Origin of the sequence: Serratia sp. BIGb0163, assembly GCF_024809935.1 — a bacterium.
Classification (GTDB): domain Bacteria; phylum Pseudomonadota; class Gammaproteobacteria; order Enterobacterales; family Enterobacteriaceae; genus Serratia; species Serratia quinivorans.
The window spans coordinates 57,672-114,850 of record NZ_JANUDZ010000002.1 but is presented as its reverse complement, the minus strand read 5'-3'; the positions used below and the strand labels follow the sequence as shown (position 1 = coordinate 114,850).

Here is a 57,179-nt window from a genome sequence, read left to right as displayed (position 1 = left end):
CGAGATGAAAAATCACCCCAACATCGGCAAGGCGCTTGTCGAAGGTATCGCCGGCGTAGGCGCACTGACCGCAGCATTCGGCGGGCTGGCGCTGATACTCGCCGGGATTATTGGTCCGTTTGCCACCCTCCGCTATGTGTGGGGGATGCTCAGTGGAGGCAGAAAATCCGCCAAAGAGATTAAGCTACTCAAGGCCGCGCTGGATGAGCTGAGCGGTGCTGGCGGCAAGGCCGCGAAGAAACCAGGCCTGATCGTCAGGGGGATAAAAAAGCTCATTGGCTGGGCCGGGAAACTGCCGAAGGTCATCAAGGTCGTAAGGGAGGTCGTCGCCGTACTGGCAAAATCGACCTGGCTACGCGCCGCCTCCATGATTGCTCGCGTCGCCAACATTTTGTCTGGCGCATTCAAGGTTGTGCGCATTGCCGTATTGGCCTTCGGCGAATCGCTCTGGACGTTGATGGCCAACCCCGTCATTGCCGCCATCGCGATCCTGATCGTGGCGCTGGGTGTGGCGGTTTATGAGATGTGGAAACACTGGGACACCGTGAAACCGTGGCTGCTTAAGTTCTGGAATGAGATTTGTGGTGCCATGAGCGCCGCCTGGGATTATCTGAAACAGAAATGGACCGACATGGTCGCCTGGTTCGAAGGCTTACCAGCCAAATTCAAGGCATTTGGCAGCAACATCATCAACAGCCTGATGGCTGGCATTGACGAAAAATGGCAGGCGTTAAAGGCCAAAATCAGCAAGGTTACCGACATGCTGCCGGACTGGATGAAACCCGGCAGTGATGAGACTCCTGACAGTGACAGCAAACCCAATACCACACCTCGGCGTAGCATCTCGTATACCCCACTCAGGCAAGGTGCAGTCAGTGCGCAAGCGTCTGGCTCAGCGCCGGCGCCGGTGAACATCCACGTTTATCCCTCACAGGGCATGAACGAAAAAGCCCTGGCGCAGCACGCCGCTAATGCCCTGAAAAAACACCAGCGCCAACAGCAGGCATCCAGCCGCAGCAAACTGGCCGACATCGACTAAGGAGCCACAACATGATGATGGTATTGGGGTTATTCGTGTTCATGCGCCAGACAGCACCGTACCAGAATTTTGAGCAACAGATAGGCTGGCGGCACCCATCCAACAGTCGCGTCGGCCAGCGCCCAGCGACGCAGTTCCTGGGACAGGACGATGAGACGATCACATTGTCCGGTACGTTGCTGCCCGAGTTCACCGGCGGCACGCTGTCGCTGGAGGCATTGCGTTTGATGGCCGACACCGGATTATCCTGGCCGCTTATCGAGGGCACCGGGTTTATTTACGGTATGTTCGTGATAACCAGCCTCAGTAAAACCCGCACCGTATTTTTTAAGGACGGCGCCGCGCGCCGCATCGAATTTACACTCTCCCTCAAGCGCGTGGACGACAACCTGCGTCACCTGATGGGTGACCTTGACCTGAGTAAATACCTGCCATGATGACCCCCGGCGACCTGCTAAGCACCGCGCAGCACCTGCTGTCGGACACACCGGACTTTACGCTGTTTGTGGATGACAAGAACATCACCACCGACGTGAAGGGCCGCTTGATCTCTTTGACACTGACCGACAACCGCGGTTTTGATGCCGATCAACTGAGCATTGAGCTGGACGACGCCGACGGTAAGCTGGCGCTGCCGCGCCGCGGGGCGAGTATCCGCTTATCCCTTGGCTGGGCAGGACAAAAGCTTGTCGACAAGGGCGCGTTCACCGTGGATGAAATCGACCACAGCGGGGCGCCAGACATACTGAATATCACCGCCCGCAGCGCGGACTTTCGCGACACCCTAAACGTCAAGCGCAATGCCGCCTACCACCAGATAGCGCTGGGCGACATCATCAAGACCCTCGCTGGCCGCAATAACCTGACAACCGGGATAGCGCCATCTATGGCGGCCATCCATATTGACCACATCGACCAGACCAACGAATCGGACGCCAACTTTTTAAGCCGCCTGGCGAAACTCGAAGGTGCCATCGCGACCGTCAAAGCCGGTAAGCTACTTTTTATCGTACCAGGCCAAGCATTATCAGCGAGTGGTAAACCACTGGGTGACGTGGTTATCACCCGACAGGATGGCGACGACCACCAATTCAGTATCGCTGATCGTGATGCCTACACTGGCGTGCAGGCTCACTGGTTAGATACATTACAAGGACGCCCTAAAAAAGTGGTCGTACGCCGCAAGAGTAAAAACAAACAGCTCACCCAGGATGACGCCACCCATAAACCACAAGGGGATTATCTCGCCGGCAGCGATGGAAACATCCTAGTCCTGCGTCACACTTACGCCTACGAGGCCAACGCACAGCGTGCCGCCAAAGCGGCATGGCAGCAAATTCAACGCGGCACCGCCTCCTTGTCGATTACCCTAGCAAAGGCTCGCCCCGACCTGTTCCCCGAGCTGCCGGTCAACGTGAAGGGGTTCAAGAAGCAGATCAATGACGTGCAATGGCTCATCACTACCGTGACCCATGAACTGAGCGACGGCGGTTACACACAAGAGGTTGAAATGGAAGTCAGGGCGGAAGATGTCGAGATGGATTAGGGCCACTTCCGCGCTTGGCGAAAAGTGGCTATCATTACAGCGTGACGCCAGCCACCGGCAGAGGACAATATTATGTTCAGATGCCATCATTGCAAACATGTAGCCTATACCCGCACCAGTCGCGAAATGTCTGACCTCACCAAAGAACGCTATTATCAGTGCACCAACGTGAATTGTTCGGCTACGTTCGCCACCATGGAAAGTGTAGTCAAGGACATTACCACACCAAACCTACAAAGCTATGCTGAGCCACATCCCGGCAAAGACAATCAGCTCGGTATTCCGTTTGATTGACAGCTCATACCAGCCGTTGAGAGCATTAATAAGTATTTAATCCGCCTACCAGGGCGGATTTTACTTATTATAAGGAACGTAATTATGACTGGTATGGTATTTTGCCGTGGTTGCGGCAAGGAAGTTCACAGCTCGGCACCAGCTTGTCCGCACTGTGGTGCAACACAGAGTTTGTCAGTCCCCGGAAAAAAGAGCCGGATCTCAGCCGCACTATTCGCCGCATTTTTAGGTGGATTTGGTGCCCACAAATTTTATCTTGGTAAAGTTGGGCAAGGCATTTTATACCTGCTCTTTTGTTGGACGTTTATCCCAACGATTATTGCCTTCATTGAATTTATAACCTACCTCTGCATGTCTGATGAAGACTTCGCAAAGAAGTATGGTTGAAAATACGCTGCAGCAAAGACAAAGCCGGCATTAAACACCGGCTTTTTTTATGCCAAAACAGGCTGTCTGTGCAGTGGTTCGATAATTGGGAGAGACTTCTGAGGCGCCTGCCACAACTCATATTCAGACTGCATATCAACCCACATCTCAGCACTGGTCCCAAGCAGGGAAGATAAGCGCAGCACCATATCAGCCGTAATTGCCGCATGATTATTCAGGATGCGGGATAGCTGCGTGCACGTGATTTTCAGGGCGGCGGCAGCATCTGTTACGCTCACCCCGTCCAAATAGTCACGCAATACTTCCCTAGGATGCGGTGGGTTAAACATGTGCATAGTTACCTCCGTTAGTGGTAGTCGCGATAGTCGACCAGAACGGCATCATCATCAAAACGAAATGTCATGTACTAGTCGCCGTTAACCGACGCCGACCAAACACCGACTTCAATTCCATGGCCCCAGCCTGGAGCCCTCATATATGCGGCAATGAAGCCACGGGAACTGGCCGTGAAGCACGACATGGCCACGGATGAGGAAAAGACCCAGCTCGACGCCTGGGAGCACTACAGCGTGCTACTGAGTCGAGTTAAACCGAAAAATGCGCCAGATATTGCGTGGCCGGATAAGCCAGTGTGATTAAAACGGCGGCGTGGCGGCACGTCGCCGACGCTAAAACAGGCGCGATTTTCTCTTCGCGCAGTACTTTTTGCTCTGTGGTCAGTTCAATATTTATACCTCGCCGCATGATTTCCATTCTGACATAACCCCCACGTTTTCAACGAGTACTGGGTTGGGTTGAAACTCAGCCACTATCACAAATCCGTATTCGTTACCTACTTATGTTGATCGTTAATAACGATCAATAAACACAAATCAATTGACCACATCTATCAATGATTGATTTTTGATCGTTACAAACGATTGGATGAGAGTAAAAACCGTTTATATCGTTCAGACAAATTATCAGTCTGAACGGCAGATGTTCTCAATGCTTCCCCGGGTAGGCATCTGAGCATCGTGCCAGAACAAAAAGGTACGGTGGATATGAAAAAAATGAGAGAAGTAGGGTACAGGTTTCGGCGGCTTTATGAGCAGCTCGTGGAGTCACCGGTGTCAAGGCGCAAGAGCACCACACCACAGGTACACTCACGAGTGTCGAAATATCCCACGCGGTGGACAATTTGGGGTTGTGGCGTATTGATCTTCTGTATAGGGGGCAGCGCCTATGCTGACCGGGATGTAATCATACTCTCGGGTGTGCTTAATCCCGGAACGGTCATACCCGGGGGTGCCTTCGCGGATTCAGGGACGGTCACAAGGACGGTGTCACACACGGACGCTGTTGGCTCCAACGCCCTCCTCTTTGGCTTTACCTCCCGCCCGACTGGCGGGTTACTGTTCGTGAAGGATCTGGTTTATGGACTGCGCTACGGCGTACAAATACCCGGTACTCCTGACTATGGGATCCAAATCCCAAGTTTAGACATCTACCTTAAACCGCGAAGTGGATCGAACTTCAAAGTCGACCTCTGGAATGATACGAACGACTCGAGGGCGGTCGTCGACATAGATACCTCCACGAGCGCCCTATGTCGAATAAATAGCACCACCGGTACAAATCCCGTGATCGTCGAGTCCCCATCCGACTACGTCTGCTACATAAAATATGCTAATACCGGCGGGAGTCAGATACCGGGAAAGGGAGACCAGACCACCAACGTATCCTGGAACGTCGCTTATGATCTATACACAGGTCCAAATCCTCAACCGGGAACGACACAAATCACTTGGCTAGGAGGGTCAAGTGGTCCCACTCGTGACTTCGTATGGAGCTACTCCAAACCCACGAAGATAGTATTATCCGGTCTCACCTGCTCCTTCAACAACCCAGCAATTGTGGAACTTCAACCAGTCGCTCCATCTTCCTCTAGTGGAATCGTCGCGGCTTCAGCAACTCCTGGAAATATAGGCTTAACTGTTTCCTGCATGGGCACTAATGGATCCGGTGTAACCATTCCAATCAGTTACACTCTCGCTCCAACTGCGGGCGGCATCACCGAACAAAAAACCAAACTAAAATACAACGGACAGCCATCCTTTTACATGCTTTTTACTAAGGACGGGAGCGTCACGTGTAATTCCAGCGACGCGAATGCGATCCCCCTAGACGGAGTAACACCAGTCAAAATTACGGACGTAAAAAATGGAAGCCCCATGAATCTCATGAACGTCCCGCTCGGTGCCACCTTGTGCACAACGGGGGACACTACTCAGGCAGCAGGTAATTACCAGATGGCGGTGACCGCCTCCATCGTGAGTTACTAGTACGCCTATTGCTCCGAGTCCCTGACCTCCTGTTCTGAACCAGGAGGCCAGGGCCGGGGTGTGGTGGCTTACTTACTATCTGATTGTGCTGTTGCGGCTCGAAGAGTCCCTATCACCAGCTCACTTGCATCTATCCAGAACATTCATTGAACATCTGGACTGGGTCACTAATCGTCAGCAGGCCACAGAGTTGATTATCACTAACCCTTTTGATTAATTTCGCACAGTGCGAAATCCCTATTTATTGCACTATTCCGTAGTGCAGAACTCACTGAAAACAGTGCAAAATATTTCGCCGCGCTACACATATCAATCGTTTTTTTGACTTACTGAGTGCAAACAATTGCCGGCGTGATCGTGAGGAATGTGCGTCCTGAATTCCGGCGGTTGAACCAGTCTTATAAAACCTCTCCAATCCCCAATGCTTGAGGCACTTGATCATTAGTCCGCGCACCGTAATTGTATAGTCACACCATACGAAATAGAGTTAGGATATCAATAACGAAAAGGCCCGCAGGATGCGGGCCTTATTTTCGATGTGGTCAATTAGTGGACACCAACTGAAATAAATTCCATTTATTTCAAAAACTTACGATAATTTCAAAGACACCCGCAGGCGTCTTGTTTGCAGTACTGATTTAATCAGTTCACTTTAACCGGCATACCGGAACGGGCTTTCATTGCCGCGTCCACTTCGCTCTGGTTAACGGCTGGGTCCATCATCACTTTGCCTACTGGCGCAGAGATGGTCAACGGCACCGGGTCTTTCGACTTCAGCTGCTCTTCGTTAGCGGAAAGCGGGTTGTGCACTTCCAGGTAACGGGAACCGTCCGGCTCTACGCTGACTTTGATCGGCTCGTTGATAAATTGCACACGAGTCCCGACCGGCACGTTGTCGAACAAGAACTTGATGTCGTCAGCACGCAGACGCACGCAGCCGTGGCTCACGCGCAGACCGATACCGAAGTTGGCGTTGGTACCGTGGATCGCATACAGACGACCAACGTACAACGCATACAGCCCCATCGGGTTGTCAGGACCGGCCGGGAATACCGCTGGCAGGATCTCGCCGTCAGCGGCGTATTCTGCGCGCATCTTGGCGGTTGGCGTCCAGGTTGGGCCGTCTTTCTTGCGCTGTACCGTGGTGGTCCAGTTCAGAGGGGTATCTTTACCCAACTGGCCGATACCGATTGGCAGCACGATTACCGTGTTGGTGCCTTTCGGGTAGTAGTACAGACGCATCTCGGCGCTGTTGATGATGATGCCTTCACGCGGAGCGTCAGGCAGGATCAGCTGCTGAGGGATGGTCAGGGTGCTGCCGGCCTTCGGCAGGAACGGATCCACACCCGGGTTGGCTTCCAGCATATTGCTCAGGCCCATCTGGTATTGAGCGGCAAAGCTCTCCAGCGGCAGCTTGCTGTCTTCCGGTACGGTGATTTGGATGTTCTCACCCACCAGACGGCTGTCTTTGGCTGGTAATGGATAGACAACGGCGAAGGCAGCTTGGCTGAAGACCACCAGTGCCGTAAACAGGGTTAGTAACGCGCGAATGCTCATTTTCATCTTCGTGTAGGTTATGGCCACTGGCAGTTATAGGTTATTTCGGCCATGAAAGACCGGATGCGCATTATATGTGCACATCGACCTAAGTGTGAAACATTACCGGTGCAATATCGAACTTTTTTGTAACCTGGTGCGGCACGAAGAGGAGTCACTGTGAAAACCGCCGCTAAAGCGCGGCGATTGGCGCTGACATCAGGCGGATAGGGATCAGATATTCGCAGCGGATCGCCGTACCGCCTGCGCAGCAAACGCCCCCCAACGCGGGATAAAAACGCTCGATATCCTTACCCGGCCGCCGTATTGCTTTCATCATGGGTATCGCGGTGTCATACAGGCGGGCGATAAAGTTTTGTAACTCTTCAACCTGCCCCTGATAGGTAAAGCTGGCGTAGTCGCCCTGCTCGATCAGTACCCGTTCGCCTTCTGCCCGCTCGTCCGCCAACGCCAGGGTATAAGCCATCCGTTGCCTACCGCGTAGCCTGCTGTCGGCCTCCAGACTGGTGAGGCCATAGACCACAGCCAAGGTTTCGGCTTCCTTCGGCATCATCTGCCGCCAGGCATGCTGACGCAGCTCGTTTTTCGAATGCAGCAATTGCCCCAACGTACAACTGCGGTGCTGGGTGTGGCCAATCAATTGCATTGCCGGCAGCGTAATGATCTCCGCCTGTGGTAATGGCGCATCCATCAGCCGCAGCGGAGGCTGCATCCCCAGCCCTGACCAGTCGGTACTGCGGCGATAACCGGCCGGCGGCATACCAAACTGCTTTTTGAAACAGCGGGTGAAAGTCTGCTGGGAATCAAACTGATACTTGTCGGCGATAAAGGCCACGCCGTGGTTGGTGAGCCGCAGTTCGCGTGCGGCGGCCGTCAGCCTTCTGCGCCGGGCGTAAGTTCCCAGGATTTCGCCGGTTAACTCTTTGAATAACCGCTGCAGGTGCCATTTGGAATAGCCTGATTTGGCCGCAATATCGTCGAGCGTCAGCGGCTGGTCGAGGTTCTGCTCGATCCAGGCCAGCAGTGCCGTAATGACCTGTTGTTGATACATAGCGCCACCTTATCTCCTGAGAGTGCCAAAACCAGCGCTCACTGTATCGGTCGCGGTGCTAGACCACATTGCACAATCAGGACATAATGTTTTTCAATTACGCCAAACTGAGAATTATTCTCATGACCTTTATCACCGAGCCGCGTTTCGATATCGATCAGGTACCGCGCGCCATTTTTGCCGTGCAGGGCTCCACCATTGATAAAGATTGGGAGATCACCCATCACCGGCACCGCAAAGCACAGCTGATTTATACGGTGCGCGGCATGATCCGTTGCGAGGTGGAAAACGGTCTGTGGCTGGTGCCGCCACAGTGTGCGTTATGGATGCCCAGCAATGTGCTGCATAACGCCCAGGGGGCCAGTGCCAGCGAGTGCTACTGCCTGTTTGTCGATCAGGATGCTATCGCCGGGTTGCCGACCCACTGCTGTACGCTGGCGGTGTCCCCGCTGCTGCGTGAACTGCTGTTCCAGGCCAGCGCTTTCGAACAGCTGTACGACCAACAAGGCCCGGAAGGACGATTGGCCGGCGTATTGTTGGATCAGTTGGTCAAGGCGCCGGTTGAGAATCTGCACCTGCCGGTCTCCAATGACGCGCGCATTCGCCAGTTAACAGAGCGGCTGCTGGCCAACCCGGCGGACAAGGCGACACTTGGCCAATGGGCGCAGCGTATCGGCATGAGCGAACGCTCGCTCAACCGCACTCTGCAACAACAAATGGGCATGAGCTTTGGCCACTGGCGGCGACAATTGCACGTGGTGCTGGCGCTGCAACGGCTGACCCAGGGTGACAGCGTGCAACGGGTGGCGCTGGATCTGGGCTACGAAAGCGCCAGCGGTTTTGTCACCATGTTCAGAAAAGCGGTGGGTAAACCGCCGGCGCGCTATCTGGCAGAGAAAAACGCGGCGGACCGGGCGCAAGGGGCCGGGATCGTCATGTAGTACCGAAACCGGCCACAAAGTTACTGCGCCAACCAGCCGCCATCCATATTCCAGGCGGCACCGCGCACCTGCACTGCGGCGTCGCTGCACAGAAACAGCGCCAGTTCCCCCAACTGCTCCGGCGTCACAAACTCCAGCGAGGGCTGTTTCTCCGCCAGCAGGTCATTGCGCGCCTGCTGTGGATCGGTGCCGGCGGCAATCCGTTGGTCAATTTGCTGCTGCACCAACGGCGTCAGCACCCAACCGGGACAGATGGCGTTGCAGGTAATGGCGCTACGCGCGGTTTCCAGCGCGATGGTTTTGGTCAGCCCCACCACGCCGTGTTTGGCCGCCACATAGGCCGCCTTGTCTTTGGATGCCACCAACCCATGCACCGAGGCAACGTTGATAATCCGTCCCCAACCGCGCTCTCGCATACCCGGCAGTGCCAGGCGGCTGGTGTGGAACACCGACGACAGATTAATCGCGATAATCGCGTTCCATTTGTCGGCCGGGAATGACTCCAGGGGTGAAACATGCTGAATCCCGGCGTTATTAACCAGAATGTCGGTGCCACCAAACTCCAGCTCGACATAACGCATCAGATCGGCGATCTGTTGCGGATCGCTGAGATCTGCGTCGTGGTAGCCGGGCGCGACGCCCAAACCTGCGATATGTGCCTTCGCCTGCTCCACCTCGCCAAAACCGTTGAGGATCACCTGGGCGCCCGCGGCCGCCAGGCTGGCGGCCAGCCCGAGGCCGATACCGCTGGTCGAACCGGTCACCAGTGCCGTTTTGCCTTGTAAATTCATGTTGTTGCTCCTTTAAACAATGCCGGTCAGGTAGAACACGCCAATCACAAACAGCACTGCGGCGCTCTTAATCAGGGTGATGGCGAAGATGCCACCATAGGCCTGCCGATGGCTAAGACCGGTGATCGCCAGCAGGGTGATCACCGCACCGTTATGCGGCAAGGTGTCCATGCCGCCGCTGGCCATGGAGGCCACCCGGTGCAGCACTTCCAGTGGGATATGCGCGGCGTGGGCGGCGGCGATAAATGATTCGGACATGGCCGCCAGCGCGATACTCATGCCGCCGGAGGCCGAACCGGTGATGCCCGCCAGCAGCGTGACGCTGACCGCCTCGTTCACCAGCGGGTTGGGAATGGTTGCCAGCGCCTTCGACAGCACCAGAAACCCCGGCAGTGCCGCGATCACTGCGCCAAAGCCGTATTCCGAAGCGGTGTTCATCGCGGCCAAAATCGCCCCGCCGACCGCCGTTTTACTGCCTTCCGCCAGCCGTCCGCGAACGTTGCGAAAACCAAAAATCAGCACCAGCAGAATACCCGACACCAACGCCGCCTCCACCGCCCAGATGGCGGTGATCTTGCCGATCTCGGTGGTGATCGGCTTGGCCAACCCCGGCAGGGTCAACTCGTGGCTGACGCCATACCACTGCGGGATCCAGTGGGTAAAACCCAGGTTCAGCAAACCCACCAGGATCAACGGCATAATGGCGATCAGCGGATTGGGTAAATTGATATTGTCCGGGGTTTCAGGCTCGTTGAGCAGTTCGGTGCCGTAGCCTTCACCCCGTGCCTGTGCCTTGCGGCGCTGGCGTTCAAGATAAAACAGGCCGACCGCGATGATAAACAGCGAGCCAATCAACCCCAGCCAGGGCGCGGCCCAGGCATTGGTGCCGAAAAAGCTGGTCGGAATGATGTTCTGGATCTGTGGCGTGCCGGGCAGCGCATCCATGGTGAAGGAAAACGCGCCGAGCGCCACCGTCGCCGGGATCAGTCGTTTGGGGATACCGCTCTGGCGAAACAGCTCGGCGGCGAAGGGATAGACCGCGAACGCCACCACAAACAGCGAGACGCCGCCGTAGGTCAGCAGTGCACAGACCAGCACAATCACCGGGATAGCGTGGCGACGGCCGAGGATGTTAATCGCCGCTGCCACAATCGAGCGGGAAAAACCGGACAGTTCAATCAGTTTGCCAAACACCGCCCCCAGCAGAAACACCGGGAAGTAGAGTTTGACGAAGCCGACCATCTTTTCCATAAACAGCCCGGTGAAGGTCGGGGCGACCGCGCCGGGATCGGTCAATAACACCGCGCCCAGCGCGGCGATCGGGGCAAACAAAATAACGCTGTAGCCGCGGTAGGCGGCCAGCATCAGGACTCCCAGTGCTGCCAGGGCAATCAGAACGCTCATCATCACTCCCTATTGCCCTTGATGTCTGAACCACGCCAGCCATATTGAGCAACTCATTATTGTTGTTGGGTGCGGTTAAGGTTTCAGAGCAAAACGCAGCTGGTGCGCCCGCCGCTGTTGAATGCGTTCCCTGCGTGCTTCATCCCAGTGATAAAATCCCTGGCCGCTGCGTTGGCCAGTGTTGCCCTGGCGGAGCCGGCTTTCCACCAGCGCCATCATGCTGTCATCGGTCGCCAGCTCCGGCAGCAAGTGGCGGGCGATATCCGCCACCGTCTCCAGACCGGTCATATCGGCGGCCTCCAACGGCCCGACCATCGCGTAACGCCGCCCAAGCGAAGCGCGCATCACCTGATCCACCACCTGCGGGCTGGCAATGCCGCTTTGCACGATGTGCAGCGCCTCGCGCAGCAGCGCAAACTGCAGCCGGTTGCCAACGAACCCCGGTGCGGCACGGTCCAGCAGCACCGCCTCCAGCGCCATACCACTGAGTAATTCCTGCACCGCGGTCAGATAACGGGGATCGGTGGCACTGCCGGGTACGATCTCCACCAGCGGGATCAGGTGCGGCGGATTCCAAAAATGGGCGATCAACAGGCGCTGCGGATGGATCATTCTGACCGCCAACTCATCCGGCGGCAGACCGCTGGTGTTGCTGGCGATCACCGCATCGTCGGCAATCAGCCCTTCCAGCTGTTCGTACAAGGCGTGCTTGAGCGCCAGGCGCTCGGGGATCGCCTCGATCAACAGCCGGGCGCGGGCCACATCGTTCAGATCGTCAGTCACGCTCAGACGTGCCAGCACCGTCGCCTGCTCTGCCGCCGCAAACTGCCCAACCTCGATCAGCTCCGCCAGAATACTGCCCGCGACCACCGCAACCTCTGCCAGCCGCTGCGAGTCCGGGTCATACAGCAGGACGTCGTGGCCGTGGCGGGCAAAGTGGGTGGCGATGCCAACCCCCATCAGCCCGGCGCCCAGCACCACAGTCTCAGATGAACGCATAGTTTCCTCCCGGGTATCAGCCGCGCTCAACCGCCAGCGCCACGCCCTGTCCGCCGCCGATGCACAGCATCGCCAGCCCCTTGTTGACCTCACGGCGCTGCATCTCATACAACAGCGTGACCAAAATACGGCAACCGGAAGCCCCGATCGGATGCCCGAGCGCTATCGCCCCGCCGTTAACATTGACCCTGGCGCTGTCCCACTCCAGTTCGCGGCCGACGGCCAGCGCCTGTGCGGCAAAGGCCTCATTGGCCTCGATCAAATCGACTTCGCTCAACGACCAACCGGCGTTGGCCAGACAGCGACGCCCCGCCGGTACCGGGCCAATCCCCATGATCGCCGGATCAACACCCGATGCCGCATAACCGGCAATGCGCGCCAGCACCGGCATCTTCAGCTCTGCCGCCTTCGCCGCGCTCATCAACAGCACCGCCGCCGCACCGTCGTTAATTGAGGAAGCGTTACCGGCGGTCACCGTGCCGTCTTTGCGGAACGCCGGACGCAGCCGGGCCAGACTTTCCAGCATGGCGTCGCCGCGGGGTTGCTCGTCACAGGCCACCCGCAGCACTTCCCCTTTGGGTTTAGCTACCTCGACCGGAGTGATTTCCGCCACAAAACGCCCGGCCTGTTGGGCGGCCTGGGTTTTCTGTTGTGAACGCAGCGCAAACTCATCCTGCTCGCTGCGACTGATGGCGTATTTCTCCGCCAAATTTTCAGCGGTGATACCCATGTGATAATCGTTGAAGGCATCCCACAGGCCGTCCTGGATCACGCTGTCGGTCAACTGAGCGTGACCCAGCCGCAGTCCGGCACGCGCGCCGTTCATCAGATACGGCGACTGACTCATGCTTTCCTGCCCCCCGGCGATAATCACCTCGGCGTCACCACAGCGGATCGCCTGCACCGCCAGATGAATCGCCTTCAGACCGGAGCCACAGACTTTGTTGATGGTCAACGCCGGCACGCTATGGGGCAGCCCGGCGTTCAATGCGGTCTGGCGTGCCGGGTTCTGCCCACAACCGGCCGTCAGCACCTGCCCGAGGATCACCTCATCCACCTGATCCGCTGCAACCCCGCTGCGGGCCAGCAGGGCTTTCACCACCACAGTTCCCAGATCCACCGCCGACAATGAGGCCAACACGCCCTGAAAACTGCCAATCGGCGTGCGAGTCGCCGCTACAATCACTACCTGTTGCATGGTTTTCTCCCTGGATAACATCATCAGAAGCGCATCTCCGGCACCTGAGTCGGCACTATCAGCCGACCAGCGGTTTTGGCGACAATCTCCTCCACGCTGACGCCGGGCGCACGTTCGCGCAGCACAAAGGCACCGTTTTCAATTTCCAGATAGGCCAGGTCGGTCAGAACCTTGCGAATGCAACCGGCACCGGTCAACGGCAACGTGCAGCGCGGTAACAACTTGGACTCGCCACTCTTTGACGCGTGGGTCATCACCACAATGATGTTCTCCGCACCGGCCACCAGGTCCATCGCGCCGCCCATGCCCTTCACCAACTTGCCGGGGATCATCCACGAGGCGATGTTGCCTTCAACGTCCACTTCAAAAGCGCCCAATACGGTGAGATCGACATGGCCGCCACGGATCATGGCGAACGACTGTGCCGAGTCGAAAATCGAGGCGCCGATACGGGCGGTGACCGTCTGCTTACCGGCGTTGATCATGTCGGCATCCAGCTCAGCCTCGGTCGGGAAGCCGCCCATTCCCAGCAGGCCGTTTTCGGATTGCAGCATCACGTCCATGCCCGGCGGCACATAGTTGGCCACCAGCGTCGGAATGCCGATCCCCAGATTGACGTAGTCGCCGTCACGCAGTTCTTGTGCCACGCGCTGCGCCATTTGTTCACGGGTAAGCATGGGGTTCTCCTCAGGTACGCAGAGTGCGCTGTTCAATGCGCTTTTCGAAACTGCCCTGGATCAGGCGGTCAACGTAGATGCCGGGGGTGTGGATCGCGGCCGGATCCAGCTCGCCCGGCGCGACGATCTCTTCCACCTCCACTACGGTGATTCGCCCGGCGGTGGCCATCAGCGGGTTAAAGTTCTGTGCGGTGTGGCGATAGATGACATTGCCGAAGTGATCGGCCTTCCAGCCCTTGATGATGGCGAAGTCACCGGTGATCGCCTGCTCCATGATGTAAGGGCGGCCGTTGAACTCGCGTACCTCCTTGCCTTCGGCCACCGGGGTGCCGTAGCCAGTAGCGGTGAAGAACGCCGGGATACCGGCGCCCCCGGCGCGGATTTTTTCTGCCAGAGAACCCTGCGGCGTCAGTTCCACTTCCAGTTCACCGCTGATCGCCTGCTGCTCGAACAGCGCGTTCTCACCAACGTAGGAGGCCACCACCTTGCGGATCTGCCGGTTTTCCAGCAGCAGGCCGAGGCCAAAGCCGTCGACGCCGCAGTTGTTTGATACCACCGTCAGGCCGGTTACTCCCAAGCGACGGATCTCATTAATCAGGTTTTCCGGGATGCCGCACAGGCCGAAACCGCCCGCCAACACCGTCATATTGTCCGTCAGGCCTGCCAGCGCTTCCTGGTAGCTTGCGACGCGTTTATCGAGCCCTGCCATTGGCTGCCTCTGAGTATTCTGTGGCCGTGGGCGGCATGCCCCTGCCTGTGCAAAGGCATCATCAGGTCACAAAAATGATTTGTTAATTTTGTTTTTGTGCCCCATTGATTTAAAATTTTTATTAATAAATTGTTAACTACTGTTTTCAAAAGAGTTAAATAATTCAAAAATGAAAATGAGCATCAAACAGTTACGCGCGTTTTTAGCGGTAGCTCACACTCTTAACTTCGCCCAGGCGAGCGAACGGCTGAATATTTCGCAGCCGGCGCTGAGTCTCGCCATTCGCGGACTGGAAGAGGTGTTGGGGGGACAGTTGCTGCTGCGTACCACACGGCGTGTGGCGCTGACGCCGGAAGGGGAAAGCTTCTTCCCGATGGCGCGCCAACTGTTGGCGGACTGGGACAATGCGGAAGAGGCGATGCGTCAGCGCTTTACCCTGCAACTGGGCAAAGTGGCGATCGCTGCCATGCCTTCGTTCGCCGCCAACCCGCTGCCGCCGATCCTGAAAGTGTTTCGCGATCACTACGCCGGGATCAACGTGGCGGTACACGACGTGATTAACGAGCAGGTGTTCGAGATGATCCGCGAAGGCCGGGTGGAAATGGGCATTGCCTTCGAACCAGAGCCCAGCGATACCCTGCACTTCACCCCGTTGTGTAACGATCGCTTTGTGGCGGTGGTGCCAAAGCATTCACCGCTGGCGAGCCGGGCGCAGGTGAGCTGGAAAGAGTTGCTGACGCTGGACTTTATTACCCTGCAGCGCCCTTCTGCGGTGCGTCTGTTGCTGGAACAAACGCTGGCCAAAAGCGGCAGAACGCTGGAGGTGGCGTTTGAAAGCCACCAGTTGGTGACGGTCGGCCGCATGGTGGCTAACGGACTGGGCGCCAGCGCGGTACCGGCGTTGTGTGAACAACAGATGGGCGAGTTAGGTGCAACCTGCGTGCCGTTATTCGGCCCGGTGATTGAACGCCGCGTCGGACTGATCCGCCTCGCCCAGCACCGTCTGTCTTCGGCGGCCCAGGCGCTGGCCGGGGTAATTGAACGGGAAATGGCGATGAGTGGAGTTTAATATAGAGTAATTATTTTTCCTTATTAAAATTCGATAAATATAAAAGGATTGTAAAATGCAAGAAAAAAACAACTCAGATATCATGCATGAAATAAAAAGATATATGATACATATCAAACGCTTCCGTGAGTCTCTAAATATAGAAGGGGTGTGGATTTTTTTAGCCACTTTAGGATGTTGGAGCGTCACCAATAAATATATCCAACTATATGCGATGTTAACCACCGTATTCATCTTCTCATATCGATTGAAGTCAAAAGTTAAAGACATGCGGCCTTTTTCTAAAATAGAAAATGATATAACTGAAATGATAAACACATCATTTAATGAAGGAGAATTAAAATCACAACAACTAGAAGCTCTTGATATTGCTAAAAAATTTAGAATGTCATTTAAAAATGCAATAAAAACATCACCTATCTTTATAATTTGCTATATATTTTTTGGGGTGAGCCTTTTACATTTCATGGAGGTATTTTAACTCTCTTTACAGCGCCAGCCGCGCTGCGAAATTTATGAAAGCTGGCGGTTGGGTTGGCATCGGCCTCAGTGGGTTGAATACCACCAATGACGTTTATAACGCCTGCACCAGCGGCCGGGAGCAGGAATGCACCAAAATCGCGGTTAAGGGGTACAGTAATTTTGCTACGAGTAATTCAGCCGGGATTATAGGCGGAAGGTTTGGCACCGCCATAGGTATGGGTGCATGTGCAATAGTACTCGGCTCCGTAACTGCTGGTGTCGGTGCACTGGCATGTGGGGTAGCAGGTGGAGCACTCGGTTCTGCTGCCGGTAGTGCGGCTTCTGATTATTTTACTAATTACATTTTTGGTGAGTGATGAAAATAGTTGTCATCATAGGCTTTTTACTTTTACTGCTCAGTGCCCTGATTCAGTTTATTTACTATCGCCGAAACAAAGCCGAATTCAGTGAGTTTTATCAAAATTATGTGGGCAACAAGCTGCTCGTTCCCCCGTTTGTCGTCTTCGCTGACAATCTGGGTTTTATCGGTGTATCACTTAAGGCCCAGTGGTTTCTTTGGCTATTAAACAATCGGAAAATAAAAATAGACCGCAACACCTACCTGGATAGCAAGGCCTACGAATTTGTACAAACTACCGCATCGAAGAAATTACAACGCTGGATCCGTAATGACTTCAGGCTCTTAATGCTTCAGGGTACGATCTTGATTCTTATGTGTATTCTTATTTACTTTATAGATAAAACATAAAGTTAGAAATTTATAATGAAGAAATCCTCAAGTACATTTCCATTCTGACACTTTTTATCACAATGATATTCAACCACCATCGCCCAGTCAGCCCCTGCGAACTGGGCTGGCAACCGCTATCGAACGGGAAATGACCGCCAGCCAATCCTCCACACTGTGATTTTCACCCCAGCCTGCATTGAAATAACTCCCATTCTCAATAAATAATGATTACTATTCTCAAGAACAGAATCCGGTGCGCCACGACGCGACCGGCAGGACTTTACCTTCAATTCAATGTTGAGCTTTCTTGACCTCAGGGCAACGGCTCTGCGGCGACAGGCTTTTTAACTCCATGGAGAGGTTATGAACTCTGCAACAACTCGCAACCGCCGTTTCGGCACGCGCACCGCTTTCCCACTGCTGCTGCTCACTTCAATGCTGTTTTCTACCCCGCTGCTGGCCCAGGGCGAGCCAGAACTGCTGCGTAAACCGATCGCGAAAGGCGCTTATGAGATGGTCTACAGCCAGGGCGAGAACGCGCTGTATCTGGCCACTTCGCAAAGCCGCAAGCTGGATAAAGGTGGCGTAGTCTATCGTTTGGATCCGCAGACGCTGGATATCACCCAGATTATTCACAACGACATCAAACCCTTCGGCGCAGCCATTAACAGCAAAACCGACACGCTGTTCTTCGGCAACACCACCAGTAACTCGGTGACCGCCATCGATGGCAAAACCGGTGAGGTGAAAGGTCGCCTGGTGCTGGACGCGCGCAAGCGTTCGGAGACGGTAAAACCCCTGGCTCCGCGTGAGCTGGTCGCCGATGCCACCAGCGATACCCTGTATATCACCGGGCTGGGTGAGTCCAGCGTGGTTTGGGTGGTCGACGGCAAGGATCTGACCCTGCGCACCACCATCACCGAGACCGGCAAATACGGCACCGGCCTGGCACTGGACGCCGCTGCCGGCCGTCTGTATGTAACCAACGCCGACGGCGAACTGGTGACTATCGACACCAAAACCAACAAGGTCGTCAGCCGCAAGAAGCTCGATGAGTCCAAAGAGCACTTCTTCCTGAACATCAGCCTGGATCCGGCCACTCACCGCGCCTTTATCACCGACTCCAAGCAGGCGCAGGTGTTGGTTGTCGATACCCGCGACGGTAAAATTCTGAGCAAGATCGACGTGCCGGAATCGCTGGCGGTGTTGTTCAACCCGGCGCGCAATGAAGTCTACGTGACCCATCGCCAGGCGGGTGAAGTGAGCGTGATTGACGCCAAGAGCTACAAGCTGCTGCAAACCATCAAGACACCGACTCACCCGAACAGCCTGGCGCTGTCACCGGATGGCCAGACGCTGTACGTCAGCGTCAAGCAGGCCTCCAGCCGTGAGAAAGAGGCCACGGCGCCGGATGACGTGATCCGCATCGCTTTGAAATAACACCGACAGGGGCGCTATCGTCAGTTATTTTGTCCCCTCTCCCTTGGGAGAGGGTTAGGGTGAGGGGATACACATCGACACAAAGCCCCTCACCCCGGCCCTCTCCCAAGGGAGAGGGGGATGTTCACCTAAGCAGTGTTGCACATAGTTATTCAGAGCTTTGCTTCACTAACTGCCATTAAATGAGTCGACGTGCTTACCCACCAGCCCGTCGGCATCCTGGATCACCGCTTTTTTAGTGGAACGTTGGTAAAGGCACAGCTCTTTGCCCGGTTTGTTGTGCATAAACGCCTGCGGGTAACGGCCGCTAATCAGCAGCGCCGAGTAACCGACGTCGTCGCCATAATGAATAATGCTTCCGGCGGCTTTGGCACCTTTCAGTCCGCTGGCTTTCAGACAGGCCGCTTGCAGCGCTTTATCGCCACTGGCCCAGGCAGCCTCCGACGACGCCGCGACGTTGAACGCCGTGATGGCGGCGATAAATACGATTAAAGATCTGATCATCAACTTCTCTCCTGAATAACCCAATGATTCGCAGTATATGCGGCTGTTTATTATTCAGCCATCGGACGACGACGCATTATTTACAGTTTTTTTATTCCGGGCGGAAATAAAGTTACGGCGTTTTTACAGACAGTTTTTAGGGCCACGGATAACATCATTACATCGCCAATATGGCCTCACGAGACGGATGTTTCATGTATTCTAATATTATTGGCTTCAACCCAATGCTGGCGGATATTACCGCCGCGCAGCCACGTCCCTTTGGCAAGGAAGTTGAACAGTATTTACAGCGTTATCCGGATACCGAACACGTCGATATTTATCTCAACGATTTAAACGGTCAATTCCGTGGCAAACGGCTGCCGGTCGCCGAGTTGTTCGCGCTGGAAAAGGGCTGTTATTTTCCGCTGTCGATCTACGCCATGGATCTCGCAGGCCAGGTCATTGAAGAAAGCGGGTTGGGCCAGCAGGCCGGGGAGCCGGACAGGTTGTGCCTGCCGGTACCGGGCACATTGCGCCCCTGCGCCCGTGACCCACAGCACCACGCGCAATTGCTGCTGACGATGAAAAATGCCGAAGGTGAGGTTTGCGAACTGGAACCGCGCGTGGTGCTGCAACAGATTCTCAAACGCCTGCAGGCCAAAGGCTACTACCCGGTGATCGCGGCAGAACTGGAGTTTTATCTGCATGACCCGCAGCAACAGCCCGCCGTTGCCGGCCAGTGCCCGACGCAAAGTTTTTCTGTCGATGCCCCGGAACGCCACCACGCCCTGCTCAACGACATCGAGCATCAGGCCAGACTGCAGGCGCTGCCGCTCACCGGCGTGGTGGCCGAAGCGGCCTCCGGTCAGTACGAACTGAACCTGCACCACAGTGCCCGGGTGCTGGAAGCCTGCGACCAGGTGCTGGCCCTGAAACGGCTAACACGCCAGATAGCGGAGAAACACCACCAGCACGCCTGCTTTATGGCCAAACCCTGCGCGCAATCCGCCGGCAGCGGTTTGCACTTTCATATCAGCCTGCAGGATGAACAGGGCAACAACCTGCTGACCGGCGCTCCGGGCGAACTAAGCGACAACATGCAACAGGCGATGGCCGGAATGCTGGCATTGATGCCAGCCTCGATGGCCATCCTGGCACCGAATGTCAACGCCTTCCGCCGTTTTCGCCCAGGCATGCATGTGCCGCTGCGTGCCTCCTGGGGGCACAATAACCGCACCGTCGCACTACGCCTGCCCTGTGCCGACAGCGCTAACCAGCGTATCGAATACCGGCTGGCCGGTGCCGACGCCAATCCTTATCTGGCGGTGGCGATAATACTCGGCGGCCTATTACACGGGATGGAGCAGCCCCTGCCGTTGCCCCCGAGCACCAACGGCTATGAAAACGACAGCGCCGCACCACTGCCACTCAACCAGCGGGAGGCACTTACGCTGTTTCGCCGCTGTCAGCCGCTGCGCGAGCTGCTTGGCCCGGCCTTTTGCACCCTGTGGTACACCTGCAAAACCGCCGAACTGCGCCGCTTTGAAGGGCAGGTCACCGCCGCGGAAGTCAGTTGGATGCTTTAACCCGCCGGGTTCTGCATTCATCGGGCGAATATATTCGCCCCATAATTGAACAAGGAACAAAACATGTCTCGTTTGGTTTTGATCTCGAATAAACAGTGTGACAGCAAAGACCTGGCCTGCGCCACGCAGGCGCTATCCTCCGTTGACGCCAGCGATGATGAGCAAGGCCTGTGGCTGGGCTGGAACGGCGACGTGCAGAACTTTGGCGCCGCGCCGCTGCGCCCGGTCAGCCATCAGCACCGCAGCGGCTATCAGCAAGTGACCTTTCCGCTGTCGACCGAAGAGTTTCACTTCCACTATCAGGGTTACTATCACGATGGCCTGTGGCCGGTGTTCCATAACCACCCGGAGAAGGCGCATTTCACGCCCGAGAACTACCGCGCTTACCGCCAGCTCAACCAGCACTTCGCCGATATCGCCTGCGAGTATGTGTGCCCGAACGACATCATCTGCATTGATGATTATCAGCTGCTGCCCTGCGGCCAGGCGCTGAAGGAACAGGGGCTGTTGAACCCCTGCGCGTTTTTCTTCCATTTGCCGTTCCCGTCGGCGGCGCTGCTCAGGCAGATCCCCGAGCACCAGGGGTTAATCGAGTCGCTATTTTTTTATGATCTGATCGGCTTTCAGTCGCTGGACGATCGCAACAACTTCCTCAATTATCTGGCCAATGAATACCCGGTCGAGATGCTGCCCGACGATCGGCTGCAGGTTAACGGCCATATCTTTGCCACCGGCATCTTCCCGGCCGGGATCAACGCCCGCAACATCTACTGACCCACCGCCCGGTTGGCGTTGCCGCACAGCGCCCAACCGCTCACCCCGGGATTTTGACCGCTTAGCTCCCCTATAGCACCGCTGACTGAAATTCAGATGTCTTCCCCTGCCCCGACCCGCAATGATGAGCTGTTCCTATACCTATACCCGACCGTTATCCGCACCCGGGCCACGCGCCTGAAACATCTTATAAGCGGATTAACTCACTCATTTTGCACATTTGAACTAAGGACATCTCAATGAACCGAGAGGGGATTTTAAAACACATACCCTGGATGCTGCTGGGGATACTCGGCGCTTCCTGCCTGGGTGTGGTGGCGCTGCGTCGGGGCGAACACATCAGCGCACTGTGGATCATCGTCGCCTCGGTGGCGGTGTATCTGGTGGCGTACCGTTATTACAGCCTGTACATCGCCACCAAGGTGATGAAACTGGACGCCTTCCGCGCCACCCCGGCGGTGGTCAACAACGACGGCCTGAACTATGTGCCGACCAACAAGTACGTGCTGTTCGGCCACCACTTCGCCGCCATTGCCGGCGCAGGCCCGCTGGTCGGCCCGGTGCTGGCAGCGCAGGTCGGCTATTTGCCCGGCACGCTGTGGCTGTTGGGCGGCGTGGTGCTGGCGGGGGCGGTGCAGGACTTTTTAGTACTGTTCATCTCCTCACGCCGCAACGGTGCTTCGCTCGGTGAGATCATCAAAAAGGAAATGGGGCCGATACCGGGCACCATCGCGCTGTTTGGCTGCTTCCTGATTATGATCATTATTCTGGCGGTGCTGGCACTGATCGTGGTGAAAGCGCTGGCGGAAAGCCCGTGGGGCGTGTTCACCGTTTGTTCCACCGTGCCGATTGCCCTGTTTATGGGTATCTACATGCGCTTCCTGCGCCCCGGCCGGGTCGGTGAGATCTCGCTGATTGGCATCGTGCTGCTGGTGCTCTCGATCTGGTTCGGCGGCGTGATCGCCCACGACCCGTTCTGGGGCCCGGCGCTGACCTTTAAAGACACCACCATCACCTATACGCTGATTGGCTATGCGTTTATCTCCGCGCTGCTGCCGGTGTGGCTGATCCTGGCGCCGCGCGACTATCTGGCGACCTTCCTGAAAATCGGCGTGATCGTCGGGCTGGCGATTGGCATCGTGATCCTCAACCCTGAGCTGAAAATGCCGGCGATGACCCAGTTTATCGACGGCACCGGCCCGGTGTGGAAAGGCTCGGTGTTCCCGTTCCTGTTCATTACCATCGCCTGTGGAGCGGTCTCCGGCTTCCATGCGCTGATCGCATCTGGCACCACGCCGAAGCTGTTGGCCAATGAAAAAGACGCGCGCTTTATCGGTTACGGTGCGATGCTGATGGAGTCCTTCGTCGCCATCATGGCGCTGGTCGCGGCTTCCATCATCGAACCGGGCCTGTACTTCGCCATGAACACCCCACCGGCGGCCCTGGGCATCACCATGCCGGACCTGCACCGTTTGGGCACCGAAGACGCCCCGATGATCATGGCCTCTCTGCGTGATGTTACGGCCCATGCGGCGGCGACCGTCAGTTCCTGGGGCTTTGTCATCAGCCCGGAACAGATCCTGCAGACCGCCAAAGACATCGGTGAACCTTCAGTGCTGAACCGCGCCGGTGGCGCACCAACCCTGGCGGTGGGTATCGCCCACGTATTCCACCAGATCATTCCTGGCGCCAATATGGGCTTCTGGTACCACTTCGGCATTCTGTTTGAAGCGATGTTCATCCTGACCGCACTGGACGCCGGCACCCGTTCCGGCCGCTTTATGCTGCAGGACCTGTTGGGTAACTTTGTGCCGTTCCTGAAAAAAACCGACTCGCTGGTGGCCGGTATTGTCGGCACCGCCGGTTGTGTGGGTCTGTGGGGCTACCTGCTGTATCAGGGGGTGGTCGATCCGCTTGGCGGCGTGAAGAGCCTGTGGCCGCTGTTCGGCATCTCCAACCAGATGCTGGCCGCCGTGGCGTTGGTGCTGGGGACCGTGGTGCTGATTAAGATGAAGCGCACCAAATACATTTGGGTCACCGTGGTACCGGCCGTCTGGCTGCTGATTTGTACCACCTACGCCCTGGGCCTGAAACTGTTTAGCAACAACCCGCAGCTGGAAGGCTTCTTCTTCCAGGCCGGCGAGTACAAACGAAAAATTGCCGAAGGCGGCGCTGAGCTGACCACCCAGCAGGTCGCCAACATGAACCATATCGTGGTGAACAACTACACCAACGCCGGGCTGAGTATTCTGTTCCTGCTGGTGGTGTACAGCATCATCTTCTATGGGGTGAAAACCGCCATGGCGGCGCACAAAAACCCGAACCGCAGCGATCAGGAAACGCCTTACGTGCCGGTGCCTGAAGAAGCGCCATCCAATGGCGTAACTGAGGGGGACGTCAAAGTTTCACCGCAGCACTGATGGTGATTTAACGGATACCCTGCATAATGAAATCTATTATGCAGGGTCATTTTTTGGGAGAAGGCTATGTTCGGTAATCTCGGCCAGGCGGGTAAATATCTCGGGCAGGCGGCGCGCATGTTGGTCGGCGTGCCTGACTACGATACCTACGTCCAGCATATGAAAGACAACCATCCGGACAAGCCGGTGATGACCTATAAAGAGTTTTTCCGCGAACGCCAGCAAGCCCGCTACGGTGGGGACGGCAAAGGCGGCATGCGCTGTTGTTAACAAGGACCTGTAATGAAACCCATCGCAGTCACCATTCTGACCGGCTTTTTGGGCGCCGGTAAAACCACCCTGCTCCGCCATATTCTCAACGCCGAACACGGCTACAAGATTGCCGTGATTGAAAACGAATTCGGCGAAGTGCCGATCGACAACGCGCTGATTGGCGATCGCGCCAGCCGCATCACCACCCTGAGCAACGGCTGCATCTGCTGCAGTAAATCCAACGAGCTGGCTGACGCGCTGCTGGACTTGCTGGACGGTGTCGATCAGGGCCAACTGGAGTTCGACCGGCTGATCATCGAATGCACCGGCATGGCCGATCCCGGCCCGATCACCCAGACCTTTTTCTCGCACGAGATCCTCTGCGAACGCTTCCTGCTGGACGGCATCATTACCCTGGTGGACGCCGCACATGCCGATCAACAACTCAACCAGTTCAGCATCGCGCAGGCGCAGGTGGGCTACGCCGACCGTATTCTGCTGACCAAAACCGACGTGGCGCCGGACTGTGAAGCACTGACCCAACGGCTGCAACAGATGAACGCCCGCGCCCCGGTTTATAAAGTGACGCACGGCGATATCGATCTGGGCGTGCTGTTCGACATCGAAGGCTTTGTGCTGAACGACAAGCTGAACCTGACGCCGCCAACTCCCCTGTTTCGCCGCATTCCGCAGGCGCAAAACAACATTCAGTCGATTGTGGTGTACCACGACCAACCGCTGGAGCTGATGCAGGTTTCAGAAGTGATGGAAGGCCTGCTGCTGGAATACGCCGACAGCCTGCTGCGTTATAAGGGGATTTTGTCGATCAAAGACGAGTCGCGCCGCCTGCTGTTCCAGGGCGTGCAACGGCTGTATAACGCCGACTGGGATCGCGAGTGGCTACCCGACGAGGAACGCCGCAGCACGCTGGTGTTTATTGGCGTGGACTTACCGGAAGAGACGATCCGGGAGCGGTTTGCCGGGTTGGGTTGAGATAGCGACGGTGCGTTCACCGCGCACCAAGGTCAGCGCCAGCAGCAGCGCGCAGGCGCTACTCGTCATCAGCACGATGCCCGGCCGCTGCGCCAACCCGGCCAGCACCAGCCCCGCCGCCAGCATCAGGTAGTACATCAGGCCAAGGATTGCGCCCGCGGTGCCCATGCAATCCTTATAATTTCGTAGCGCCCGCGCCAGAATATTTGGGATCGCGATGCCGTAGGCCATCACCACCAGCATCATCGGCAGCACGAACCACAGCTTATCTTCCAACAGGAACACCAGGCCGCCGCCGATCAACGCCAATACGCAGGCCAGCATCAGCAGTGGCGTAAACAGCCACTGTTTGGCGATGAGAAACTTGTTGATTGCCGCGCCGATCCCGACGCCGGCGGCCAGCACCAAACCGGTATAGCCAAACCACTGCTGCGGAAGGCCCAGCGCTTCAAACCGAAACGGTGCCAGCTGGTAATAGCTGAACATGCAGACGTTGAACAGGGCCACCAGCCATGCGCTGCGCCAGATATCGCCGTCTTTCACCATTCTGCCAAACGTGCCGAAGAAGGAGCTTTTCACCACCTGCGCCGGACGCGTTTCCGGCAACTGCCATGCGGCATAGGCCAGCAGCAAGGCGGCCAACGCCGCCAGCCCGGCAAACACCCCCTGATAACCCCAGTAATGGGTTAACAGGGCGCCGCTCAGCACCCCCACCGCAGGGCTGAGCGCCATCGCAATCCCCATCACGGAAAACACCCGCGCCAGCTCATAACCGTCGAACCGATCGCGAATGGCAGTCTGGGTGCCTACGGACCCCACCGCTGCACCAAACGCCGCCAGTACCCTGGCCGCCAACAGCAGGGTAAAGCCGGTGCTGAAGATGGCGATGATCGACGCCAGCAGATACAGCGCCAAACCGGCCAAAATGGTGGGGCGCCGGCCGATCACGTCACACAAACGGCCCCAGATGACAACCCCGAAAGCAAAAGCGAAAAAGTAACAGGACAGGGTTTGCGCCGCGACCTCCGCGCTGACGTGAAAACCGTCGGCAATGTGCGTGAGCGCCGGGCTATAGATCGTTTCCACAATTTGGGGAAACATCATCATCAGTGTCGCCAGGGTAAGGGTCAGTCTGCGTTGCATGGTACATCCCGTATCCATAAAGAAAGTAGGCCACAAAGTAGCACCTTCCCCACCCTGGCCATTACAATATAAAAGACAAAAAACTTATAGAATCGGACAGACTTATGGCATGGCTCAGCGCACAGGACGAATTTGATCCCGATGCTATCAACAATAGCGTGTTAGGCATTGCGGCCGAGCTGGCGCAACATGATTCCGGGCCGCACTGGCACAACATGGGGCAGTTGCTGTTCAGCCAACGGGGCTGTATGCGCATCACGCTCAATGAAAGCATTTGCCTCCTGCCGCCGGCGCGCATTGCCTGGATCCCACCGTTGGTGGTGCACCGTGTTCAGGTTACCGGCGTGGCGGGTTATCGCTCGGTTTATCTCGACAACCACCGCTACCCCGGCCTTTCGCCCCATCTGGAAGTGCTGTCGGCCTCTTCTTTGCTGCGGGAAGTGCTGGAGCGGATCGCCCTCGCCGACTTTACCACCCAGTGGGAAAGCGGCCCCAGCGCCAATATTCTTGCCGTATGCCTGGACGAAATACGGCATGCACAGCGCGAACTGACCTTATTGCCGCTGCCCAAGGACCGCCGCTTACGGCAGTTGGCCGGCATGGAGGAAGTACCGCCGCTCAATGAGCTGGCGCGCTACAGCGGCGCTTCGGAGAAAACCATCAGCCGTATCTTTCGTAAGGAGACCGGATTGAGCTACCAGCAGTGGCGCCAGCAATGGCGTTTGATCAAAGCCATTGAGCTGCTGGCGGAGGGATACGGCCTGTCAGATATCGCCGGCAAGCTTGAATTCTCCAGCGACAGCGCCTTCTCAACCTTCTTTAAAAATATGACCGGCAGTTCGCCGCGCGCCTATATGCTGATCCGCCGTTAACCGCGCGCCTTATCTGCCAACCAATAAGGCCCCGCCGCCACCGAATCTCGCAGCATCAGGCTGGCCGGGAAGCTGGGGCGCTTGCTCAGTTCGCCGCCGTCCAGCATCGACACCAGCCGATGGATAGTTTCCTTAATCATTTCGGACACCGGCATTTTCATGCTGGAGAGTGAGGGAATGGTATAAGGGGCCAGTGGAATATCATCGAAACCTATCACCGACACGGCGGACGGCACCGGGATTTGGCATTCCGTCAGCCGCTTGATGGCGCCGATGGCCATCTCGTCGTTGCTGGCAACAATCGCGCTAAAGGTGTGGCCGCCGGCCAACAGCTTATCGACCGCCGCCATGCCGCTTTGCGCGTTCCACTTCCCTTCGACAATCAGCGCGTCTTTTACGCCAATATCATGTTCCGCCAGCGCAGATTTGTAGCCTGAGAGCCGCTCCAGCCCGGTAGGGGAATCCAGCGAGCCGGTGATAAAAGCGATATCGCGATGCCCCCGCTCGATCAGCTGCTGCACCGCCGTCGCGCTGGCAGCGTGTTGATCGCTAAAAATACAGTAGCTGTCGTTCAGCCTGAGCCGACGGTTGATGACCAGGATCGGCTGCTTGTGCCGGGAGATGATCTCGTCCATTTCGCTAATCGACAGAAAACGCGGGTAGATGATCACGCCGTCGCAGCGCATATCCAGCAGGTATTCAATGGCGGCTTTTTCTTCTGCGGCGGTGTGCTTGCCGTCCGCCAAAATCAACTGGCGGCCGTGCTCTTCCATGATGCGCGCCGACTGAAACATCAGCTCGCTGAAGTAGTTACCGCTGTACAGCGTGTTGGTCACCACCAGCCCGATGGTCTGGGTGGTTTTGGTCGCCAGATTGCGCGCCAGCAGATTGGGCCGGTAACCCGTTTCGGCGATGGCTTTGTCCACCCGTTCACGCTTCTCCGGGCTGACGTAGCCGCTGCCGGACAACACGCGGGACACCGTCGCTTTCGACACGCCCGCCCTGTTCGCTACCTCAAGTATTGTTGCCATCTCTGCGCCGTCAAAGTCGATTGAGTCAGCGCAGTCTACCCAAGACGCCCCCGGTTTGGAATGTTTTCACGCCCGCTTCCGTCGCCACCCTTGAACCAAAAGTGACCACCATCACGAAACAAAAAACCAAAAAATCATAATTCTTGCCACCAAACAAATATCACATCATGATTTTGTGAAACCGGTTTCTTATGGGCGTTTCATTCAGATGGAACGGCGGATCGCCCAGGCAATAAAAGTTCGCCTTTGGGCAATCCGAATTCCTATCTAAAGAGACGATAATTCCATGCCGAAGAATTACGCAGAGATCTCACCCGCTATCGTGAAGGCGCTGGGTGGCCTCACCAATATTGAAGCCGTGACCCACTGCATGACCCGCCTGCGGTTCGTGGTGAAAGACAAGGCGCTGGTCGACACCCCGGCGCTGAAAGCCATTAATGGCGTATTGGGCGTGGTGCACAGCGGTGAGCAATGCCAGGTGATCATCGGCAATGAAGTGTCGAAGGCTTATCAGGCGGTGCTGGCGCTCGGCATGCCGGGTAACACCCCCACCGCCACTCCGGCAAAACGCAAAATCACCCTGAAAGGCATTGGTGCCGGCATTCTCGACGCCCTGATCGGCACCATGTCGCCGTTGATCCCGGCCATCATCGGCGGTTCGATGGTGAAACTGCTGGCGATGATCCTGGATATGTTCGGCGTGTTCGAAAAAGGCTCGTCGACCCTGGTGATACTGAACGTGATTGGCGACGGCGCGTTCTTCTTCCTGCCGGTGATGGTGGCCGCCTCTGCGGCGCTAAAATTCAAAACCAACATGTCACTGGCAATCGCCATTGCCGGGGTGCTGCTGCACCCTAACTTTATCGACCTGATGGCCAAGGCGGCGCAGGGCCAGGCGGTGGAGTTCGCCTACATCCCGGTGACGGCGGTGAAATACACCTACACGGTGATCCCCGCGCTGGTGATGACCTGGATATTGTCGTACATCGAGCGCTGGGTTGACCGCATCACACCGGCGGTGACCAAGAACTTCCTTAAGCCGATGCTGATTGTGCTGGTTGCCGCGCCGATCGCGATTGTGTTTATCGGCCCGGTCGGCATCTGGATCGGCAGCGGGATTTCGGCGCTGGTGTACACCGTGCATGGCTACCTGGGCTGGCTTTCCGTCGCCATTATGGGGGCCATTTGGCCGCTGCTGGTGATGACCGGCATGCACCGCGTATTCACGCCAACCATCATTCAGACCATCGCCGAAACCGGCAAAGAGGGCATGGTGATGCCTTCGGAGATTGGTGCCAACCTGTCGCTCGGCGGCTCTTCGCTGGCCGTGGCGTTCAAAACCAAAAACCGCGAACTGCGCCAGACCGCCTTGGCCGCCGCCGCTTCCGCCATTGTCGCGGGCATTTCCGAACCGGCACTGTACGGCGTGGCAGTGCGGCTCAAACGCCCGTTGATCGCCAGTTTGATCAGCGGTTTTATCTGCGGTGCCGTCGCCGGTATCGGCGGGTTAGCCAGCCATTCGATGGCTTCGCCCGGCCTGTTCACCAGCGTGCAGTTCTTCGACCCGACCAACCCGATGAGCATTGTCTGGGTCGGCGGCGTGATGGTGCTCGCCGTGGTGCTGTCGTTCGTGCTCACGCTGCTTTTGGGCTTTGAAGACATCCCGGAAAGCGAAGAGGCTCAAACCGCGCCCCCGGCCCCGGCGACGAATACCGTTAACGCCGCGAATACCCAATGAAGCACTATTTAAGTTACAGAGGATTTCATGTCTGATTCGACATTCCCGCAAGGGTTTTTATGGGGCGGCGCCTTGGCCGCCAACCAGTCTGAAGGTGGCTATCTGGAGGGCGGAAAAGGGCTGACCACGGTCGACATGATCCCCCATGGCCCCAACCGCATGCCGGTAAAACTGGGCCTGGAAAAGCGCTTTAGCCTGCGCGAAGACGAGTTTTACCCGAGCCACGACGCCATTGATTTTTACCACCGCTACCGCGACGACATTGCGCTGATGGCGGAGATGGGCTTTAGCGTATTCCGCACCTCCATCGCCTGGAGCCGGATTTACCCGAACGGCGACGAGCTGACGCCCAACCCGGAAGGCATCGCCTTCTACCGCAGTCTGTTCGAAGAGTGCCGCAAATACGGCATCGAGCCGCTGGTGACCCTGTGCCATTTCGACGTGCCGATGCACCTGGTGACCGAGTATGGCTCCTGGCGCAGCCGCAAGATGGTGGAGTTTTTCACCCGCTATGCCCGCACCTGCTTCGAAGCCTTCGACGGGCTGGTGAAATACTGGCTCACCTTCAACGAGATCAACATTGTGCTGCACAGCCCGTTCTCCGGCGCAGGACTAGTGTTTGAAGCAGGCGAGAACCCCGAGCAGGTAAAATACCAGGCCATACATCACGAACTGGTGGCCAGTGCGCTGGCAACGCGCATTGCGCACGAGGTGAACCCCGCCAACCAGGTGGGCTGCATGCTGGCCGGCGGCAATTTCTACCCCTGGTCCAGCAAGCCGGAAGACGTGTGGGCCGCGCTGGAAAAAGACCGCGAGAACCTGTTCTTTATCGACGTGCAGGCCCGTGGCGCCTACCCTTCTTACTCTGCCAGGGTATTCCGCGAGAAAGGCGTGAGCATCGCGATGGAAGAAGGCGACAGCGAGATCCTGAGGAACACCGTCGATTTTGTCTCCTTCAGCTATTACGCCTCGCGCTGCGCCTCTGCCGATATGAACGACAACAACAGCAGCGCCGCCAACGTGGTGAAATCCCTGACCAACCCGCATATTCCGCGCAGCGACTGGGGCTGGGGCATCGATCCGCTGGGTTTGCGCATCACCATGAACATGATGTACGACCGCTACCAAAAACCGCTGTTTCTGGTGGAAAACGGCCTGGGCGCGCACGACGAGTTCAACGCCGACGGCGAGATAGCCGACGATTACCGCATCAGCTACCTGCGCGAACACATCCGCGCCATGGCCGACGCCATCGCCGACGGCGTGCCGGTGATGGGCTACACCACCTGGGGCTGCATTGACCTGGTGGCGGCTTCGACCGGGGAAATGAGCAAGCGCTATGGCCTGGTTTACGTCGACCGCGACGACAACGGCAACGGCACCCTCGCCCGCACCCGCAAGAAATCTTTCTGGTGGTACAAACGAGTGATTGCCAGTAATGGGGCCGATTTGGGGTGATGGGGGTGGGTGCGATGAGTACCGATGGTGGTGATAGTTGCGAGCTGGATTCCAGACCTGACAGTAAGCCCCTGTAATTCTATACAGGTTGTTTTTTAGCCTTTCCGTCGGAGTTATAGTCTGTTGGCTGCGGCACAATCCGCAGCCGGAGTTAGCGTTCCGAATCCCCCAACCCTGTCCGAATATGGTATAAATTCGGCATGCCGATGCGCACCCAAACAATGGTGGCTCGGGTGGTGCTTCCTCCGGGAAGGCCGGGATCCGTTGGGGCCGGTTACGCTAACTCCGCTCGAGCTACCACCCCGAGTTTAGCGTCTCTTTTGGTAGCGGTATTTCTCCCCCCAATGGAAATGACCGATATGGAAAACATCAGCCGCAATATAGATTCAGAAACAGTCACCAGCACCCTCACTCTTTATCGGGAGCTGTTTAGCAAAATCGACTTGCAAGAGTTAACACCATCACAACTTCTCGATCTGGCTGCATTATCGGCAGAACAGGCAGAAGGCTTGTGCAACGGATTGATACTGTTCAATGAGCTTCTGCAACATAATTCTCGGCTCAATGCCCTCGACTGGGAACATGTAAACGGTTATTTGAATGCAACTGCTCATCTGCTCCCTGCACTATGTAACCTGCATGGCCGGGCATTGAGAGAAATGGAATTTCACGATGTCATGAAGTAAACGTGCTGGCTTCGTGAACAATCAGCAACAGGGTAGATTTCAGCCAGCCCTGTTGTATCAGGTCCAGACCACTCATTTTCAGCCATTGTACTGGATATTTATCCAGACATCTTTCAACTGGGTATAATGAGTGATAGGCTATCACTAAATCATTCCTAATTTGGAAGAGTCATTATGCAAGAGTTGCATGAACGTGCGAAAAATATTCGAGCCGAAGCAGAACAACAACAGTTAGTCCAGCAGGAAGAAGACAAGGCACTCGTCGAAAAACTGGCGGGCATTTACGATCAGAAAGCCATCGCTGAGCTTCTGCGTGAAGTCAGTGGCAGCAGCGAATGGACGCGAGAGTCTCTCAATCGCTGGCTTAAAGGGAAAACACCGCAAAAGGTTCTGACAGAAAGAGAGGTGGTATTCCTGCAATCAATGTTACCAAAACCTTCGGCGTTTCATCCGAACTATAAGTTTCGTTTTATTGACCTGTTTGCAGGTATCGGCGGTATTCGTAAAGGGTTTGAAGAGATTGGTGGGCAGTGCGTGTTTACCAGCGAATGGAACAAAGAGGCCGTTCGCACCTACAAAGCTAACTGGTACTGTGACCCCGCGCAGCACAAGTTCAACTCGGATATTCGCGAAATAACCCTTAGCGAAAATGATGATATACCTGATCAAGAAGCATATAAAAATATAGACAAAGAAATCCCTGATCATGATGTCTTATTGGCAGGTTTTCCATGTCAGCCTTTTTCCCTGGCAGGAGTATCAAAGAAGAACTCTCTGGGGAGAGCTCACGGTTTTGAGTGTGAAACCCAGGGGACATTGTTCTTTGACGTAGCCCGAATTATTGCTGCTAAAAAACCTGCAATTTTCCTGTTAGAAAACGTCAAAAACCTTAAAAGCCATGATAAAGGGAAAACTTTTAAAATTATCATGGAAACACTGGATGAACTGGGTTACGAAGTTGCTGATGCCCGAGATACAGGTCCTGGCGATCCTAAAATCATCGATGGAAAAAATTTCTTACCCCAACATCGCGAACGCATTGTACTGGTTGGATTCCGTCGTGACTTGAATATTCATGGTGATTTTTCACTCAAAAAATTGAACCAGTTCTTCCCGAAGAAAAGACCATCATTTGGTGAACTACTACTCAAGGATGTTCCTCCAAAATATATTCTTACAGAACATCTGTGGAAGTATCTTTATAACTATGCAAAAAAACACCAGGCAAAAGGCAATGGTTTCGGCTTTGGTTTAGTGAATCCGAAAAATGAATCAAGCATTGCCAGGACGCTTTCAGCCCGTTACCACAAAGATGGTTCAGAGATCCTGATTGATCGAGGCTGGGACATGGATCTTGGAGAGAAAGATTTTGCAAACCCCGAGAATCAGGCAAATCGACCTCGTCGTTTGACACCAAAAGAATGTGCCCGGATTATGGGATTCGAGATTCCTGATGATGGAAATGAGTTCCGTATCCCAGTATCGGACACTCAGGCATATCGGCAATTTGGTAACTCAGTAATTGTGCCGGCATTCGCAGCCGTAGCTAAACTACTGGAGCCTTACATTGCTTCTGCTGTTTCAAAAGACAAAAGTGAAGCTGCATAAGGTAAATTATGGCTGACGTACACTCCCCCTCAATCAGAAGCAAGAACATGAGGGCGATACGTAATCAAAATACAGCCATTGAGAAATTGTTATCCCGGGTTCTGGATGAAGCTGGGATAACTTACCGCACCCAAGTATCAGATCTCCCTGGTAAACCTGACTTCGTTATTGATGACTACAAAGCCACAATTTTCGTCCACGGCTGCTTCTGGCATCATCATGATTGTTACCTGTTCAAAGTGCCCGCGACAAGAACCGAGTTTTGGCTAAAAAAGATCGATTCAAATGTCAGGCGGGATAATGACGTCACCCGACTACTGACAGAACAAGGCTGGCGTGAATTGATCATCTGGGAGTGTTCTCTGAAAGGCCGAATAAAGCTTTCAGCTAACGCATTATCAGAAAGGATTGAAGAGTGGTTATGTGCAAGCGACTCACATGCTGTTATTGATTCCAAAGGTATTCATCAATTAAATAATTAGCATCGTAATACTCCCGTCAAGTTAATTTCCCTTCTCAAGAAAAACTAAAAACCTCATCTTTCATCATCGACATCTATTCAATAACATGGATAATTAATCTTTAATTATGAGTTAGATTGCACAACTCATGGGCCTCCTATGTGGCCGTCTGGTATCTTAACTTCATAGTTAGTTAACGAAGAATTTTATTGGATAACTGATATATCCATATCAAAAAATTCCCCGTTACAGATATCAAAACTGCCCTGCCCGACCATACAAATGCACTCTGGTGCATGTAGACAAACCGTTTGCTCTATAACCGGAAAATCACTATGAATCAGATACTAAGGGACATTTTTTATGTCGCGGCCGGGAAACATTTGAGTGCTGTTGATGCAGACTCGTCCCGTTCAAACCAGCATGAGATCGGTGGATTGGTTAAAGTGGGGTTTGGAGAGGTGCTGGGTAAACCGGGGAAAACTGAAACGTTTGAATTCGCCTGTAAGATGGTCTATTTCAATGATGAAATGGAAGACCCACTTATTGTAGATGATCGTGTCACTTGGTATGACTCTCGTCGCCGCTCACCTACACGTTCACCTGAATATCGTCTCTATTACCATGATAATTATGTGACAGAGCTTCTCCAGGAAGGTGACTTTTTTCTAATAGCACTACAAGAGAATAGCACTCTCCTTATGTGTTTTTCACCAGCAGGCACCAATATAGAAGCACAGCTTCGAAACCTATTCGGACTGACTGGCGAGCTAAATGAAAGCTTTCAGTCCTCGAAAATTGGAAATAAAAAACTTCTACTCCCCGTGCAAATGCTGCTCGAACAACTTGGTGTCACCTTTGAACCAGGGCAGGAAGGTGATGAAGAACTATTGGCATTTTTGCTCGAACGTTATCCAAACGGCCTACCCAAATCCAACGAGTTCTCCGAGCTTGCTCGCTCACGTAAACCTGCCGCCCCTCTTGAAGACCCAGATGATGCGTTGATGATCTGGCTGACAGAAGAAGAACATCTGTTTAGAACCTATGAACGACATTTAGTCCGTGCACGATTACTGCAAGGTTTTGGGGATGATGGTTGTGATGTTGACGCATTTGTTGCTTTTTCATTGAGCGTCCAAAATCGTAGAAAGTCGCGCGTAGGTTTTGCTTTCGAGAATCATCTGAGCCATCTTTTTAAACTGCATGGCTTGCAATTTGAGAAGGGTTCATCAAAAAACACTACAGAGAATCGTTCAAAACCTGATTTTCTATTCCCTTCCTTCAAGGCTTATCTTGACGATAACTTCCCTGAAGAAAAGCTGTTTCTACTAGGTGCAAAAACAACATGCAAAGATCGTTGGCGTCAGGTTCTGGCCGAAGGTGATCGTGTTACAACTAAATATTTGGTAACTATTCAACCTAGCATCAGTGTCAATCAATTATTTGAAATGAAAAATAAATCATTACAGTTGATTGTTCCTTTACCTATTTGGGAAACGTACCCAGAAGGCTCTCAACAACAACTAACGAGCATTTGTTCATTTATAAATAAAATAAAATCACATAATAATGTATAGCTTTATAAAAAATATTATCCAGTTTTTAATATTTCACTAATAGTTATATGAAAATTAACTTAATCGGCAACAAAAATTAGCACCCCACTCTTGCTGCCGATTGCCCCATGCATAACAAACAATGTTACAACCACGAACCGAAACACAACATAATACATTAATTTAAAGAATGCAACACCACTCTTATAGAGTAAAATAAATACAAACACTAATGAACACGGCGCCAACTGGTTCTTATTTTTATTCTAACACTTACTTCCTTATCTTCAACTACACTAAGATCATTATTTTTATTTATAACTCTAATAGTGTAGTGCGTTGAGTTCATTTCTTTTGATATTTCAAAAGTATCATTTTCTTTAGCATTTACATCTCTAAAGTAATTTTTCATATGCGTTATTCTGTATTCATTCCTAGTTCCTTCAGGATCATGAATTTTATTATTATAATAAACAAACCGAAATCTTCTCCCTATTCCATTTTCATCAATCACTTCTATCCATGCATCTGGATTTTTAATAGATGGATCAAGAAAAGGCAGGAAAGTAAGTAGTTCCGAGTTGGTTTTTGGAACCAATATTCCCGCCTGATGAGCTCCTGTAGTGCCTACATCATTTGCACTAAGTACCTTACTGAATATTTTTTTCATTATATACTCCTTGGCGTTATTTCTAGCGCACGTTTGAGATCTATGGCATCCCTGGTAGAAACAGGAATGCTTTCATTCGCTAGTTCGCTTTTCCACTGTGAACGCTCGATCATTATTTCCTCAACAGTATCTTTGTAGAAAAGTCGGAAGATAGTGACTGGCTGTGTTTGACCTCTACGATGAGCTCTAGCGCTTGCTTGCGCTTCCAATGCAGGATTCCATACGGGTGTAAAATGAATAACCACTGTTGCAGCCGTGATATTTAGGCCTGCGCCGGCAGCTTTGGGATTAAGGATCAAACATCCCGGACAATCACTAGCCGAGAACTCGTCTATTATCTTCTGTCGTATATCCTGGGGAGTGCTGCCATTAATCGCTCCCCAATAAACCGTTGAGTAATCCACAAAGGCCTCTCTCAATAAGTCTCCTATCCTGTTAAAAATGGAAAAAACTATAACTTTTTTCCCATTCAAAAATGCTTCTTCGAGAAGAGTAATTGCCCGTTCCATTTTAGGAGTGATAAAAGGAGATGTATGCGCACGTATAATTTCCGCATTCTCTCCATTTAGATCACTCTCACAATCTTGCTGTTGGAGCCAAGGATGTGCACAGAATAACTGTAATTGAAGCGTAGCAACCAACGCCCCAGCAATAGGATAATTTGCAAAAGTAGTTTCGCGGACATACAAATAATCACTTGATAACTGTTCATCCAACTCAAGTGGAACATCAATATCGAGTCTTTCAGGAAGATCACTAGCAACATCCGCAACCCTGCGCTTTAATATTATGGGGTCAGTGAAGCAACCAACCGCTTTGGCGGATTCAATACTATCAGGGTAATTTAATTCAAACTCATCACGCTTCCCAAGCAACCCTGGTATTGCAAAATCAGTCAATGACCAAAGATCTAACAGCCTATTTTCTACTGGAGTGCCCGTCATTGGTATAGTTCGTCGACGTGGTATCTTAGCTATAGCTTGACGCCTCTTCGAATCTGGATTTTTTATGGCCTGTGCTTCATCACAGATCACCCATGACCATTCGAAAGAAGAAAATAAGGAAATATCATTAACCATCGTATCATAAGTAGTAATTACGACATTTGCTCGTTGAAGTCCACTATAGACCCCAGTTCTTTCTGGCCCACGATGAACCATCACAGATATATTTTTTGCAAACCGAGAAAACTCTCTGACCCAGTTTAAAATTAAACTAGTTGGACACACAATCAGTGCTGGCGCTTCATTATCAAGTGGTTCCATTAACAACAATGCAATTATTTGGATAGTTTTCCCAAGACCCATTTCATCTGCAAGAATAATTCCTCCCGTATGACAAAGCGTTTCCCACATCCAGCCAACACCACGTGCCTGATAAGGGAACAGCGTAGCTGTCAGGCCTGGTATTTTAATTTCTTCGCTAAAATCATTAGCCGTAATCTGACCTGCCTTGAGAAAAATTTCGTCAGGTTCAATGCCTATTGCATAATCTTTTCTGCGCAAAAGTTGAATTGCAAAACTGTAGGAAATATTTTCATGATCATAACCTTTCATTATATCTGAGAATAAGTACACCGCATCCCGCGGAAGAGGGCGAATTATAGTTCCATCTACCACCCATGAATGATAAATAGTTGGCGCCCTAAAAATACTTTTGGTTCCCCTAACAACACGCATACCCGCAAGTTGCACCACGGTATTCATTTCAGACTTGCTGATGATAATGAGCGGATCGAGGACATGTTCAGAAATAGTGAAACCTTCAGGAGCAACTTTTCTAAGTTCCTCTATAGTATGCGGCAAGTGTGTAAAATCGGTCATAACAGTGGCACCTTTATCAAACTTCTGAGCTCCTCGATCCCAAAGGGATATGGACGCCTTGAATGAACCGCACGATGGCAGTTTGGACAAATAGGCACTAGATCGACACGAGGATCGTAAGGTCGTGGTTCTGTAAGCGAAGCCAAAGGTTCTAGGTGATGAACTTCTATGATAGAACCAGCCTCTCCATACACCCGCCTTGGTTCACACCCGCAGATTACGCATTTCTCACCATAAATGCGAATGCATAGGAGCCGATTACGTGGATTTCGCTCTCTACGTTTCACTACTGATTGCGATATTCCCCCCTCAAAAATAGGGATTTCATTATCTGAGAGCTCATCAATGACGTCGTATCCTATGAGTTCAGCCATGGCTGCCATCATTGGTACAATAACATCATGACAAGTGGCAATAACCGATGCATCTTCTAATGGTTGTTCAAGATCTCGAATTTTTGCTGTCATCCGGAAAGTACCGTTTGAGATACTCCACTCAGCAATATTTTGCCCAGAGACTAGAACCACAATATCCTTACGAATCGTAGCTACTAACGCACGAGCCAACTGGATGTCTTCCGAAGACGCATTTTGAATTTGTCTTAGTACCACTCCAGAAAACTTTCCGAAAGTTAAATCTATACGATGTCCCTTTAACCCATAGGGACGGAGTTCTGCTAGGGGACCGTGGTTCTCGTCCAGATCGTCAAACCAGATTCGAAGACCACTACGCAATCCACTAAGATCAACCGCAGCAGCGATCCTCGCACCAGTACCTTCTTCCAATTCTCTTACAATCAGTTGCTTCTTTTCTGTAAGCATCTCAATCTTCTTCAGCGGTCAGTTCACTTGGTTCTGGGTCTGGGACATTACGTAGGAGCTTTCGAAGGTTATTCGAAATCTCTGAACGGATATCTTCAAAAATTGGCTCTAGTTCTTCGTTGGTATTATTCTGCTCTGCCACTGCAAAAGCCCACAAAAGTATATCCATTCCTTCAACCGCATACCCATTCGCCGCTGCCCGTTTATAGATCTTCTGGTAGAAGTCATGATGCTTATTAAGTAATACAGCTGGCACATAACCGCTTTCATTAGGACTACGAAGTGCGGGCTGCCAAAGTTCACCAGAAGTTATATCTTCCACTGCCTCAACATAAACAGTTTCAGTATTTACATGGCTTTGGACCTGCACACGAAGCTTGATTTTTGGCCCCAAATTGTTGGATATGAAAGCTGATTGCGTTTTCTGATCAACAGATGTTACTTTCGGTTTTTCGGCATTTTCCGTACCAGCAATATTTTTATTGGAACTAGAATGATCAATTACTTGAGAGTTTACTTGTTGGGAATTCTTCCTACGATAGCGATTTTTTGCTTCTCTGTAGATGGGTTTTAGGATTTGTTCTAAACCCTCAATAAGATCAGGATGAAACAAAATTCGAGATTTTTTCACATCAATGTGAAATGCGTCATCCAGTTTATGGCCGAAGTCAAATTCAATACGTAATAAAGAACTATGGGGTTCAATAACACCAAAGACACCCATCCAGCCACCATATTGAATTAGGCGACCTTCACGATATATGTAAAAGCCTTGGGCCTTGTTCGATATGCGTGCTTGAGCCTTCTCATCATCAGTCATATCCCTACTGTGAGGAAGGATCCATGCTTTCATATTCGCAATATCGACTGAATTATCGGGTAGCTCTACCTCAAGATTTTGAAACTTTTCCTGCAGAACCTGTTCTGCCTTACTTGGATAAAACGGATTCCATGGTTCTACCGCTTTGCCATCAATGAATATATCAATATTGCGTTCACGAACGTCTTGTTTGTCTAAAAATCGGTGATAAACGAGTGAAACATGCTTAGTTATGCTTGAGATAAGCCTATTGATAGCATTTTTTTCGTTGGTACTACCGGGTTCATACTCCTTTGTTAAAATTCTGTCACACTTTTCCCAAATGAGAAGCGTTCCTGTTTCACCACATAACTCACTAAACTTTTCTTGTTCATCTGCAGTGATTGGCTCATTAAGCATCTCCCACGCATCGCGCGCTGCGACATGCTCCAAATCCCAAGCAAGTTTGGTCAGATTTTGGCTATTTGAGTCTCTCGAAATCAAGGTATACTTAAGACAAGCAGAGCTAGAAGCTGTCTTCAGGCCAAGTCCGAATTTTCCTAAACTTTCCGGATTTTCTCGCTCAGCAGCTCCATAACGCATAGCCTTATGGATACCTTCGGCATTCATGCCTTTCCCGTTATCACCGAAATAAACTTTTTTCGGCCGTCATAATGCAACATAATCTCGATATTTATCTGATCCGCATCTGCAGCAATCGAGTTGTCGATAATATCAGCTGATGCAGTCTTAACGTTGTACCCAGTGTCTCTGAGACCAAAGATTAACCGGGTCGCATCAGGTTCATTTACTAGGTCATTTTCTAAATTATTATTCATTCCAGAGTCCCGTATTAATTAGACTTGTTAAGTATTTAACCTATATTTAGTAAGTGGAATATTACCTATCTGATTGACTAATGGTCAACCGAGATGAAAGACAATGCTGTGCTGTAATCAGTGGAATAATCCCTATATTGATTGATACTGGGCACAACATTTCATCCCCCAGCCAACCTCACACACTGCTGCCGCATACCATCAAAAATGCATGCCACTAGTTCCGGTGGGAACGAAGCAGGCAGCAGTCCAGCGACACGATCAATGACTCCCGGAGTATCCGCGAGGAGCTCTTCAATAATGGATTCAACCTCATACTGGCCTAACCCAGTTATTTCACCGTGTTTTATCCAGTGACGGCGTCGGATCTGGCTAATGAGGTAATGGTTACTGCTACCGCGAACGGCCATTGCCAGTTTGCACTTCTGCCAGGCTATCTGGCTATTCCCCTGGCCAATCACTGGCCACGCGGATAACACATCGTACAGTGGCGTCATGTGGTAACGATTTTGTGGTAAATGCGCAAGACTGAAATTCTTTGCGTGGCCATCGGTCGCAGCCAGTAGCCAAAAGATAATCTGCGCCTTAAAAAAGTGTCTGCGATCTGCTGCAGCCTGATCTGAACGACTCAGAACTTCCATAATATCTGTAATACCGGGGCCACCATCTGACTGGTACTTCCTCAGTGGCGAAAAGCCCAGAGCCTGGCACATATCTTCTTGCGGCAGGCGGATCCACCACTGTTTATCGCTTGAAAGTTTTCTGTCAAAACGCTCAACGACCAGTGCCTTTTGATCTTCAAATTGCGCAATAGCCGTTCTTGCGACAGGCACTCCATAGTGTTCAAGAATGAGAGAACAGAGCCACTCATTCTCAATGGATGTGCTCATATCAGCTCGCATATTGCCCACCAGCCCCAGCGCTAATTTGAAAATATGCGTGGTCGGCGTATTTCCCTCAGGCAAACACCACTGATTGTCATGCCACAACAGCGCTGTTTTTTCCTGAGCGCCGGCAATAGATAAACGTAGGTCGTCATCCTGGCCATGTTGCCCCGGTAACACCGTGGCAGTATTGCGAAGCATCTCGGCAATTTGCGCCTCTGAAAGCGGGCGCTGCCTGATGGAAAAGATCTGGGCGGGTTGCTCGTCAATATCAAGAAGCTGTATAGCGCCAACGCAATCACGGCCAAGCTCAGCCAGTAAATCAAAGGGATCCAGACTTTCGGCATGATAACGCATTGCCAGACGTCGGCGGATCCCTTCGCTATCAGGCAGCAGGTTATCGAAATAATCGCGTACTACGTTGCCGCGATAAGGTTGATTCCCCGGCGTGAAAGGCAACGAAAGCGACAAAGGCCGCCCCTGACTATCAGCAATCCAGTCAGGGTGATATTCCAGCCGATCTTCACCTTTGTGCTTTTCCCAGTATCCCACCGGAATACCGTTCATCCAGATAGCTAAGCGTTGTTGCGAACGGCGCATCTCATCACCACTGTTCCCGTCTGGCGGGTGAGTTTCTATGTTCGGCAGAAGCTTCTTCGGTTTCACATCCCGGAGAGGTAAGCTCTGATGAAAACACCATTTCAATACCCAGCACATTAAACACCCTAAACAAACGTTCCAGGCTGGCTGATGCCGGGTTTGACTCCAGGCGAGCATAGGTCTGCTGGGTGATGCCCAGCCTCTCAGAGACGTCTTTTTGCGTCAGGCCTTTTGCTTTACGGAAACCCACCAATAAAGGACGTAGCTGGCTTAGTGTTTTTAACGGATAGACGGTATTCATAGATAGCGGCTCGCTGTCTTATCGCTGTGTACAGATTATAAGCTGTATCATTCACATTACACCCCACAGGCTGTAAATGCAAAATACAGCTTATAGGGTGTTAAATTATAAATACAGCTTAAAGACTGTTAGATAAGCTAAATTTATGCCGAAAAAAATCCACGCCGAAACGTGGATTGAATTTCATAGCCAAGGCCAGGCATCGCTTTATTCAAAGTGAACTGCGGGGTTATCCGCCAGTGAAACAAAATTCTTGGTATTTTTATCCAGCGTGCGGATCTCGCCACTTTCGATGTCGTACACCCAGCCGTGCAGACGCAGGCCGTTGTTGCGCAGACCCACGGCAACGGACGGGTGAGTCTTAATGTTATTTAGCTGGGCGATGACGTTCTCTTCGACCATAGCGTTAACTTTGTCGATTTCGTTATCCCACGTTTTCTTCTCTACCACCGCTTTGGCCGCGTCCGCATAGTGCAGCCAGTGGGCCACAGCAGGCATCGGGTCAAGGCACTGGCAAGAGGCTATCGCCTTCATGGCGCCACAGTTCGAGTGGCCGCAAATCACGATATCCGTGACGCCCAGTGCCACCACCGCGTATTCGATGGTCGCCGACACGCCGCCCGGTTCCGGGCCAAAGGAAGGAACGATGTTGCCTGCGTTACGGATAACGAAAAGCTGCCCCGGATCTTGCTGAGTCACAAGCTCGGGTACCAGGCGGCTGTCAGAACACGAAATAAAAAGCGCTTTAGGGTTCTGGCTGGAGGCAAGGCTGCGGAAGAGTTCCTTACGCTGTGGGAAAATCTCTTTCTGGAAGCTGAGGAAACCTTCAATGATATGTTGCATAGCACGCTCTCTGGATCGGTAGTATCGATAACATGATAATCATCACTCCCGGTTAGTCCAGTATCTATTGGAGGGAAATGAACGTTCAGGGGACTGCGGATCGTGCCTGCAAAAGTGGCAATGACGAGTAGCGGCAACGCGGTTAAATTGGGGATAACCGCCCTCTGCGCATTCTTTAATTGAGGGGGTGACCGTGAACTCCCCCCACTTATTGAGCACGGATAGGTCGTTGCCCCTACCTTAATGGGTATATAACTACTGATTCAATTCCTGTAGCAGCCTGGTGTTGATATACAGCTTTTCACGGCCAACTCTCATTTCCTCCAGAATACCAATTTCTACCAGTTGCTTAAGATACGTTGATGCCGTCTGACGCTTGGCTACACCGCGTTCCACAAGGTTATCGATCCGGCAATACGGCTGCGCAAAAAGCTATTCAGGATACGGCCCGTTCGCCCGTTCCCGTCAGGAAAGGGATGAATACACTCAAACTGATAGTGCGCAATAGCCATTTTTACTAGTGGATCTAAATCATCATCGCCGTGTATGAATCGCTCCCAATTCGCCAGTAAGTTACCAATAGCGTCTTCATCTACGGGGAGGGTGTACACAGCGTTTTTGTTCTGATCGCGCAATACCGTACCCGGCGTTTTCCTGATATCGGTTTGCACTGCGCGTAATTTGGTACAGATAGTTATCGCGGTGTTTGTACAGAGCGGATAAGCCTCGAGGTGGGTGTAGCCATCATAAAGTGCTGTACGATAGCGCAGCGCTTCCTTGGTGGCCGAATCTGCGCCATCTGCGTGATCTGCATACTGGAAGAGCTGATCGCTGGTAGTCACGATATTCTCAATGCGCGAAGAGTCTTTCGCTTCCAGCATAGGAAGGATATTAATCAGCAAACCCTGATCGGGGATCAGCTCACCTGCAGTTTTCAACTCTGCGATCGCTGCGCGCGCACTTATGCACGCTTTGAGTACATTGCGCGTTTCAACACGCTCCAGATCGGGCGGCAGTATCGGCAAATCGTTGTAAGGAGTTTCTGGATCCCAGTTCATATGTTTATAAAAACCGTTTTCATCGACATATAGCCATCTCATGTCGATGCCATAAACATGTCACGCCATCATGTTTAAAAAATTGCATTTTATCGATATATCACCGGAACCTGTCGATACCCTAGATCTATCCCAACCATATGTTTAAAAAACGAATTTCATCGACACAGAGTCGGAATATGCCGCTGTCATAAACACGTTGGGGGTTAGGTTTAAAAAGGTCATTTTTATCGACCTATCTGGATATGCAGCGTAGCTTGCCTGCATAAATTGATTGCACTGCCGAGAGTTTTACTGCCCGTTGGGTTAACTCACTATAAAAATCAGGACATGGCCCGGGTGGATATCTTCGATTACATTGAAGTGTGCTACAGCCGTACCCGGCACCATAGCCATCTCGGTGGCGTCAGCCCTGAGGTCTTCGAAAAGGCCTCGCCGCGAGGACAGAAACTGTCTACCGGAACGGGGGCACTCCACCATGCCAAATTTCAGGCACAAAAAAACCACCTTTCGGTGGCTTCTTGTTCGCGCTGTACTAATGGTGCGAAGGCCGGACTCACACATTGATACAATACAATGAAAAATAAAGATTAACTAATAACTACAAATACATATGCCCCTTTTTGTGCCCCCAGTAAAAATTTCGCACCAAGCATGAGGCTGAATAGTAATTGGAGAATTTTGAGCTGATTCATACAACTCCAATTTAGGAATTCGTACTAAATGAAAACTCAAATGTATACGAAATAATCAGGACGCATCCATGTGCTGAACAAGATTTCGCCCCCTCCTAGTTGCCTTACACAAGAAAGATTTATGGAAAAACTATGCATACTGTTCATGTGTTAAATTTATGATTTTAAATCAATGAATTACATGTAAATTACTCATCACTCAACTATGCACCACTGTGCACGTTTGGTGTATGGTTAGAATTCATAAAACTAAAAACTAGTCTTGACCTGCTCCCCGTTGATTATGGATTGCCCCCCATATTTGGACTGACCCCGCCCCGGTAGACGATCCTGCCCTATAGTTTGGACTGCCCCCCCGCCGGTAGACGATCCTGCCCTATAGTTTGAGCATAGCAACTGTTTTTATCCGCTGAAGATGCGAATGGATAACGGGCCGGAGCTGATATCACTGGCTCTGGCACAGTGGGCTGAGGACCATGGCGTGATGCTGGAATTTATCAAGCCAGGCAAACCGACTCAAAACGCCTTTATCGAACGGTTTAACCGAACTTACCGGACCGAAATACTGGATTTTTATCTGTTCAGAACACTGAGTGAAGCACGGGAAATAACGGAACGTTGGCTGAATGAATACAACAGTGAACGGCCTCATGAATCCCTGATTTAGCCTGGCGCTTATTTGGGGAAGAGATCACAAGGCATGATTCACTGAAGTGGCGTCTTTTCCCCTCAGTTTCAGGAGGATGGTATAGCGTGATTTCCTATCAACGAGAGTAGCAATGTGCGTATTTTTTGTGCCCGAGACTAAGTCACCTTCCCAGTGGCCAACCGAACGCCGATTGTCGATATGCCTCGAGCGCTCATGAATAGAGATACCATTGACGATATTAATCGTCCCTCGCTCCCTTTTGCGAGAATGGCGTTTTCCATGACGTAGACTGTGGGAACGACGCAGATGCTTTACCAGCAGATGATGTAAGGCGTCTCGGGTACGGAAATACAGGGTTTAATAAATCGTCTCTGCTGATATTTGCATCGTTTTTCGGTGATGCGCTGTTTTTTTAAGCCATACGGATATTTGTTCAGGAAACCATTTGAGCTCCAGTTTTTCCAAAACCAAATCCCGCAGATCCACGTTTATCTCCACCAAACAGCGCTTAGGCCTTTTGGCCATTCGGTTCGCCCTGTTGTTCGCAACCACCGCTTTGTAATAGCGTCGGCCACGGTTATGTTGAACTTCTCTTGAGATAGTAGAAGGCGAACGATTGACTGATTGCGCAATAGCTCTGATACTTTTTTTAGCAGAGAGCCAACACGTATTTCTTCCCGTTCAGATAAAGTTAAATGTGATACAGCACATTTACGCACGTTGGGAATCATGCCCCCAGAGTCTCTTACAATAGTGAAAATGGCGCCTGGCTTAGAATATAGGGTTGTAGCAATCTCACTGAAGACGATGCCGTTCATCCATGAATCGAAAACAAACTATTTTTCCACTGCCGATAATGTACGGTTTCATTCAATAATCCTCCGCTACTCCATGTTTTAGCATCGATGTTGCATTGATCAATTGAATCTACAGTAGCCTTTTTTAATATTTCGTTTCCATTTCAATGCGTTGTGTTTTTTTGTAGCTCACGTATTTCGATTTTTTCCTAAGGTATCGGGGAGGCTTTTGGCGTTTTGCCCTGACGCTCATCACGCAGTTGTTTGCCCCATTGCGTCATCGTGGAAGACCAACATCTATAGCCTTGGACAAGTCTCAGCTTGGCCCTTGTCCTTTAGTCGTAGCATCACCTTATTGCAGCGTCAGTGATGGGTGTTTTAATCGACAACTAGATGAGACGATTCGCGTTTGAATTCAGGGCTAAAATTTCTTCTTTATTGGTGCACCTGTGTTGTTCTGAGGTGACCATATCACCTCGCTTCAGGAGGCCAATTTCTCCATACCACTCCAGCGCGAGGCAGCACCGGCCATCGTCATTCCCCCCCATTTTGGTGGTTTTGCCAATAGACGAGGCCCGAGCCCCCCCAATGCGTTATTCCCAGTCTATAATGACAACCTTCGACCCAGAGTAACTACCAGCTGTTAATCCGGTCGCGTCCACTGTACTAATCAGAGGAATAGTAGCATTGGGTGACGCCATAACCCGTGTCTGAAGTTGGCCGTCAGCACCGACGTATAGGTTTGAACCTAGAGTCGAGGGGCCGGACGAAAGGGTCATCCCAGAGGTTGAGACGGAGGCAGTCACAGTGGTCGCGGATGAGCACTCCACACCGATACGTCCGGTACTCCTACTGTAGACAGTCCCAATATTCTGACTCCGATGTTGGATAGATTCACTGGCCGTTACGTTGCACAACACAGGTTGCGGCTGGATGTCCATAGAGCAGTCCTTGGAGACCCTCCCGGACACACATACATGCACAACCGAATGAAAAATAAAGATAAGCTATGAACCACATCTGGGTATGCCCCTTTTTGTGCCCCCAGTAAAATTTTCGCACCACCTATAAGCATACGGTCCGTCACAGTATATGGAGTTAATTATTCCAACTCCATTCCCAATATTCGAACTAAACGAAAACTCAAACATATGCATAACATAAGGAATGCACCGCCTAGTTGTTCAAACTCACTCGATCTTTACACATTTATTTACGCAAGAAAGATTTATGGAAAAAATACCCACACTGTTCACATGCCTATTTTAATTTTTAAATCAATACAGTACATATATCACACTCATCACGTATCTAGACACGACTATGCACCTTGGGCGCACACCGTACAGGCCCTCCACGAGATTCACCCAGGACCGCATCCGCCCCCCCAATGGTAAGCCGATTCCGTTCGCGGTGCCGCTGTACAGCCCACGGTCGTCCGTAGGACCTTTATGGGTTTTATCCCCTGACCTCACGCGTTTGTGATATAAATGATCACACTGTACTTCCTACCTCACAATCAACAATCGGTACCCAGGTACAAAATTGCAGTCATGTCACCCGAGGTGATCTAATACCAACCGCGGTGACTGGAGCGGCACGGTTCCGACCGTAGACGCATGGTGACGTTACTTGCGGGTACAACAACATCACGCTATGCAGCGGAGCGAGACATGTAGCACAAGCAGCCATGTCAGTCCCAAGTCACTGTTATCAGTTTAGCCCCGTGGTAGACCCCGGGCCGGGTAGTTACGGTGTCGATGAAACTGATCAGGGTTACATCCCCTCGCGGATTTGCATGTAAACGTGTCGATTGTTGACCGGTTTCGTCCACATAAATGCGAGATTCAAGCAGTCCGTCGGCGGATGCGAGGTCCAGATAGGTGTCGCCAACAGATATGGTCACATCTGTTTCTCTATTACATTCGATGTTCAGTTGACCGTAGGCTGTTGCTCGGACCGATCCTACATTGGTAGTGCGATGCGTGATCGTCCCAGGCGTGTAGACGTTGCAATGCACGGGTTCAGGATTGCTTTCCATGCGACACTCATCTGGACGTGTGAAGTATGTGTTAGCGTACGCGGAGATGACGTACCCATACTTAGGCCCATAACGGAAAGACACACTAAAGGAGCATGTGTTTGCCCGTGCTGGGTAATAATTAGGGAGATTGGGTGAGTTGAGTGGAAACGAAACCGGCCGCGATAAAATTCTCGTCATTGCCTCCGTCGCCTCATTCTTGGTCATCTTAGTACTAATGAATTCGCCGTAACAATTAACCCCTCCGTCCGCAGGTTTGCCGGCGTTGGATTCGAGGTAAGTATTGAAGTAATACTTCCCATTTTCGTTACCACTATACACCCATATACCCCCTCCGCACGCCGTCGACGCACCAGGAACATAGTTGCCATAAGTGTACGGTCCAACTGCATTGTTGACGTACCCAGTTGCAGGGGGATTACTCATGTATCCTGGAGAGACAACGCCGGACGTTGCCGTCACGACTGACGGGTATACACTCATACAGATATTGATCGCACATGCGCATAAAGCATGCTTCATACATGACTCCTAGTTTTCAGAAGGATGAGGCAGTACCGAAGCATGCCATTCGCCCATATATTCCACCGAGCCTCATACGCCCGCAGACGCGCCTCGGAGTCTGCGATTGACAACCCCCGCCGACGGGCCTGCTCGTAAAGCCGCTGGCGCTTTATTCGGTGATTTTCTAACGCGCGGGGCGCAATGGTGGGCCCCTCGGGTGTAAACCACACACCCAGCCAATCAAATCCATGCTCAATTCTTCCCAATTGGGTTTTATCCGGGTGTGTTTCAAAACCACTCAGATTAAAAAATTCAGATAAGCGCTTAACGCAGCGCCGCAGTTGCCAGCGCGTACGGGTCAGCAATACAAAGTCGTCCATATAACGCGTATAGAAGGTCCCCTCCTGCGCTGCAAAATAGCTGTCCACGTGATGCAACAGACTGGCGCCAATCAGCGGGCTAAGTGCACAACCGCGACAAATGCCGTGCTGCGGGGTGAAAATCTCGCCGCCATCCTCGACGCTGTAATACAAATACTGTTCAATAAGGCCAGTCAGTACCGGTGCATCAATGTGCTGTTGCACCAAGCTCAACGCCTGCGCTTTGCGAATATGGCGGTAGTAACCACGGATATCCGTCCGATAAACAAAGGCGTACTCACCCGAGGTGAGCGCCTGCCAGACCTGCGCTACAGACTGCCTGCCCCCGCCGCGCCCTTTTAAGTGGACGCAACGTGGATGAGTGGGCAGTTGCTCTTCCACCTGCAAGGTGGCCCATTTCAGCACCAGCGCATCCTGCGCGCTCCACTGAACCCAGCTTCTGTCGTGATGACGGTGCAACTGCATGGGTTGCAAGCGGTATTTACCGCTGCGCACTTGCCGATACAGCGCCTCACTACGTTCTTGCCAATGAAAGCGCAAATGCCAAATATCCGCATTGGGCGGGGCATGTCGCCGTCGTTTACCCAACCAGCTATAGGCTTCAAGCCAATCACGCTCAGCGTTATTCATATTCCAGACTAAAGGTGGCGATGGCGCTGAACGGCCCACGCACAATGCGGCGTTGGGCAATCGCCTCTGGCTCCCCCTGCACATAGGCCAGCACCGTCAGGGTATTATTGCCATTAATCAGCCGGTAGCCCTCACCGGCCTTGTTCAACGGCAAAGGTTGGCCGCCCTGGGTTTCCATGCCGATCGCGATGCCGGATGCCCGGCTGCCACCATCAATCGCCAGCACCCCCTTAAGGTTCGGGTTTTCCGTACCTCTGAAGGTCACTTTCACCGTTTTGCCCAGGCTTAGATCACACTCCGTCAGGTGAATATCGAACGCCTGCCCGTGAGTCCGCTCATTGGTGTACAGGTATTTGTCGATCACCGTGCCAAAGTCCAACCGCACGCTTTCGTCCCCCGGCGCGATCACGCAGGGTTCCGCCACCAACGCGCCGTGCAGGCGTACGTTATCGGCCTGTGCCGCACCGCTCAACGCCAGCAGCCCCGCGATCAGGGCGGCGTTCAAATGCATCTTGCCCCTGTTCATTGGTAAACCGCCTTCAACGTAGCAGTAGCTTCAAACGGCCCTTCTTTTAACGTCGCTCCCGGCCGTTTTATTGGCACCGCCTCAAGCCGTGGTGGGTTAGTCAGGCTAATGGGTATCGGTTTGTTCAACTCAAAGGCCACGCCGTTTTGCTTAATCTGGATAGCCAGGTCGGTAACGCCAGTCACGACTGCCGCCCGATCGTAATCCGCAGGGGTACCGACGATCTCCAGCGTCATCGCCCAGGCATTAGCATTGGGATCGCAGGTAATCTGGTAATTCATCGGTTGCAAATAATTCACCCCATCGACCTTTTTAACCCCGACCCGGTGGCCGAAATCGACGTCAACATTCCCGCCGTTATTAATAGTGCAAGCGGGGGGCTCTACCAGAGTACCGTAGAACTTCATGTTCTCCGCCGCCTGCACCGGCGTGCTCAGCATGCCGCAGGCCAGCAGTAAGGTGATGCCTGAATAGCATTTCATCGATATTCCACCTTCATCGTCGCACCGGCGGAAAACGCCCCGCCGCTCAGCCTGGCGGCAGCGCGTTTGACCGGCACGGCCTCGAGTTTCGGTAACGTGGGATAGCTGAAGTTCAGCCAGCTCTTGATAGGTAACCGCTTGCCGTTATTAAGCAGCTCAATACCAAAATCTGTTTTATTGGTTTTCAATACCCCGCCGTCAAACGCAGCGCCCTCGCCATCAATACGCATCCGGACCGCCCCCGATGTATCCCCTTTGCACTGCACCGAGTAGAGGATCGGCATTTTCTTATATTCGCCGTCCACACGAGTGGTCATCACGTCGTTGCCGAAGTTCACTTCAATCAGGTTGTTGTCGTTGATGTCGCACGGCGGCGCCGTCAGCGTGATTTTAACCGTCACCGTAGTGGTGGCCGTTTTCGCCATTGCCGGGAAGCATCCTCCCCAGACCGCGAGCGCCAGACCTACCGCATACATTGCCGGTCTTCGTCTGTATGACCTCTTAGCATCCATGGCAGTCGCCTTAGTCATAGTTAAGCCTGAAGTCTATATGGGCCGAATACGCTCCAGCTTGTAGTGGTGCACGCGTGCGTTCCGGCGTCACAACATAATCCAGCGCGTCTTGCCCTGCGGCCAGTATCAGGGGAGCCCCACGGCTACCCAGACGAATATCCCTGCCGAGAGTATCCTCCATGCGCAACGCAACACCAGATGCCCCACGCACCGCGATTAACTGCGGGTTGTCCGCGTCCGCCGGGGCGACAAAACTGAGCGACACCGCCGGTTGATGTGCCCCCCACAACAGATTGCCGCTGCGTTCATCGCGGTTGTTAGCCGGGCTGCGCAGGCAATCTTGCAAGCGCAACTGCACCGCCACCGGTGTGCCCTGCGCGCCCACCTGCGTCAACCGGGCGGTGCCGGTTTCCCCCAGCCACACATCCTGATAAGCCGAGGTCATTTCCAGACGGCAGGCGCTTTCAGTCAACGCGCCACGCACATGCAACACCCCATTGGCGCCGTCAACGTTCCAATTATCCGCAGCGTAGGCTTCGGGCATCAGCGCCCACAGGCTGCCGACCACCACTGGCACCATCAGCACCGCAGCCACCTTGGCCAACAGGTATCGCCGCTCAGGGCAAGACAAAAAGCCGCTCTGTTGTTTTCGCTGTTGCATGTTCCGTTCCCTCTTTACGCTCGGTTATCAGCTTGGCTTGACGGGCTTGGCCTTGCACTCGGCCCCGCTACAGCTGAACTGCAACTGCGGGCGGCCACCGTAGTCATTGACGTAGGTCAGCACCGGCGCATTGCCGAGCGCAGACGCGCCCAAATTCAGCGTTCCCTTGTCTTTCGGCGCCACCATCAGCGGTTCAAACCCCTTGGCACCGGCGCCACCCGGCGTACTGCCAGCATCGACAAGGGTGATGTAATAGGGTGTCGGATTGTTCACCTGGTATTTGTCGCCCACTTTGGTCAACGTCAGCTGTTCCTGCCAGGGGGCCGCGCCCTCGACATTGCTCAGCGCTTTGGGTCGATAAAACAGTTTGATGCGCGTTTGCAAAGCCAGCTGCAGCGTGTTGGGCTTTTCACTCTTTGGCGGGATCTCACGCAGATTGAAATAGAACAATGTCTCGCGATCTTGCGCCAGCAGGTTGGCGGCCGGTAAGGCCTGCACCTTGATCTGGCTTTTTGCCCCTGGTTCCAGGCGCTGCAATGGCGGCAGCACCGTCAACGGCGTGGTGATTTTATTGCCCTGCGCATCTTCCACCCAACCTTGTGCCAGGTACGGCAGCTGCTTGTTTTCATTACTGATACTCAGGCTGGTTGATTTCTCGCCGCCATTAAACACCACACGGGTGCGGTCCAGCGCAACCGCTGCTTGCGCCTGCTGAATGCCCAACACACCGGCCAGCAGACCGCCCGCCAGCGGGAAAAAGGATTGCTTCATTAGATTCATTAGATTCATTAGATTCATTAGATTCATTTTGATAACTCACTATCTGACTTACATTAAATTCGATAAAAAATAGGCCGGGAGATGGAGAAGCAGTTCCGGCCTGCCACGTTGGCTAAATTGGTTTTTCGCTCCCATTATTCCGCCGCCGCGTCCACTGGTAACAGACGGCACGGCAGTAGGAGATCGGTCGTGCCACTGTGCGGTATTTGCGCCGGTAACGTAAGCGCACATTGCGCTTGCCCACTCCAGTGCACGGTCATTTCCTCGTTCGGATTAATGCCGCTCAGGTACACACTGCCGCCGTCGTTAACGATACCCACATCCTGCTTTTTGTGGTTTTGCACTGTCGCGCCGAACGGCGGCGTGGAGCCATCCGCCAGGCGGATCACCGCCATCGCTTTCTCACCGGCGATCACCTCAAACCTGCGGTAACCAATCGCCCCTTCGGTCAGCGTCGCCTGCACCACCGAGCGCGTCGCCTCGGCGTTTTCAGGCAATTTGTTTACATCGATGCTGACCTTATTGCGGTAGTAACTGTTCACGTCGGTTACCACCGCTTTACCGAAGCGGTTGGTGCGGGTCACTGCGCCATAACCGCCGATCGGGATATCCGCCACGCCGTCTGTATCCAGCATCATGCGGGTGCCCCCAATCATCCCTGACCTGTGAAGCGCCGCGCCTTTAAAGGTGGCGGTCGCCCCCCCCTGTAACGACACCCCGGCCGACGAATAACGCCCTTCCTGGTAGCTGGCGTTGGCGTTTACCTGCGCCATATCGCCCTGATGGGTGTAATAACCGCTCGCCATACCACCGCTGCGGGTAATACCGCTGCTTAGTTGATAACTGTCACCGTTTTCCAGTCGATCGTAGTACCCCACCTGATGGGTGTTGTCGTTGCGGTCATAGCTGCCGCTGTAGCTGACGGATCCGTTGCCGCCCCACGGCATCGACAACGAAAGGTACATGCCATCGTCGTTGGTGCCGTTATACTTATTGCGATACCCCGTCAGCGACAGGCTCAGGTTCCTGAACTGACCGATGTCGAAATTGCGCGACAGCGTCAGGGTGTAACGATCGTTGGCCGAGCTGCTCCAGTAAGTCTGGTGGTTGTAGTTCAGGTAGGCACTTAACCCGAGATCGCGGAAGTGCTGGCTGAAACTGACGGTATACATCTCTTTGCTGTTCTGGTTGCGCATACCATAAGTGCGCGCATCCAGGTATTCGCTCATCGACATGTAGTTGCGCTCCGAAAAGCGGTAACCGGCGAAGGTGACCTGGCTGTCATACTCGTCGAAGTTTTTCGAGTAGCTCAGCCGGTAAGAACCGCCGGTCAACGTGCCATCTTCCAGTTGCGGCAAGCGTGCCCGCGACTGGGTTACGTCAAACGACAGCGCGCCAAACATCATCAAGTCCCGCCCGATCCCCACAGCCAAGGCGTTATAATCGCCGCCCGCCACGCCACCGCCGTACAGCGACCAGCCGTTGCTGACCCCCCAGGAGAATTCACCGGTAGCAAACAGTGGCCCATTGGTGCTGTGCTTCCAGTCTGAAGGGCGACCGCTCGCCACTTTGTAACGCACCGTCCCTGGCCGGGTCAGATACGGAATGCTGGCGGTATCGATACGGAACTCCTGTACGCTGCCGTCCTGCTCTTCGACCCGCACATCCAACTGCCCCGAGACCGCGTCGTTGATATCCTGAATGCGGAACGGGCCGGACGCGACCTGTGTTTCATACAGCACTCGCCCCTGCTGGCTGATGACCACCTTGGCGTTGGTACGCGCCACGCCGGTGACCTCCGGTGCGTAACCTCTCAGGTTCGGTGGCAACATGCTGTCATCGCTGATCAGGCTGGCGCCGGTAAACCGGAAACTGTCAAAGATGTCGGAATACAGGTAGTTCTCCCCGACAGACAGCTTCGCCCCCAAGCGAGGAATGGCCCGGTAAGCGTAATAACGGCTCCAATCCCAGTTCTGGCGAGTCCCCTGCCCACTGCCGGTTTGGTGATCCAGCCGCGTTTGCCAGTCTGCCCGCAGCCGCCAGGCACCCAGGTTGGCACCCACCGTGCCGTTGCCGCTGAGGTTATATCCCTGCTGACCACGCTGCTGCTGGCGCTGGGTCTGCGCATTGAGGTAATAATCCAGCAGCAGCCCCGGAACACCTTCATCCCAGCGCGATGGCGGATCCCAGTTGTCTGCCGCATATTCCAGATAGGCCTGCGGTAGGCTAACGGTGAGGCTGGCGCTGCCCAAATCGGCATGCGCCGACGTACCCGGCAGGCTGTCCAAGGTTAAGCACTCGCCCTGATGCCACCAGGTCAGTTTTTCTTTCATGTCCGGTTTTAAACCGAACTGTTCGACCATGGCCGGGCTGATGCACGCGGCACTGTCGTTGGCATCACTTTCCGCCGGGTAAAAAATAACGGATTGCTCTGGTAATTCCTGCTTGTTAATACGGATCAGCATCATGTAATCACCAGGCATGATATATCCGCCACGCGAGAACTGGCCCAGATCAATATTCCCCCTATCTTTTACGTCAAGAACATCAGTATTGAACTGCACCTCTTCCGCACTGGCATAATACCCAACAAAACCCAGCGCGCAGGCAATACAAATACCCAAAGCACGGGGGCGGAAGGGTAATACATTCCAGTTCGGCATCATCATGCTTATCAGTCCCTTTTTATTCTTATTTTTACACCAGCGCTATCAATGAAAACCATTGCATTCCCATGCGCCGGAAAATAAATGACAGGCACATTTTTTGAATGAGCTTTTACTCTTTAATGTTTCTTCATCAGAAACAGATCAGTAATAATCCATTTTAAATCTAATAGTCGAGGTATATTCTCCGCTGCGCAATATCTGTTGATTGCTGACCAACCTCAGAGAGTAATTCAGTTCTCTCTCTCCCTCGGTAATATCCAGATAAGGCGAAGGGATCCCTGGTGTGACAATATTGCCGTCGTTATCTGCAAGCTGGAGCGCAACACCACGTGCCGTCCCATCGACACCGAATAACCCATTATCTACCCGGCCATCGAATGTCACCTGAAAACGTCGCCACTGCGGCAAACTTTCATCCATACGATCCAGTACGCAATTAATCAATTTTATGCTGAATGGGCGAGTCAGCCCTTGCCCGTCACGCATAATTTGGCTCAACGGCAGTACCGACATATCAATCGTTTGATCGCGGCTGTTGGTATCAATGGCACAGGCCGTTTCGATGACAGCGCCTTGCATGTTAACCCGCCCCCAGCCAGAGGTCGCTGCCTGGCTATTCTGGAGGGGTGACAGCATTAACAGGCAAAGCGCCGAATAATGAATTCCTAGCTGTTTCATCTATTACATCTCCCACGGGCTACTCTGACAAGAATGCATGCGGGGTATCACCCGCATGCATGATTAGACCTGCCATCAAATCAGATTATTTGTAGTTCAGGATGAAGTTAGCCACGCTCTGGAATTTTCCTGGGACAATAGAGGCATCATCACCGCCGTCACCTTTCAGGTAGGCGCTGAAGGCCAGGGTTGCTTCTGTCGCGCCGGCGCTAATCAGCTGGCCCGCAGTAGGTTTGCCCAGTTCAATCACATTGTTGCTGCCATCGGTAATCGCAATGCTGGCGCCTTTGGCATCACCGGTCATGCCCAGTAAGCCGTTCTTGCCCGCCGCACCATCAAAGGTCGTGGTCACGGTTTTAGCAGTGTCCAGGCTGCATTTTTCCAGATGGATTTCAAAAGGTTTCGGGTCAGAGTTACCGCCATTAAGCAGAGAAACGTTAGATACCGAACCTAAATCTACGGTCTGATCAATAGACTTAGGGTCAATTGAACAAGGTGCATCAATAATAGAACCGGTGAAGGTCACTTTACCGTGTCCCTGATCAGCAGCCTGTGCGCCAGAGATAGTACCGAAAGCCAATACCGCTGCCATCATGGTTTTATTCAAATTCATTTTTACTTTATCCTTAATGAAGGTCTTATCCCATTATCATCGTGAGGTCGCCATTATTTTAGTTCCATACCGTCAACGCGTGAGAGAGTAGTTTCACACCCTGTCATTTCGTTGCGTTATAGCTACTGGCGACTGATAAAAATGATAATCCCAAAAAATCAAAAAAGATAAATAATCTAATTAATGATATAAAATTAGATAAAAAAACTAAAATAAAATAA

54 protein-coding genes and 5 pseudogenes (1 of these 59 only partly in view) are annotated in these 57,179 nt (G+C 53.0%); 26 read left to right on the top strand and 33 right to left on the bottom strand.

The annotated features are described in order from the left end of the window. The 5 genes from M2406_RS11405 to M2406_RS11385 all read left to right on the top strand — a co-directional run. Positions 1-1,039, top strand: partial view of a hypothetical protein gene (locus M2406_RS11405; protein WP_259190070.1) — the end only. The gene continues 1,658 nt to the left of window position 1, outside the view; 1,039 of the gene's 2,697 nt are visible here — the last part of the coding sequence; its start codon lies off the left edge, out of view; the stop codon is at positions 1,037-1,039. An 11-nt stretch (positions 1,040-1,050) separates the two neighbouring features. Next, positions 1,051-1,476: a phage tail protein gene (locus tag M2406_RS11400; protein WP_259190069.1), complete on the top strand. Its 426-nt coding sequence runs from the start codon at positions 1,051-1,053 to the stop codon at positions 1,474-1,476. Further along, positions 1,473-2,585, top strand: coding sequence for a phage late control D family protein (locus M2406_RS11395; protein ID WP_259190068.1), 1,113 nt, complete (start codon positions 1,473-1,475; stop codon positions 2,583-2,585). Before M2406_RS11400 ends, M2406_RS11395 begins: the two co-directional genes overlap by 4 nt. Before the next feature lie 72 nt (positions 2,586-2,657). Further along, the gene (locus M2406_RS11390; protein WP_259190067.1) at positions 2,658-2,879 is read left to right on the top strand and encodes an ogr/Delta-like zinc finger family protein; all 222 of its coding nucleotides are present in this window, start codon (positions 2,658-2,660) and stop codon (positions 2,877-2,879) included. Between the two features lie 84 nt (positions 2,880-2,963). Continuing rightward, complete coding sequence (locus M2406_RS11385) at positions 2,964-3,266, top strand: TM2 domain-containing protein (RefSeq protein WP_259190066.1); 303 nt, start codon at positions 2,964-2,966, stop codon at positions 3,264-3,266. A gap of 47 nt (positions 3,267-3,313) precedes the next feature. Here M2406_RS11385 and M2406_RS11380 read toward each other — a convergent pair whose 3' ends face one another. Then, complete coding sequence (locus M2406_RS11380; protein ID WP_259190065.1) at positions 3,314-3,601, bottom strand: HigA family addiction module antitoxin; 288 nt, start codon at positions 3,599-3,601, stop codon at positions 3,314-3,316. A 150-nt stretch (positions 3,602-3,751) separates the two neighbouring features. On the opposite strand from M2406_RS11380, the gene M2406_RS11375 reads away from it, so the two are divergent. Further along, entirely contained in the window at positions 3,752-3,901 is a 150-nt protein-coding gene (locus tag M2406_RS11375) for a tail fiber assembly protein (RefSeq protein ID WP_259190064.1), read from the top strand. A gap of 408 nt (positions 3,902-4,309) precedes the next feature. Further along, a complete protein-coding gene (locus tag M2406_RS11370; protein ID WP_259190062.1) occupies positions 4,310-5,590 on the top strand; it encodes a hypothetical protein in 1,281 nt (426 codons plus the stop codon). A 642-nt stretch (positions 5,591-6,232) separates the two neighbouring features. On the opposite strand, the gene M2406_RS11365 is transcribed toward M2406_RS11370, so the two are convergent. Together M2406_RS11365 and M2406_RS11360 are read right to left on the bottom strand one after the other, a co-directional pair. Continuing rightward, positions 6,233-7,153, bottom strand: a complete 921-nt coding sequence (locus M2406_RS11365; protein WP_012005053.1) for a L,D-transpeptidase family protein — start codon at positions 7,151-7,153, stop codon at positions 6,233-6,235. Between the two features lie 166 nt (positions 7,154-7,319). Next, entirely contained in the window at positions 7,320-8,198 is an 879-nt protein-coding gene (locus M2406_RS11360) for a helix-turn-helix domain-containing protein (protein ID WP_012005052.1), read from the bottom strand. Positions 8,199-8,320: 122 nt separating this feature from the next. On the opposite strand from M2406_RS11360, the gene M2406_RS11355 reads away from it, so the two are divergent. After that, entirely contained in the window at positions 8,321-9,139 is an 819-nt protein-coding gene (locus tag M2406_RS11355) for a helix-turn-helix domain-containing protein (protein WP_198010404.1), read from the top strand. A gap of 20 nt (positions 9,140-9,159) precedes the next feature. Here the strand turns inward: M2406_RS11355 and M2406_RS11350 are convergent, their stop codons facing one another. The 6 genes from M2406_RS11350 to M2406_RS11325 form a co-directional block, all read right to left on the bottom strand. Next, positions 9,160-9,930 carry a 3-hydroxybutyrate dehydrogenase gene (locus M2406_RS11350; RefSeq protein WP_012005050.1) on the bottom strand — a complete coding sequence of 257 codons (771 nt, stop codon included), beginning with the start codon at positions 9,928-9,930 and terminating at the stop codon, positions 9,160-9,162. Positions 9,931-9,942: 12 nt separating this feature from the next. Further along, on the bottom strand, positions 9,943-11,337 hold the full coding sequence (locus M2406_RS11345) for a GntP family permease (RefSeq protein WP_206194508.1): 1,395 nt from the start codon (positions 11,335-11,337) through the stop codon (positions 9,943-9,945). Positions 11,338-11,409: 72 nt separating this feature from the next. After that, complete coding sequence (locus tag M2406_RS11340) at positions 11,410-12,333, bottom strand: 3-hydroxyacyl-CoA dehydrogenase family protein (RefSeq protein ID WP_259190060.1); 924 nt, start codon at positions 12,331-12,333, stop codon at positions 11,410-11,412. Between the two features lie 16 nt (positions 12,334-12,349). Beyond that, positions 12,350-13,531 (bottom strand): acetyl-CoA C-acetyltransferase, encoded by a 1,182-nt coding sequence (locus tag M2406_RS11335; RefSeq protein WP_259190285.1) that lies wholly within the window; start codon positions 13,529-13,531, stop codon positions 12,350-12,352. 23 nt (positions 13,532-13,554) lie between these two features. Beyond that, positions 13,555-14,208: a CoA transferase subunit B gene (locus tag M2406_RS11330; RefSeq protein WP_012005046.1), complete on the bottom strand. Its 654-nt coding sequence runs from the start codon at positions 14,206-14,208 to the stop codon at positions 13,555-13,557. Positions 14,209-14,218: 10 nt separating this feature from the next. Further along, positions 14,219-14,917, bottom strand: a complete 699-nt coding sequence (locus tag M2406_RS11325) for a CoA transferase subunit A (RefSeq protein WP_012005045.1) — start codon at positions 14,915-14,917, stop codon at positions 14,219-14,221. Positions 14,918-15,086: 169 nt separating this feature from the next. Between M2406_RS11325 and M2406_RS11320 the strand changes: the two genes are divergently transcribed. The 4 genes from M2406_RS11320 to M2406_RS11305 all read left to right on the top strand — a co-directional run bounded on the left by M2406_RS11320 (position 15,087) and on the right by M2406_RS11305 (position 18,639). Continuing rightward, the gene (locus M2406_RS11320) at positions 15,087-15,986 is read left to right on the top strand and encodes a LysR family transcriptional regulator (RefSeq protein WP_041418456.1); all 900 of its coding nucleotides are present in this window, start codon (positions 15,087-15,089) and stop codon (positions 15,984-15,986) included. Positions 15,987-16,041: 55 nt separating this feature from the next. Further along, positions 16,042-16,467 (top strand): hypothetical protein, encoded by a 426-nt coding sequence (locus M2406_RS11315; protein WP_259190054.1) that lies wholly within the window; start codon positions 16,042-16,044, stop codon positions 16,465-16,467. A 357-nt stretch (positions 16,468-16,824) separates the two neighbouring features. Beyond that, a complete protein-coding gene (locus M2406_RS11310) occupies positions 16,825-17,217 on the top strand; it encodes a hypothetical protein (protein ID WP_259190053.1) in 393 nt (130 codons plus the stop codon). A gap of 345 nt (positions 17,218-17,562) precedes the next feature. Further along, a complete protein-coding gene (locus tag M2406_RS11305) occupies positions 17,563-18,639 on the top strand; it encodes a YncE family protein (RefSeq protein ID WP_405050622.1) in 1,077 nt (358 codons plus the stop codon). Positions 18,640-18,807: 168 nt separating this feature from the next. Here M2406_RS11305 and M2406_RS11300 read toward each other — a convergent pair whose 3' ends face one another. Beyond that, positions 18,808-19,143 (bottom strand): hypothetical protein, encoded by a 336-nt coding sequence (locus M2406_RS11300; protein ID WP_259190052.1) that lies wholly within the window; start codon positions 19,141-19,143, stop codon positions 18,808-18,810. A gap of 194 nt (positions 19,144-19,337) precedes the next feature. Between M2406_RS11300 and M2406_RS11295 the strand changes: the two genes are divergently transcribed. The 5 genes from M2406_RS11295 to yjiA all read left to right on the top strand — a co-directional run bounded on the left by M2406_RS11295 (position 19,338) and on the right by yjiA (position 25,150). Further along, positions 19,338-20,711 (top strand): glutamine synthetase family protein, encoded by a 1,374-nt coding sequence (locus M2406_RS11295; RefSeq protein WP_259190051.1) that lies wholly within the window; start codon positions 19,338-19,340, stop codon positions 20,709-20,711. A 63-nt stretch (positions 20,712-20,774) separates the two neighbouring features. Next, positions 20,775-21,485: a trehalose-6-phosphate synthase gene (locus M2406_RS11290; protein WP_115183351.1), complete on the top strand. Its 711-nt coding sequence runs from the start codon at positions 20,775-20,777 to the stop codon at positions 21,483-21,485. A gap of 239 nt (positions 21,486-21,724) precedes the next feature. Further along, positions 21,725-23,905: a carbon starvation CstA family protein gene (locus M2406_RS11285; RefSeq protein ID WP_112363083.1), complete on the top strand. Its 2,181-nt coding sequence runs from the start codon at positions 21,725-21,727 to the stop codon at positions 23,903-23,905. A 66-nt stretch (positions 23,906-23,971) separates the two neighbouring features. After that, entirely contained in the window at positions 23,972-24,175 is a 204-nt protein-coding gene (locus M2406_RS11280) for a YbdD/YjiX family protein (RefSeq protein ID WP_004953088.1), read from the top strand. A gap of 12 nt (positions 24,176-24,187) precedes the next feature. Continuing rightward, positions 24,188-25,150: a GTPase gene (yjiA, locus tag M2406_RS11275; protein ID WP_259190031.1), complete on the top strand. Its 963-nt coding sequence runs from the start codon at positions 24,188-24,190 to the stop codon at positions 25,148-25,150. Here yjiA and M2406_RS11270 read toward each other — a convergent pair. Beyond that, complete coding sequence (locus tag M2406_RS11270) at positions 25,106-26,293, bottom strand: MFS transporter (RefSeq protein WP_259190030.1); 1,188 nt, start codon at positions 26,291-26,293, stop codon at positions 25,106-25,108. The genes yjiA and M2406_RS11270 overlap by 45 nt on opposite strands. Positions 26,294-26,397: 104 nt before the next feature. Between M2406_RS11270 and M2406_RS11265 the strand changes: the two genes are divergently transcribed. Further along, positions 26,398-27,165 carry a helix-turn-helix domain-containing protein gene (locus M2406_RS11265; protein ID WP_012005034.1) on the top strand — a complete coding sequence of 256 codons (768 nt, stop codon included), beginning with the start codon at positions 26,398-26,400 and terminating at the stop codon, positions 27,163-27,165. Here M2406_RS11265 and M2406_RS11260 read toward each other — a convergent pair. Continuing rightward, positions 27,162-28,196 (bottom strand): LacI family DNA-binding transcriptional regulator, encoded by a 1,035-nt coding sequence (locus M2406_RS11260; RefSeq protein WP_259190029.1) that lies wholly within the window; start codon positions 28,194-28,196, stop codon positions 27,162-27,164. The two genes, M2406_RS11265 and M2406_RS11260, sit on opposite strands and share 4 nt — an antisense overlap. Positions 28,197-28,482: 286 nt before the next feature. On the opposite strand from M2406_RS11260, the gene ascF reads away from it, so the two are divergent. From ascF to M2406_RS11230, 6 genes are all read left to right on the top strand, one after another. Continuing rightward, a complete protein-coding gene (gene ascF / locus M2406_RS11255; RefSeq protein ID WP_259190028.1) occupies positions 28,483-29,934 on the top strand; it encodes a PTS cellobiose/arbutin/salicin transporter subunit IIBC in 1,452 nt (483 codons plus the stop codon). A 27-nt stretch (positions 29,935-29,961) separates the two neighbouring features. After that, positions 29,962-31,392: a 6-phospho-beta-glucosidase gene (locus tag M2406_RS11250; RefSeq protein WP_259190027.1), complete on the top strand. Its 1,431-nt coding sequence runs from the start codon at positions 29,962-29,964 to the stop codon at positions 31,390-31,392. 359 nt (positions 31,393-31,751) lie between these two features. After that, positions 31,752-32,078, top strand: a complete 327-nt coding sequence (locus tag M2406_RS11245) for a hypothetical protein (protein ID WP_259190025.1) — start codon at positions 31,752-31,754, stop codon at positions 32,076-32,078. Positions 32,079-32,252: 174 nt separating this feature from the next. Further along, a complete protein-coding gene (locus M2406_RS11240) occupies positions 32,253-33,686 on the top strand; it encodes a DNA cytosine methyltransferase (RefSeq protein WP_259190023.1) in 1,434 nt (477 codons plus the stop codon). Positions 33,687-33,694: 8 nt separating this feature from the next. Then, positions 33,695-34,168, top strand: a complete 474-nt coding sequence (locus M2406_RS11235) for a very short patch repair endonuclease (protein ID WP_259190022.1) — start codon at positions 33,695-33,697, stop codon at positions 34,166-34,168. A 314-nt stretch (positions 34,169-34,482) separates the two neighbouring features. Next, on the top strand, positions 34,483-35,724 hold the full coding sequence (locus tag M2406_RS11230) for a type II restriction endonuclease (protein ID WP_259190021.1): 1,242 nt from the start codon (positions 34,483-34,485) through the stop codon (positions 35,722-35,724). Between the two features lie 208 nt (positions 35,725-35,932). On the opposite strand, the gene M2406_RS11225 is transcribed toward M2406_RS11230, so the two are convergent. From M2406_RS11225 to M2406_RS11185, 9 genes and pseudogenes are all read right to left on the bottom strand, one after another. Further along, a complete protein-coding gene (locus M2406_RS11225; RefSeq protein ID WP_259190020.1) occupies positions 35,933-36,373 on the bottom strand; it encodes an EcoRII N-terminal effector-binding domain-containing protein in 441 nt (146 codons plus the stop codon). Then, positions 36,373-38,196: a DEAD/DEAH box helicase gene (locus M2406_RS11220; RefSeq protein ID WP_259190019.1), complete on the bottom strand. Its 1,824-nt coding sequence runs from the start codon at positions 38,194-38,196 to the stop codon at positions 36,373-36,375. Before M2406_RS11220 ends, M2406_RS11225 begins: the two co-directional genes overlap by 1 nt. Next, positions 38,193-39,017, bottom strand: coding sequence for an HNH endonuclease (locus M2406_RS11215; protein ID WP_259190018.1), 825 nt, complete (start codon positions 39,015-39,017; stop codon positions 38,193-38,195). Before M2406_RS11215 ends, M2406_RS11220 begins: the two co-directional genes overlap by 4 nt. Position 39,018: 1 nt before the next feature. After that, a complete protein-coding gene (locus M2406_RS11210; RefSeq protein WP_259190017.1) occupies positions 39,019-40,446 on the bottom strand; it encodes an ATP-binding protein in 1,428 nt (475 codons plus the stop codon). Beyond that, entirely contained in the window at positions 40,443-40,655 is a 213-nt protein-coding gene (locus M2406_RS11205; RefSeq protein WP_259190016.1) for a hypothetical protein, read from the bottom strand. The genes M2406_RS11210 and M2406_RS11205 overlap by 4 nt, the downstream gene beginning before the upstream one ends. A 161-nt stretch (positions 40,656-40,816) precedes the next feature. Then, on the bottom strand, positions 40,817-42,139 hold the full coding sequence (locus tag M2406_RS11200) for a type II toxin-antitoxin system HipA family toxin (protein WP_259190015.1): 1,323 nt from the start codon (positions 42,137-42,139) through the stop codon (positions 40,817-40,819). A 4-nt stretch (positions 42,140-42,143) separates the two neighbouring features. After that, positions 42,144-42,440 carry a helix-turn-helix domain-containing protein gene (locus tag M2406_RS11195; RefSeq protein ID WP_259190013.1) on the bottom strand — a complete coding sequence of 99 codons (297 nt, stop codon included), beginning with the start codon at positions 42,438-42,440 and terminating at the stop codon, positions 42,144-42,146. A gap of 207 nt (positions 42,441-42,647) precedes the next feature. Continuing rightward, entirely contained in the window at positions 42,648-43,283 is a 636-nt protein-coding gene (locus M2406_RS11190) for a carbonic anhydrase (RefSeq protein WP_012005022.1), read from the bottom strand. 255 nt (positions 43,284-43,538) lie between these two features. After that, a pseudogene (locus M2406_RS11185) lies at positions 43,539-44,341 on the bottom strand (Fic family protein). 315 nt (positions 44,342-44,656) lie between these two features. Here M2406_RS11185 and M2406_RS11180 point away from each other — a divergent pair. Together M2406_RS11180 and M2406_RS11175 are read left to right on the top strand one after the other, a co-directional pair. Continuing rightward, a pseudogene (locus M2406_RS11180) lies at positions 44,657-44,779 on the top strand (IS3 family transposase); the annotation flags it as partial. Positions 44,780-45,442: 663 nt separating this feature from the next. Then, positions 45,443-45,697 (top strand): annotated as a pseudogene (locus M2406_RS11175) (integrase core domain-containing protein); the annotation flags it as partial. Between the two features lie 33 nt (positions 45,698-45,730). Here M2406_RS11175 and M2406_RS11170 read toward each other — a convergent pair. The 12 genes and pseudogenes from M2406_RS11170 to M2406_RS11120 all read right to left on the bottom strand — a co-directional run. Further along, a pseudogene (locus tag M2406_RS11170) lies at positions 45,731-46,503 on the bottom strand (IS30 family transposase); the annotation flags it as partial. Positions 46,504-46,617: 114 nt separating this feature from the next. Then, positions 46,618-46,798: pseudogene (locus M2406_RS26515) on the bottom strand (IS3 family transposase); the annotation flags it as partial. Positions 46,799-48,175: 1,377 nt separating this feature from the next. Further along, the gene (locus M2406_RS11165) at positions 48,176-48,523 is read right to left on the bottom strand and encodes a hypothetical protein (RefSeq protein WP_197810135.1); all 348 of its coding nucleotides are present in this window, start codon (positions 48,521-48,523) and stop codon (positions 48,176-48,178) included. Between the two features lie 518 nt (positions 48,524-49,041). After that, the gene (locus M2406_RS11160; protein ID WP_197810134.1) at positions 49,042-50,037 is read right to left on the bottom strand and encodes a reverse transcriptase domain-containing protein; all 996 of its coding nucleotides are present in this window, start codon (positions 50,035-50,037) and stop codon (positions 49,042-49,044) included. Beyond that, complete coding sequence (locus M2406_RS11155) at positions 50,030-50,548, bottom strand: fimbrial protein (RefSeq protein ID WP_259190010.1); 519 nt, start codon at positions 50,546-50,548, stop codon at positions 50,030-50,032. Before M2406_RS11155 ends, M2406_RS11160 begins: the two co-directional genes overlap by 8 nt. 11 nt (positions 50,549-50,559) lie before the next feature. After that, positions 50,560-51,045 (bottom strand): fimbrial protein, encoded by a 486-nt coding sequence (locus M2406_RS11150; RefSeq protein WP_197810132.1) that lies wholly within the window; start codon positions 51,043-51,045, stop codon positions 50,560-50,562. Then, the gene (locus M2406_RS11145; RefSeq protein WP_197810131.1) at positions 51,042-51,521 is read right to left on the bottom strand and encodes a fimbrial protein; all 480 of its coding nucleotides are present in this window, start codon (positions 51,519-51,521) and stop codon (positions 51,042-51,044) included. Before M2406_RS11145 ends, M2406_RS11150 begins: the two co-directional genes overlap by 4 nt. Before the next feature lie 46 nt (positions 51,522-51,567). Then, on the bottom strand, positions 51,568-52,218 hold the full coding sequence (locus M2406_RS11140; RefSeq protein WP_371078826.1) for a fimbrial protein: 651 nt from the start codon (positions 52,216-52,218) through the stop codon (positions 51,568-51,570). A gap of 27 nt (positions 52,219-52,245) precedes the next feature. Beyond that, entirely contained in the window at positions 52,246-52,989 is a 744-nt protein-coding gene (locus M2406_RS11135; RefSeq protein WP_276552712.1) for a fimbria/pilus periplasmic chaperone, read from the bottom strand. 143 nt (positions 52,990-53,132) lie between these two features. Continuing rightward, a complete protein-coding gene (locus M2406_RS11130; protein WP_197810129.1) occupies positions 53,133-55,667 on the bottom strand; it encodes an outer membrane usher protein in 2,535 nt (844 codons plus the stop codon). A gap of 141 nt (positions 55,668-55,808) precedes the next feature. Continuing rightward, positions 55,809-56,345: a fimbrial protein gene (locus M2406_RS11125; protein WP_197810128.1), complete on the bottom strand. Its 537-nt coding sequence runs from the start codon at positions 56,343-56,345 to the stop codon at positions 55,809-55,811. Positions 56,346-56,430: 85 nt separating this feature from the next. Beyond that, a complete protein-coding gene (locus tag M2406_RS11120) occupies positions 56,431-56,958 on the bottom strand; it encodes a fimbrial protein (protein WP_033651427.1) in 528 nt (175 codons plus the stop codon). Positions 56,959-57,179: the final 221 nt, after the last annotated feature.

What these genes read in the sequence shown, in the direction of transcription:
- M2406_RS11400 (WP_259190069.1), top strand. Translation starts at nt 1,051, where the DNA reads ATGATGATGGTATTGGGGTTATTCGTGTTCATGCGCCAGACAGCACCG.
- M2406_RS11395 (WP_259190068.1), top strand. Translation starts at nt 1,473, where the DNA reads ATGATGACCCCCGGCGACCTGCTAAGCACCGCGCAGCACCTGCTGTCG.
- M2406_RS11390 (WP_259190067.1), top strand. Translation starts at nt 2,658, where the DNA reads ATGTTCAGATGCCATCATTGCAAACATGTAGCCTATACCCGCACCAGT.
- M2406_RS11385 (WP_259190066.1), top strand. Translation starts at nt 2,964, where the DNA reads ATGACTGGTATGGTATTTTGCCGTGGTTGCGGCAAGGAAGTTCACAGC.
- M2406_RS11380 (WP_259190065.1), bottom strand. Translation starts at nt 3,601, where the DNA reads ATGCACATGTTTAACCCACCGCATCCTAGGGAAGTATTGCGTGACTAT.
- M2406_RS11375 (WP_259190064.1), top strand. Translation starts at nt 3,752, where the DNA reads ATGAAGCCACGGGAACTGGCCGTGAAGCACGACATGGCCACGGATGAG.
- M2406_RS11370 (WP_259190062.1), top strand. Translation starts at nt 4,310, where the DNA reads ATGAAAAAAATGAGAGAAGTAGGGTACAGGTTTCGGCGGCTTTATGAG.
- M2406_RS11365 (WP_012005053.1), bottom strand. Translation starts at nt 7,153, where the DNA reads ATGAAAATGAGCATTCGCGCGTTACTAACCCTGTTTACGGCACTGGTG.
- M2406_RS11360 (WP_012005052.1), bottom strand. Translation starts at nt 8,198, where the DNA reads ATGTATCAACAACAGGTCATTACGGCACTGCTGGCCTGGATCGAGCAG.
- M2406_RS11355 (WP_198010404.1), top strand. Translation starts at nt 8,321, where the DNA reads ATGACCTTTATCACCGAGCCGCGTTTCGATATCGATCAGGTACCGCGC.
- M2406_RS11350 (WP_012005050.1), bottom strand. Translation starts at nt 9,930, where the DNA reads ATGAATTTACAAGGCAAAACGGCACTGGTGACCGGTTCGACCAGCGGT.
- M2406_RS11345 (WP_206194508.1), bottom strand. Translation starts at nt 11,337, where the DNA reads ATGATGAGCGTTCTGATTGCCCTGGCAGCACTGGGAGTCCTGATGCTG.
- M2406_RS11340 (WP_259190060.1), bottom strand. Translation starts at nt 12,333, where the DNA reads ATGCGTTCATCTGAGACTGTGGTGCTGGGCGCCGGGCTGATGGGGGTT.
- M2406_RS11335 (WP_259190285.1), bottom strand. Translation starts at nt 13,531, where the DNA reads ATGCAACAGGTAGTGATTGTAGCGGCGACTCGCACGCCGATTGGCAGT.
- M2406_RS11330 (WP_012005046.1), bottom strand. Translation starts at nt 14,208, where the DNA reads ATGCTTACCCGTGAACAAATGGCGCAGCGCGTGGCACAAGAACTGCGT.
- M2406_RS11325 (WP_012005045.1), bottom strand. Translation starts at nt 14,917, where the DNA reads ATGGCAGGGCTCGATAAACGCGTCGCAAGCTACCAGGAAGCGCTGGCA.
- M2406_RS11320 (WP_041418456.1), top strand. Translation starts at nt 15,087, where the DNA reads ATGAAAATGAGCATCAAACAGTTACGCGCGTTTTTAGCGGTAGCTCAC.
- M2406_RS11315 (WP_259190054.1), top strand. Translation starts at nt 16,042, where the DNA reads ATGCAAGAAAAAAACAACTCAGATATCATGCATGAAATAAAAAGATAT.
- M2406_RS11310 (WP_259190053.1), top strand. Translation starts at nt 16,825, where the DNA reads ATGAAAATAGTTGTCATCATAGGCTTTTTACTTTTACTGCTCAGTGCC.
- M2406_RS11305 (WP_405050622.1), top strand. Translation starts at nt 17,563, where the DNA reads ATGAACTCTGCAACAACTCGCAACCGCCGTTTCGGCACGCGCACCGCT.
- M2406_RS11300 (WP_259190052.1), bottom strand. Translation starts at nt 19,143, where the DNA reads ATGATCAGATCTTTAATCGTATTTATCGCCGCCATCACGGCGTTCAAC.
- M2406_RS11295 (WP_259190051.1), top strand. Translation starts at nt 19,338, where the DNA reads ATGTATTCTAATATTATTGGCTTCAACCCAATGCTGGCGGATATTACC.
- M2406_RS11290 (WP_115183351.1), top strand. Translation starts at nt 20,775, where the DNA reads ATGTCTCGTTTGGTTTTGATCTCGAATAAACAGTGTGACAGCAAAGAC.
- M2406_RS11285 (WP_112363083.1), top strand. Translation starts at nt 21,725, where the DNA reads ATGAACCGAGAGGGGATTTTAAAACACATACCCTGGATGCTGCTGGGG.
- M2406_RS11280 (WP_004953088.1), top strand. Translation starts at nt 23,972, where the DNA reads ATGTTCGGTAATCTCGGCCAGGCGGGTAAATATCTCGGGCAGGCGGCG.
- yjiA (WP_259190031.1), top strand. Translation starts at nt 24,188, where the DNA reads ATGAAACCCATCGCAGTCACCATTCTGACCGGCTTTTTGGGCGCCGGT.
- M2406_RS11270 (WP_259190030.1), bottom strand. Translation starts at nt 26,293, where the DNA reads ATGCAACGCAGACTGACCCTTACCCTGGCGACACTGATGATGATGTTT.
- M2406_RS11265 (WP_012005034.1), top strand. Translation starts at nt 26,398, where the DNA reads ATGGCATGGCTCAGCGCACAGGACGAATTTGATCCCGATGCTATCAAC.
- M2406_RS11260 (WP_259190029.1), bottom strand. Translation starts at nt 28,196, where the DNA reads ATGGCAACAATACTTGAGGTAGCGAACAGGGCGGGCGTGTCGAAAGCG.
- ascF (WP_259190028.1), top strand. Translation starts at nt 28,483, where the DNA reads ATGCCGAAGAATTACGCAGAGATCTCACCCGCTATCGTGAAGGCGCTG.
- M2406_RS11250 (WP_259190027.1), top strand. Translation starts at nt 29,962, where the DNA reads ATGTCTGATTCGACATTCCCGCAAGGGTTTTTATGGGGCGGCGCCTTG.
- M2406_RS11245 (WP_259190025.1), top strand. Translation starts at nt 31,752, where the DNA reads ATGGAAAACATCAGCCGCAATATAGATTCAGAAACAGTCACCAGCACC.
- M2406_RS11240 (WP_259190023.1), top strand. Translation starts at nt 32,253, where the DNA reads ATGCAAGAGTTGCATGAACGTGCGAAAAATATTCGAGCCGAAGCAGAA.
- M2406_RS11235 (WP_259190022.1), top strand. Translation starts at nt 33,695, where the DNA reads ATGGCTGACGTACACTCCCCCTCAATCAGAAGCAAGAACATGAGGGCG.
- M2406_RS11230 (WP_259190021.1), top strand. Translation starts at nt 34,483, where the DNA reads ATGAATCAGATACTAAGGGACATTTTTTATGTCGCGGCCGGGAAACAT.
- M2406_RS11225 (WP_259190020.1), bottom strand. Translation starts at nt 36,373, where the DNA reads ATGAAAAAAATATTCAGTAAGGTACTTAGTGCAAATGATGTAGGCACT.
- M2406_RS11220 (WP_259190019.1), bottom strand. Translation starts at nt 38,196, where the DNA reads ATGACCGATTTTACACACTTGCCGCATACTATAGAGGAACTTAGAAAA.
- M2406_RS11215 (WP_259190018.1), bottom strand. Translation starts at nt 39,017, where the DNA reads ATGCTTACAGAAAAGAAGCAACTGATTGTAAGAGAATTGGAAGAAGGT.
- M2406_RS11210 (WP_259190017.1), bottom strand. Translation starts at nt 40,446, where the DNA reads ATGAATGCCGAAGGTATCCATAAGGCTATGCGTTATGGAGCTGCTGAG.
- M2406_RS11205 (WP_259190016.1), bottom strand. Translation starts at nt 40,655, where the DNA reads ATGAATAATAATTTAGAAAATGACCTAGTAAATGAACCTGATGCGACC.
- M2406_RS11200 (WP_259190015.1), bottom strand. Translation starts at nt 42,139, where the DNA reads ATGCGCCGTTCGCAACAACGCTTAGCTATCTGGATGAACGGTATTCCG.
- M2406_RS11195 (WP_259190013.1), bottom strand. Translation starts at nt 42,440, where the DNA reads ATGAATACCGTCTATCCGTTAAAAACACTAAGCCAGCTACGTCCTTTA.
- M2406_RS11190 (WP_012005022.1), bottom strand. Translation starts at nt 43,283, where the DNA reads ATGCAACATATCATTGAAGGTTTCCTCAGCTTCCAGAAAGAGATTTTC.
- M2406_RS11165 (WP_197810135.1), bottom strand. Translation starts at nt 48,523, where the DNA reads ATGGAAAGCAATCCTGAACCCGTGCATTGCAACGTCTACACGCCTGGG.
- M2406_RS11160 (WP_197810134.1), bottom strand. Translation starts at nt 50,037, where the DNA reads ATGAATAACGCTGAGCGTGATTGGCTTGAAGCCTATAGCTGGTTGGGT.
- M2406_RS11155 (WP_259190010.1), bottom strand. Translation starts at nt 50,548, where the DNA reads ATGCATTTGAACGCCGCCCTGATCGCGGGGCTGCTGGCGTTGAGCGGT.
- M2406_RS11150 (WP_197810132.1), bottom strand. Translation starts at nt 51,045, where the DNA reads ATGAAATGCTATTCAGGCATCACCTTACTGCTGGCCTGCGGCATGCTG.
- M2406_RS11145 (WP_197810131.1), bottom strand. Translation starts at nt 51,521, where the DNA reads ATGTATGCGGTAGGTCTGGCGCTCGCGGTCTGGGGAGGATGCTTCCCG.
- M2406_RS11140 (WP_371078826.1), bottom strand. Translation starts at nt 52,218, where the DNA reads ATGCAACAGCGAAAACAACAGAGCGGCTTTTTGTCTTGCCCTGAGCGG.
- M2406_RS11135 (WP_276552712.1), bottom strand. Translation starts at nt 52,989, where the DNA reads ATGAAGCAATCCTTTTTCCCGCTGGCGGGCGGTCTGCTGGCCGGTGTG.
- M2406_RS11130 (WP_197810129.1), bottom strand. Translation starts at nt 55,667, where the DNA reads ATGATGATGCCGAACTGGAATGTATTACCCTTCCGCCCCCGTGCTTTG.
- M2406_RS11125 (WP_197810128.1), bottom strand. Translation starts at nt 56,345, where the DNA reads ATGAAACAGCTAGGAATTCATTATTCGGCGCTTTGCCTGTTAATGCTG.
- M2406_RS11120 (WP_033651427.1), bottom strand. Translation starts at nt 56,958, where the DNA reads ATGAATTTGAATAAAACCATGATGGCAGCGGTATTGGCTTTCGGTACT.